Origin of the sequence: Cellulomonas sp. IC4_254, assembly GCF_011603975.1 — a bacterium.
GTDB lineage: Bacteria > Actinomycetota > Actinomycetes > Actinomycetales > Cellulomonadaceae > Cellulomonas.
Window position 1 is genome coordinate 1 of record NZ_JAANNB010000004.1, and the last position, 51,619, is coordinate 51,619.

Sequence of the window (51,619 nt, forward strand, 5' to 3'; positions counted from 1 at the left end):
GGCCCGGGCACCCGACCCGCCGCACGGCGGCCCGCGTCCCCAGGCCTGGTGCGCCCGGAAGGGTGATGGGGTTGGATGGTTGACGGCTGCCTGAGCAGCCACGGGACTGCCTAGGTCGGACGTCCCGGCTCGCGACGTCACACGCCGCAAGGCTGGAGGGACCCGGCGGAGGTGCTCGACCGGGTCCACGGCACATCCGTGGTTCTGCGAAACGGGGAGAGAGCATGACTACGACGACGTCGAGGTCCGAGACCTGGCGGGCCGGTTCCGGCCAGCCGGTGTCGGACGAGACGCTCCGACGGATCGACGCCTGGTGGCGGACGGCCAACTACCTGTCGGTCGGGCAGATCTACCTGCTGGCCAACCCGCTGCTGCGCGAGCCGCTGACCAAGGACCACGTGAAGCCGCGGCTGCTCGGTCACTGGGGCACGACGCCGGGTCTGAACTTCCTGTACGCGCACCTGAACCGCGTGATCGCGGAGCGCCAGCAGTCGACGCTCTACCTGACCGGCCCCGGCCACGGCGGTCCGGGCCTGGTCGCCAGCGCCTACCTGGACGGCACGTACTCCGAGGTCTACTCGGACATCACGCCGGACGAGGAGGGCGTGCGCCGCCTGTTCCGCCAGTTCTCGTTCCCGGGCGGCATCCCGAGCCACGTGGCCCCGGAGACCCCCGGGTCGATCCACGAGGGCGGGGAGCTGGGCTACGCCCTGTCGCACGCGTACGGCGCGGCGTTCGACAACCCGGACCTGCTGGTCGCGGCGGTCGTCGGCGACGGCGAGGCCGAGACCGGCCCGCTGGCGACGTCCTGGCACTCGAACAAGTTCATCGACCCGGCCAAGGACGGCGTCGTGCTGCCGATCCTGCACCTCAACGGGTACAAGATCGCGAACCCGACCGTCCTGGCGCGCATCCCGGAGGAGGAGCTGCTCGACCTGATGCGCGGGTACGGCCACAAGCCGCACCTGTTCGTCGGCGGCTTCGACGGCGAGGACCACGCGGCCGTGCACGCCCGGTTCGCCGAGCTGCTGGACGTCGTGCTGGACGAGATCGCCGAGATCAAGGCGCGCGCCGCCGCGGGCGACGAGTCCCGCCCGGCCTGGCCGATGATCGTCTTCAAGACCCCGAAGGGCTGGACCTGCCCGCCGGTCATCGACGACAAGCAGGTCGAGAACTCCTGGCGCTCGCACCAGGTCCCGCTGGCCAGCGCCCGCGACACCGACGAGCACCTGCAGGTGCTCGAGGGCTGGCTGCAGTCGTACCGCCCGGAGGAGCTGTTCGAGGCGGACGGCTCGGTCAAGGCCGACATCACGGCCCTGTCCCCCGGCGGCACGCTGCGGATGAGCGACAACCCGCACGCCAACGGCGGGCTGCTGCTCAAGGACCTGCGGCTCCCCGACTTCCGCGACTTCGCGGTCGAGGTGCCGGTGCCCGGCGGCTCGATCTCCGAGGCGACGCGCGAGCTCGGCAAGTACCTCACCGAGGTCATCCGCCGGAACCCGGACAACTTCCGGATCTTCGGCCCGGACGAGACGGCGTCCAACCGCCTGCAGGCCGTGTTCGACGTGACCAACAAGCAGTGGAACGCCGAGTACCTGCCGACGGACGTCGACGACCACCTCGCCCGGATGGGCCGCGTCGTCGAGATGCTGTCCGAGCACCAGTGCCAGGGCTGGCTCGAGGGCTACCTGCTGACGGGCCGGCACGGCCTGATCACCAGCTACGAGGCCTTCATCCACATCGTCGACTCGATGTTCAACCAGCACGCCAAGTGGCTGAAGGTCACGAACCACATCCCGTGGCGCCGGCCGATCGCGTCGCTGAACTACCTGCTGTCCAGCCACGTGTGGCGCCAGGACCACAACGGCTTCAGCCACCAGGACCCGGGCTTCATCGACCACGTGGTCAACAAGAAGGCCGAGATCGTCCGGGTGTACCTGCCGCCGGACGCGAACACCCTGCTGTCGACGTACGACCACTGCCTGCGCAGCCGGCAGTACGTCAACGTCGTGGTGTCCGGCAAGCAGCCCGCGCCGAACTTCCTGTCGATGGACGAGGCCGTGGCGCACTGCACCCGCGGCCTGGGCATCTGGGAGTGGGCGGGCACCGAGGTCGAGGGCGAGGACCCGGACGTGGTCCTCGGCTGCGCCGGCGACGTGCCGACCCTGGAGGTGCTGGCGGCGGCGCACATCCTGCGCGAGGAGCTGCCCGACCTCAAGGTCCGCGTGGTCAACGTCGTCGACCTCATGCGCCTGCAGGACGAGCGGGAGCACCCGCACGGCCTGTCGGACCGCGACTTCAACACGCTGTTCACGACCGACAAGCCGATCGTGTTCGCGTACCACGGCTACCCGTGGCTGATCCACCGCCTGACGTACCGCCGCAAGGGGCACAAGAACCTGCACGTGCGGGGGTACAAGGAGGAGGGCACGACCACCACGCCGTTCGACATGGTCATGCTCAACGACCTCGACCGGTACCACCTGGTGATCGACGTCATCGACCAGGTGCCGTCGCTCGGCTCGAAGTACGCGGGCCTGCGCCAGCGCATGGTCGACGCCCGGCTCCGGGCGCACGACTACACCCGGGCGCACGGGGAGGACCTCCCCGAGGTGCGCGACTGGGTGTGGCCGGACGCCGGCGAGACCGGCACCGAGGAGGGCGGCCCCCAGCAGTCCACCGCCACCCTCGCGACGGGCGGCGACAACGAGTAGTCCCGACGCGGCCGATGGCCCGCACCGCACCGGTGCGGGCCATCGGCCTTCTGGGACCTAGGTCACACGGGTCGACCACCAGGCGGCGTGGAGGGTGCCCGGGTGGCCCGCGTCACCCGGGCTCCGGTGCGATCCGGCGCCGGATGTCCGGCAGAATTCATCCCACCACCTGACGGCCGGCGACCCCGGCCCAGCCGACGAGGAAGAAGCCCACCCGTGGCCCGCAGCATCTACGTCACGTCCCCGGAGGGGGACACCGGCAAGTCGACCGTCGCCCTCGGTCTGGTCGACCTGCTGACCCGCACCGTGCAGAGGGTCGGCGTGTTCCGGCCGATCGCGCGCTCGACCGAGACCCGCGACTACGTGCTGGAGCTGCTGCTCGCCCACGACGGCGTCGACCTGTCCTACGAGGACTGCATCGGCACCACCTACGAGGCCGTGCACCACGACCCCGAGGCCGCGCTCGCCACCATCGTGCAGCGCTACCACGCGGTCGCCCGCGACTGCGACGTGGTCGTCGTCGTCGGCACGGACTACACCGACATCGCCGGCCCGGCCGAGCTCGGCTTCAACGCCCGGATCGCGGCCAACCTCGGCGCGCCGGTGCTGCTGTGCGTCAAGGGCCAGGGCCGCTCCCCCGAGGAGGTCCGCCAGGTCGCCGAGGTCGCCGCCGCCGAGCTCGAGGCCGGGCACGCGCAGGTCGTCGCGATCGTCGCCAACCGGTGCGACCCGGAGAACCTCGACGCGATCCGGTCCGAGCTGTCCACCCGCGCCACCGCGTGGGCGCTGCCCGAGGAGCCGTTCCTCGTCGCGCCGACCGTCCGCCAGCTCATGGAGTCGGTCGACGGCACCCTCGTCGGCGGCGACGCCGAGCTGCTGCCCCGCGAGGCCACCGACGTCCTGGTCGGCGCCATGTCCATCGAGCACCTGCTGGAGCGGCTGTCCGACGGCGTCGTCGTGATCGTCCCCGGCGACCGGTCGGACATCCTGCTCGGCCTGCTGATGGCGCACGCCGCCGACGGCTTCCCGTCGCTGTCCGGCATCATCCTCAACGGCGGCTTCGAGCCCCCGGCCACCGTGTCCCGCCTGGTCGACGGCCTGCACAGCCGGCTGCCGATCATCCGCACCGAGCTCGGCACGTTCGCCTCCGCGTCCGCCGCCGCCGGCACCCGCGGCCGGCTGTCCGCCGACTCGCAGCGCAAGGTCGACACCGCCCTCGCGCTGTTCGAGAAGCACACCGACGCCGAGGAGGCGCTGGCCGCCCTCGAGGTGCCGGCCCCCGAGGTCGTCACGCCGCTCATGTTCGAGTACGAGCTGCTCGACCGGGCCCGGTCCGACCGCAAGCACGTCGTGCTGCCCGAGGGCAACGACGACCGCATCCTGCGCGCCGCCTCCACCCTGCTGCAGCGCGAGGTCGCCGACCTGACGATCCTCGGCGACGAGGCGGCCATCCGGACCCGCGCCACCGAGCTCGGCCTGGACCTGTCGGCCGCGACGGTCATCGACCCGAAGGCCGGCCGGCTGCTCGAGCGGTTCGCCGCCGAGTATACCGAGCTGCGCAAGCACAAGGGCATGACCGTCGAGCGGGCCCGCGAGATCGTGTCCTCGGTGTCCTACTTCGGCACGATGATGGTGCAGCTCGGCCTGGCGGACGGCATGGTCTCCGGCGCCGCGCACACCACCGCGCACACCATCAAGCCGTCGTTCGAGATCATCAAGACCACCCCGGGCACCTCCGTGGTGTCCTCGGTGTTCCTCATGTGCCTCGAGGACCGCGTCCTGGTCTACGGCGACTGCGCCGTGAACCCGGACCCGACCGCCGAGCAGCTCGCGGACATCGCGATCTCCTCGGCGGAGACCGCCGCGCAGTTCGGCATCGAGCCGCGCATCGCGATGCTGTCCTACTCCACCGGGTCGTCCGGCTCGGGCGCCGACGTGGACAAGGTCCGCACCGCCACCGAGCTGGTGCGCGAGCGCCGTCCCGACCTGAGCGTCGAGGGCCCGATCCAGTACGACGCCGCCGTCGACGCCTCGGTCGCCCAGACCAAGATGCCCGACTCGGCCGTCGCCGGCCGCGCCACCGTCTTCGTCTTCCCGGACCTGAACACCGGCAACAACACCTACAAGGCCGTGCAGCGCTCCGCCGGCGCCGTGGCGGTCGGCCCGGTGCTCCAGGGCCTGCGCAAGCCCGTCAACGACCTGTCCCGGGGCGCCCTGGTGCAGGACATCGTCAACACCGTCGCCATCACGGCGATCCAGGCCCAGGCCATGGGCGCGACCCCGGAAGGCTCGAAGTGAACCACGTCCTCGTCATCAACTCCGGCTCCTCGTCCATCAAGTACCAGCTGGTCGACGCCACCTCCGGCGACGCGCTCGCCTCCGGCATCGTGGAGCGCATCGGCCTCGAGGTCGGCAAGGTCAAGCACGAGGGCCCGAACGGCACCACCGTGCTCGAGCAGCCCGTCCCGGACCACGAGACCGGCATGCGCCTCGTCCTCGGCCTGTTCGAGGAGCAGGGCCCGCAGCTCCGCGAGGAGGACCTCACCGCCGTCGGCCACCGCGTCGTCCAGGGCGGCGACGTCTTCGACGGCCCGGCCGTGATCGACGACGCGGTCCTCGCGCAGATCGACGAGCTGTCCCCGCTCGCCCCGCTGCACAACCCGGCGAACGTCGCGGGCATCGAGGCCGCGCGGCACGCCTTCCCGAACATCCCGCACGTCGCGATCTTCGACACCGCGTTCCACCGCACCATGCCGCCGGCCGCGTACACCTACGCGATCGACCAGGAGGTCGCGAAGGAGTTCAAGATCCGCCGGTACGGCGCCCACGGCACCTCGCACCTGTACGTGTCCCGCGCGACCGCCGAGTTCCTCGGCAAGCCGCTCGAGGAGCTCAACACCATCGTGCTGCACCTCGGCAACGGCGCCTCCGCGTCGGCCGTCCGCGGCGGCGCGTGCATCGACACCTCGATGGGTCTCACGCCGCTGGAGGGCCTGGTCATGGGTACCCGGTCCGGCGACATCGACCCGGCCGTGCTGTTCCACCTCGCGCGGGTCGGCGGCTACACGATCGACCAGCTCGACGAGCTGCTCAACCGCAGGTCGGGCATGCTCGGCCTGTCCGGCTACACCGACATGCGCGACGTGCACGACGCCGCGGCGCAGGGCGACGAGCGCGTGAAGACCGCCCTCGACGTCTACTACCACCGCATCAAGGGCTACGTCGGCAAGTACTACGCCGAGCTCGGTCGCGTCGACGTCATCACCTTCACCGCCGGCATCGGCGAGAACGACGACATCGTCCGGCTCAACGCCCTGGCGGGCCTCGAGCGCCTCGGCATCCAGGTCGACCCGGAGCGCAACGCCGGCCGCATCAAGGAGCCGACGGTCATCTCCCCCGACGGCGCCGAGGTCACCGTGCTGGTGATCCCGACGAACGAGGAGCTGGAGATCGCCCGGCAGTCCGTCGCCGCGATCGGCTGACGCCGACACCTCCCACGGGCCCCGCACCGGACCACCGGTGCGGGGCCCGTGGCGTTGGGTAGGTGGTGCGGGGCGGTGATGATCGCGGGGTGCTGCCGCTCGCCGCCCTCGTCACCGCCGCCGCCGTGCTCGGGCTCGCGGTCGGCTCCTTCCTCAACGTCGTCGTCTGGCGCGTGCCCCGCGACCAGTCCGTCGTGCCGGGGAGCGCGTGCCCCCGCTGCGGGCACCGGATCCGCGCCCGGGACAACGTCCCGCTGCTGTCCTGGGTGCTGCTCCGCGGCCGCTGCCGGGACTGCGGCGCCGCGATCAGCACCCGCTACCCGCTGGTCGAGGCCGTGACGGCCGCCCTGTTCGCGGGCGCCGCGGCGCTGCTCGGGCCGTCCTGGGCGCTGCCCGCCCTGCTGTACCTGGTCGCCGTCGCCGTGGCGCTGACGCTCATCGACCTCGACGTTCACCGGCTGCCCGACGCGATCGTGCTCCCCGCCTACCCCGTGGGCGCCGCGCTCCTGGTCCTCGCGTCGGCGAACCCCGGCGGCGAGCCCGCGTGGGGCGCCCTGGCGCGCGCGGCGGCGGGCGGGGCCGGGCTGCTCCTGCTCTACCTGGTCATCGCCCTCGCGTACCGCGGCGGGATGGGGCTGGGGGACGTCAAGCTCGCCGGGGTGCTCGGGATGTTCCTGGCCTGGTTCGGCTGGGACGCGCTCGCCGTCGGCGCCTTCGCGGCCTTCCTGCTCGGCGGCGTGCTCGCCCTCGCGCTGCTGGCCACCGGGCGCGCGCGCCGCGGCACGGGCATCCCGTTCGGGCCGTGGATGCTGGCCGGCGCGCTGCTCGGGATCGCCGCCGGCGGGCCGGTCGCGGACTGGTACCTGGGGCTGCTGACGTAGGTCGCCCGGATCCGCCCCGCAGCCACCCGTCCGGCTGCACGGAGTTCACCCGCGCGATACCTCCAGGTCCCCCGCCCCCCGACCGATACGACGCACGTGACGAGTGCCTGGACGACGCAGCAGGAGGCCCGAGCGTCCTACTGGCGCTCGGAGCTGGCGCGCGTCGACCGGCTGTGCGACGCGGCCCCCGCGCTGTGCGTGGCCGCCGTCCCCGCCCTCATCGCGGAGGCGCGCGCCGAGCGCGTCGTGCCCGTGGAGATCGAGCTCGAGTACAACAGCGGCTGGGCGCACCACCTCCTCGGCGAGGACGTCCCCGCGCTGGCCGCCATGGAGCGCGCGCTCCACCTCGCGACGACCCACGGGCTGCGCGCCTGGGAGGGCCGGCTGCTGCAAGGCCTCGCGGCCGTCTACAACGGGTTCGGCGACAACCTGTCGGCGCTCGAGCTGCTCGACCGGTCCCTGACGATCCGGCGCGAGCTGCACGACACCGGCGGCCTCGCCGCGGCGCTCAACAACCTCGCCGACACCTACATCTCGATGGGCCGGTTCCCGGACAAGGCCCGCGAGCTCCTCGACGAGGCCGCGCGCCTGTGGCCCGAGCTCGACCGGCCGGACGGCACCTGCGCGACGCTCACCGGCCTCGCCAAGCTCGACACGGACGAGAGCGAGGCGCTGGCGGGCACCGACCCCGTCCGCTCCCGGGCGCTCGCCGAGCGGGCGGTCCGCCAGGCCACCGAGGGCCTCGAGGCCGCGCGCGGGGTCCCGGACGCGGACGGCGGCTCGACGGGCAACCCCCGGATGGCCGCGGAGGCGCAGGTCCGGCTGGCCCGCGCGCAGATGGCGCTGGGCGACCTCGACGCCGCCGAGGCGGCCCTCGCGGACGCCGAGACGGCGCTCCCCCGCGTCGCCGCGCGCTACCTGACCATCCGGTACCACGCCGCGCACGGCCGGCTCCGCCGGCTCCGCGGCGACTACGCCGGCGCCCGCGCGACGCTCACGACCGGCCTGCTGCTCACCGAGCAGTCGCTGCGCCCGATGGAGCGCGCCGACGTCCTGCTCGAGCTCGTCCAGGTGCACGAGGACGCCGGCGACCTGCGCGCCGCGCTGCAGACCCACCGGGAGTACCACGAGGCCGTCATGGCCCAGCGCGACCAGGCCGCGGAGCGCCGCGGCATCGTCGTGAACGCCCAGCTCGACATCGAGCGCGTCCGGCAGGGCCGGGACCAGGCCCGCAAGCGCGCCGCCGAGCTCGCCGCGCTCAACGAGTCCCTTCGGCACGACGCGGCGCACGACGCGCTCACCGGGCTGCTCAACCGCCGCGGGCTCGACGCCATCGTCACCGCCCGGCTCGGCCACGAGGCCGACCTCGCCTACGTCGTCGCCGACCTCGACCTGTTCAAGTCGGTCAACGACCAGCACTCGCACCCCGTCGGCGACGAGGTGCTGCGCCGGGTCGCGCAGATCATGATCGGCGCCGTGCGCGTCGGGGACGTCGTCGCGCGCGTCGGCGGCGAGGAGTTCACCCTCGTCCTGCTGGACTCGCCCCAGGAGCAGGCGCAGGCTGTCTGCGAGCGGATCCGCACCACCATCGAGGGCTTCCCCTGGCACGAGCTGTCCCCGGACCTGCACGTCACGATGAGCTTCGGCGGCGCCATGGCCGAGCCCGACGAGCCCGCCGCCGGCCTCGTGGCGCGCGCCGACGCGGCGCTGTACCGGGCCAAGCGGCTCGGGCGGAACCGGGTCGTGTTCGACCGGGAGCTGCCCGAGCAGCCGACGGAGCCGGGCGCGACCGGGTCGGCCACGGGCGCGGCCGCCGCGCTGCACCACACGGCCTGACGGGCGCGCCGGGTCGCACGCACGGCGCGCCCGCCCCCGGCCGGGGACGGGCGCGCGCTCAGCCGCCTCGGATCACCTGCCCTGCAGCAGGGCCTCCAGGTCGCACCGCGACTCGGTGCACGGCTCCTTCTTGGCGGTCTGGAACTCGACCAGCCGCTTCGTCTTCACGGTGCCGACCGGGTGCCCGATCGCGCCCCGGGGGTTGTACCCCTGGCCCCAGGTCTCGTAGCCGAGGCCCGAGGACGTGGTGGAGTCGGCGACCTGCTTGGTCCAGCGGATGTGCCCCTGCCCGACCGAGAACGACACCACGCCGGTGTCGAGCAGCCCGGGGACCGTCTCGTAGGAGGCGCCGCCGCAGAAGGTCGCCTTCCCGGGCCACTTCGGGAAGCACTCGTACGAGTCGTCACCGTAGCCGTAGAGAGCGCCGTCCGAGGTGATCATCGCGGCGCCGGTGAAGGTGTACTGCAGCGCCACGACGCCCGACACGTTCGGGAGCACGCCGGGTGCCCGCGCCGCGCGCAGCGTCGCCGCCTTGCTGTCGTCCGGCAGCCGCCCGCCGACCCGGCCGGCGTTCGTGCCCCAGGTGAGGACCCGGCCGTCGGACAGCAGCGCGCCGCCGAGGTTGATGCCCGAGTCCAGCTGGACGATGTACGCGCCGGGGCTGTTCGTGCGGTTCCAGTCGTTGAGCACCGTCGAGCGCTGCGCGACGTGCTGCGTCCCGGTCGCGTCACCCGTGCCGCCCTCCGGCGTGCGGGGCCGCTCGTAGGTGCTGGCGCCGCCCCAGTAGTAGACGTCCCCGTTCTCCAGGAGGACCCAGAACGTCTTGTACCCGCCCTTGAGGTACACCGGGCGGTTGCCCGGGATGCTCGGGTCGGGCAGGCCCTCGACCTTCTGGGCGCCCACCGGGTTCTTCGAGCAGCCGTCGCCGACACCGGGGTTGCCGCCGTACTCCGCGCGGCCCCACCGGTAGACCGACCCGTCGCCGGTCAGCGCCGCTCCGGCCATCTCCGTGCTGCTGATCTGCTGCACCCCGCTGAGCAGCTCGCCGGAGCCGTTCCAGGCGCTGCCGACGCGCAGCCGCTCGGGCTGCACCGACATGCCGATGCAGCCCAGCCGGCCGTCCCGGTCCTGGACGCTGTCGGTCCCGTCGCGCGCCGCGGAGTACGCGCCCCAGCCCCACACGTGCCCGTCGTAGTCGAGGGCGTTGAAGTTGTAGATGCCCGCCGTCACGGCCCGGATGTTCCCCTCGGGCAGGCCCTCGACCTGGCGCGGCCACTCCCGGTCCCGCGGGCCGATGGTGTCGGCGGAGTAGACGCCGTCGATGCCGCGACCGGTGCGGCCCCAGACGTACACGTTGCTGTCGACGCCGCGCTGGATGGCGCTGTCGACGGTGCGGTTGTTCGCGCCGTTGTCCATCCGCACCTGCACCGGCGGGTCCAGGACGTCGTCCAGCGGACGCAGGACGTCCCCCTGCAAGGCCGAGGCCCCCTGCCCCTGACGACTCACGTCGGCCGCCGTCACCGGCCCGCTCGCGGTCGCCAGGAGCGCCCCCGTGCACAGCAGCGCGCCCACCAGGCGCACTCCCCCTCGTCGTCGTGCCATGTCACATCACCTTTCGTCGGTGTCGTCGGTGTCGTCGGTGTCGTCGGTGTCGTCGGTGTCGTCGGTGTCGTCGGTGTCGGGCGCGAGCACGTAGGTGTGCCCGCCGATGGAGAACCGCTCGCGGCCCTCCTCGTCTGCGGAGGTCCAGGTCAGGTAGCTGAGCAGGAACAGCCGCTGCTGCTCGCCCTGGAGCGCGCTGGCGTACTCCTGCGCCTGCTCGAAGGTGCCCTCGACGGTGAGCGAGATCGGCACCGCGTGCAGCCCCGCGGGCGGCGCGGGCAGGACCGGCGCCTCGGTGCCGTCGGGAGCCGGGGGGAGCTCGGGCGGATCGCCCAGCAGCTGCGCCGTGCCGACGGACACGCTGGTCACCGTCGCCCCGGTCGCCTCGGCCATGGCGGCCAGGCCCCGGGTGAGCTCGGGGAGCTCGACCTCCGTCGGGAACTGGGTGCGGAGGGCGGCGAGCTCGGCGCGGCGCTCGTCCAGCCGGTCGAACTCGGCCGCGAGCGCCGCCACCTGCACCCGGAGCAGGTCGTTGCGCTCCTCGGTGGCGTCCCGGTCGGCCCGCGCCTCGTCGACCGTGTCCAGCAGCGGCGAGTACAGCAGCAGCCAGGCCCCGGCGGCGAGCGCCAGGGCGAGCAGCACCGTGCCGCCGATCCAGACCGGGTTCTGCGCCTTCACGCGGCACCTCCCTCGTCGGGCAGATGCACGCCGGACAGGCCGTGCACGTTGACCTGGACGGTGGAGGTGACGGTGTAGGAGCTCACGCCGTCCAGGTCGGCGAGCCGCGCCGAGCTGAACCGTGCGTCCATCAGCCCGGGGATCGCCTCGAGCGCCTCCAGCCAGGCCGCGGTGTCCGGCAGCGTGTCCGAGGCCACCTCGAACGCGATGGCCGCGACCCCGTCGGTGCCCAGCGGGTCGGGGGCGACGGCCACGGTCCGCTCCGTGGGGTTGGACCCGCCCGCGGAGAACGAGGTGATCACGGCGCCCGGTGGTGCGACGGCCTCGATCTGGCGGATCAGGTCCACCCAGCGGACCTCGTAGCCCATCCCCAGCGTGCGCGCCTGGACGGCCCGGGTGAGGGCGTCCCGCACCTCGGCCGCCTCCGCGAACCGCTCCCGCTCGGCCTGCAGCCGGGAGGTCTCGTCCTGGGCGAGCCGGAGCTCGCCCTGCGCCTCGCGCTCCAGGCCGAGCAGCCAGGTGTGGCCGGCGGCGAGCAGGACCACGAGGGCGACGAGCCCTCCCACGAGCCGGCGCCGCAGCCGCCGCGCGTCCTGCGCCGCGTACACGGACGCGGGCAGCAGGTTCACGCCCTGGTGGTCGGGCGAGGCCGCGGCGACGGCCGGCGGGCTGCTCGCGCGGCTCACGCGGCCACCCCCTCGGCGAGCCCGACCGCGAGCGGCACGACGGCGCCGAGGTCGCCCGCGAGCCGGTCCCGGGAGACGCCCCGGGCGACCGTCAGCCCGCTGTCCAGGGTGCCGAACGCGGCGGGCAGGCCGAGCGTGGTGGCCAGGAACTGCCCGAGACCCGGGATCCGGGACCCTCGCCCGACCAGGAGCATCCGGTCCACCGGGCGCCCCGCGGACGTGGCGTAGTAGGCGAAGCTCGACCGGAGGGACTCGGCGAGACCCTGGGCGCGCCGGACCAGCACGCTCGCCGCCGGGGCGACGTCGGGCGGGACCGTGGCGGGGTCCACCACGCCGACGGTGCGCTTGATCTCCTCCGCCCGCTGCTCCGGGACGCCGAGCGCCTCCCGGACCGCCGAGGTCAGGTCGGCGGAGCCCGTGGGCAGGGTGCGGTACATCCGCAGCAGGCCGCGGTCCGCGACGACGACGTCGGTGATCGCCGCGCCGAGGTCGACGATCCCGACGACCTCCTCGCGCAGCGCGCCGTGGATCAGCGCACGCAGCAGCCCGAACGCGTTCAGGTCGACGCGCACCGTGCGCAGCCCGGCGGCGGCGACCGCGGCGGTGTTCGCCTCCACGGTCTCCTCCGGGACCGCGACGAGCATGCCCCGGACCTGCCCGTCCTCCCCCGCGTCCCCCACCGGGTGGAAGTCCAGCAGGCAGTCCTCCACGCGCACCGGCAGCAGGTCCTGCACCGGCCCGAACCGCAGGGACGCGCGGATCTGGTCGAGCGGGGCGGGCGGGACCGCGAGGTCCCGGACGAACACCCGCTGGTTGCCGACGCCGAGGACGACGTCCTTGCAGCCGAAGCGCTCGGACCGCCACAGCGTGCGCAGCGCCGAGGTCACCGCCGCCGGCCGGACCACCTCGCCGTCGCGCATCGCGGCGGCGTCGACCGGCTGCTCGCCGACGCGCAGCAGCCGCACTCGCGGCCCGGCGCCTCCGCCGGTGTGGATCTCCACCTCGGCGGCACGCACGCAGCGGCTGCCGAGGTCGAGCCCGACCACGCGGGTCTTGCTCATGCCATGTCCTCTCGTCGGTTCGGGGGGTCGAGCGGGTGACCGGTCACGGGGCGCGGACCGCCGCCTCGGTCGCGTGCTCCTCGGTCCAGATGACGGTCCAGGTCACGTCCCCGAACGCGGGGAAGTACGGCGGGCGCAGCCCGTGGTCCAGGCGGCTGTCGTACCGGTAGTCCTTGAGGTAGCCCCGGAGCGGCTCGGTCGCGGTGGGCAGGGTGCCGATGGCACCCCGGAACCGCTGGGCCATGGCGCCGAACACCCGGAGGTCGCCGAGTGCACCGGTGAGCTGGTTCGCCTGCAGCCGGATGCTGCCGTCGAGGGCCATCAGGGAGGCCTGGACGTTGAGGCCGGTCGCGGGCTCCACGACGCCGGTCGCGGGCAGCGCGTACCGGGTCGGCCACCCCGTCACCGGGGTCGCGACGGCGCCCGGCGACGGGCGCCACACCCACTCGCCCGCCACGTTCGTGCCCCGCATCAGGCGGAGGGCCGGCCGGATGTACTCGATCGACTGGCCCGCGACCACCCCGAGGGCGTGCCCGCCGTGCTCGCCGTCGGCGAGCAGCAGGTCCCCGGTGAGCACCACACCTCGGGCCGCCGCGAAGGTGGCGCTGCCCCGGACGACCCCCTCCAGGTACAGGTTCCCCAGCCCGGTGTGCTTCTGCGCCGACTGGAAGCTGACGTCGGAGCTGTAGGTGCTGGTGCCGTTGACCGGGGCCTGCCCGGTGTAGTCGCCCAGCGGGAGCTCGCGCCCGGCCGGGCCGCCGAGCTCACCGGCGTACAGCTCCCGACCGGCGGCCGTCGCGGCGTCCATCACGTAGACGAGCCCCTCGGCGGGGACGGCGACGGTCGCGCCCTCCGCGCTGCCCAGCCCGCCCGGGGTCGGGCCGGGCGTCCCGCAGCCCGCCCGGGCCAGGTCCGCGGTGGTGTCCTTGCTCCACACCGTCATCGTGCCGTCGGCGTGCGCGACGATCCGGGTCGCGCCGGCGTAGCGGCAGCCCGCCCGCTCCGCCTCCGCCGCCATGTCCGTGATCGGCGGCATGGCGAGCGGCGCCGGTACGGCGACCGGCGGCACCTCGAGGACCGCGTCCCGGTGCGTCGGGTGCAGGCACTCCACCCACGTGCTCGAGTCGGTCGGGTCGGCCAGCGTGCACCGCGGGTCCGCCGTCGAGACCTGACCCTTGAACACCGCCGGGCCACCCACGTCGTCCCAGGCGCGGATGGTGTCGTTGGAGTGCACGCGCCCCTCGACGACGTCGCCGTCCTGGAACATCGGGCTGCGGCACTCCAGGGTCTGCGGGAAGGCGATCGCCGAGCCCGGCGCGAGGTAGCCGTAGACCCGTGGGTGGGCGGCGAGGCCGACGTCGTCCCACGCGTAGGTCAGCTCGTCGGCCCCGTGCCCGAGCGCCCCGCAGGCCGCCGAGGTGGTCTGCTCGCCCGGGTAGGCGTCGTTCTCCGGGTACTGGGTCGGGTCCGTCAGCTCGTAGTCGGTGAAGTAGAGGTAGTCGGTCGCCGACGGGTGCGCGATCCGGGTCTGCACCGTGCGGTGCACGCCGTTCGCGCGGCCCACGGACTCGAGCAGCAGGTCGCGCTGCACGCTGTCGTACCGCAGGAGGCGGTAGTGGTAGGCCGGCTCCTCGCCGGTCGTCGCCGCGCCGGTCGCCACCGACACCCAGCCGCGCGGGGTGGTCCCGGACAGGTTCGTGCAGACGCGGCTGCCGTCGTCGAGCACCGGCAGCACCACGTCCGGGCCGGCCACCGCCGGGTTGGTGCAGTAGTTCTCCGGGTCGCCGCTCAGCGGGTCGGCGTGGTCCACGTAGTCGCCGTCCAGCCGGAGCCGCGTCAGGAAGTCCTGGATCCCGGACTGCGCGGCCGCCTCGGCCGCGGTGTCGTCCTGCTCGTAGCGGGAGGACCGGACGCTGTGCTGCAGGTAGGACAGCGAGGCGAGCAGGAGCGCCGAGACGAGCACCAGCGCGCCCAGGACGGCGACGATCGCAGCGCCGCGGTCCGTCGTCCCGCCGCACCGCCGGCGCAGGGTGCGCAGGGTCGGGAAGGTCGTCACAGCCGGCTCCAGGTGTCGAGGGAGATCCGCCGCAGCACCGTGGTCGGGCCGGCGGGCGCCGACGCGTCCCCCGACGCGACCACGACCGTCACCTCGACCGCGTCGATCGCCGCCGCCTCGGCCGGGGTCAGCGCGCGGTCGTCGCCGTCCGCCGGCAGGGCCGCGCCGCCGCGGGCGACGTAGCGGAACACGGGGGCCTGCACGTCCCGGGCGATCACCAGGTCCTCGTGCAGCGCTGGGCACGCCGTCGGCGGGCAGTCGTAGCTCCAGGCGGTCGTCGTCGACGTCGGGTCGGGGCGCTGGGTGATCCGCCGCAGCACGCCGTCGTCGCCCAGGCGCACGGTCACGCGCGTGGGACCGGTGGCCTCCCCGGTGTCGCTGCTCGGGTTGTCGATGTTCGAGTAGAAGACCAGCTCGGTCCCGCTCGCCTCGAGCACCGCAGCCTCGCCCGCCATCGCCTGGGAGAGCGTGCCGGGGGTCACCGCCTGGCCCAGGCTGCGTGACAACCACCGCATGGCGGACAGGGCCTGGTCGACCTGCCCCTGCCGGGCGAGGTTGTGCGCGTTCCCCTGGGTCAGCCCGATGGTGAGCGCGGCGACGAGGGCGAACACCACCGAGCCGATCATCATCACGACGACCAGCTCCGACAGGGTCATCCCGGTGTCGTCGCCCGTCCGGGCCCGGGTGGCGCGAGGGCGGCGCGCCGCCGGGGCCGGTCGGGCGGTCACGGGCCCGCCTCCGGCGTCGGGCCGGTGCTGCCGGCGGCCTCCAGGTGCAGGGTGGTCGTGCCGCCGGCGGAGAGCATGACGGTGGCGTACTCGGAGGTCGGGTCCACCTCCTCCGGCGGGGAGGGGTGCACCCCCCACCAGCCGGGCCACAGCGTCGCAGTGAACCGCGTCCCCTCCGGGCCGGCGACCTCGTCCGAGTCGGGCTCCAACGCCGTCAGCAGGCCGTCCGGGCGCTGCAGCGTGATCCGGCTGTCCGCGTCGCCGCCCGCCAGGTGCACCACCAGCGTGCCCGCGCGGGCGTAGACGAACGACGTCCGGGAGAGCTCGGACGACCGCACGCCGAACACGGCCTGGACCGGCTCGGGGTCGTTCGCCTGATCGAGGTGGACCGCCGCACCCGGCGACCTGAGGCTGACGTCGTACCGGGTGCCGACCTCGTCGGCCGGCACCGCCAGCACCGCGCAGCCCGACGAGTCGGTGGTCGCGGTGGCGACCACCGCGCCCGCGGCGGTGACCGCCCGGGCGACGACACCCGGAACGGGCGCGTGACGGTCGTCGCCGACCGCGACCGCGATCAGCCCGAGGTCGGCCCGGGGCGCGAGCGACTTGTGCGGGGCGAACAGCTGGCGCAGGACGTGCGGCCGGGCCGTGCCCATGCCCTCCCAGGTGACCGTGACCTCGACCTCGGTGGCGAGCTTGGTGGCGTAGGTGCTGCCGCCCTCGCAGGCGGAGGTGCTGCCCAGGACGCGCGCGCGGGCCGCCCGCTCGACCGTGTACCGCATGCCGTCGACCCGGTACCCATCCGGGTCACCGGGGTCGCGGCCCTCGGTGACCGGGTGCGCGTTCGTCACGACGCCCTCGGCCACCAGCGCCTGCGCGGCCACCGACGAGGCCGCGAGCCGCTCCCGGACGAGGTCGACCTCGCGCGCCGCGAGGTGCGCGGCCACCACGCGCGACCGGTTGGTCACCGTCGTGGACTGGCCCTGGAGGAGCGCGGCGGTGCAGACGGCGGCCATGACACCCAGGAGCACCGCGGCGACGACGACCTCGATCATCGTCATGCCGGCGTCGCGGCGCTCGGACCGGTCGACGGTGCGGTCTCCCGCCGCGAGGGTCGCTCGGACGTGACGGCGCACAGGTCGCGCTCCTCTCGGCTGGGGGTGCTGTGTCGGTGGCATGGGCGGGGCGACGATCAGGGCGCGGTGTCGTCGCACCGGCCGCCGGTGAGCCCGCCGCGCGGCGTGTACATCCAGTCGCCCACCCGGCCGTCCGGGTGGCTGACGCCCAGGCAGTAGTTGATGGCCCACGTGTCGTCCCGGCCCAGGGAGCCGTCGTGCGTCGAGATCGACTGGTACAGGTCCCAGGCGCCGTGCTCGTCCCCCTGCAGCGTGACCCCGTCGGAGACGGGGCCCAGGTCCAGCGGGAGGTCCGGGAGAGAGATCCCCGCCGTGCTCGCGCCGCCGTGGAGGTCCCCGAGCACGTAGCGCTGGCCGGTCGTGCCCGGGACCTCCTCCACCGTGAGCTGGAGCCAGTTGACGTGGTGGAACCGCGACCCCGACTGGAAGAAGGTGTCGAGCTCCATCGCCAGCCGCCGCAGGTCCGCCTTGGCGGCGGCGTCGTGCGCCGCGGCGCGGTGGTTGAGGAACAGCGGGACCGCGATCCCGGCCAGGATCGCGATGACCACGATGACGACGAGCAGCTCGACGAGGGTGAAGCCGTCGTCGCGGGACGACGCCGTGAGGGCCGAGGGGGTGGGCACGCTGCGGTTCTCCTAGGTCGGGTGGCCCCCGTGGCCCCCATCCCCCGGCCCGCACCCGTATCCGTCCCTCGATACGGTGGGCCAGCCGGGTGGGGCCGCACGCATCGCGGCCCCACCCGGGTCGGTCCCCCTGCGTCAGCTGCAGTCGCCCTCGCCGAGGCCGCCGTTGGCGGTGTACTGCCACTGGCCGATCTGGCCACCCTCGTGCTCGACGGCCACGCACCAGTTCTCACGGCCGATGTCGGTGAGCGTGCTGTCCGGGTCCGCCGCGAGCGTGGTGGTGGTGACCGCGACCCCGTCGGACACACCACCGAGGTTCTGCGTCTGTCGGTCGCCCGCCGGGCCCCACGCCAGCTCGTAGGCCTCGTTGGCTCCGGTGCCGGTGGTGGTGATGTTCACCGTCCCGAGGTCCGTGGCGTCCACGAACAGCGTCGCGACCTCCTTGCCGATCTTGGAGACGTCGGCCTTGGCCGCCGTGTCGGCCGCCTTGGCCCGCTGGTTGAGGAACAGCGGGATCGCGATCGCGGCCAGGATGCCGATGATGATGATGATGACGACGAGGAGCTCGACGAGGGAGAAGCCCTCGTCCTTGCGTTCCTTCGCCTCGGTGATGCGGCGCAGCATGGTGGTGCTCCTTGGTTCGGTGTTCTTCTTCAGGTGCCGGCTGTCAGTCCCCCGGGTGAGGGCCGCCTGCCGGTCGGCGGCCCACGTGTGGTGAGGCCCCTAGGCGCGCGTCACTGCACGGCGTCCGCGATCGAGAAGATGGGCATGTAGAGGGCGATGAGCATCCCGCCGACGATGACGCCGATCACGACGATGAGCAGCGGCTCCAGCACGCTGGTCAGCGAGGCGGTCGCGGTCTCGACCTCCTGGTCGTAGAACCCGGACACCTTGGCGAGCATCGTGTCCAGCGCGCCGGAGTCCTCGCCGACGGCCACCATCTGCCGGAGCATCGGCGGGAAGATGTCCTCGCCCTCGAGCGCCTCGCCCAGTGCGGTGCCGCCCTGGACGCCCTCGCGGACGCGGCCCACGGCGTCCTCGACGACGACGTTGCCGCTGGTGGCGCCCACCGTGGCGAGGGCGGGCACGACCGGGACACCCACCCGGGACATGGTCGCGAGGTTGCCGCTGAACCGGGACAGCGCGATCTTGCTCATGAGCGAGCCGAAGATCGGCACCTTGAGCTTGACCGGGTCGACCCGCCGCCGGACGGCCTCGTCGTTGCGGTGCTTGCGCCACCACCAGGTGCCGCCGACGATCGCGAGCACCAGCGGCCCGATCGCGACCTTCATGATGTCGGCGAGCCCGATGAGCATCTGGGTGGGCAGCGGGAGCTCCTGTCCGAGCCCCTCGAACTGCTCCTGGAAGATCGGGACGACGAAGAGCAGCATCGCCGCGACCGCGCCGACCGCGAGGCACACCACGACGACCGGGTAGGTCATCGCCCCGACGACGGCCCGTTTGAGCGCGATCTCCTTCTCCAGGGTCGTCGCGACGGCGAGCAGCACCTCGTCGAGGAACCCGCCGTCCTCCCCCGCCCGGACCATCGCCAGGGTGACCGGGCTGAACACCCGCGGGTGCTTGGCCAGCGCGAACGACAGCGCCTCGCCCTCGGAGACGTCCTGCTCCACGGCCTTGAGGACGTCGCCCAGCCCGCTGCCCTCGGTCTGCGACGACAGCACGGAGAGCGCGCGCGGCAGCGCCAGGCCGGCGTTCACCATCGTGGCGAGCTGCCGGACGGCGACCGCGACCTCCTTCGGCTTGGCACCCTTCCTGCCGAAGCTGATCTCCCGGTTCAGCCCGGAGGACTCGACCGGCTCGATCGTGGTCGCGTTGAGCCCGAGCTCCCGCAGCCGGGCGGCCACGGTGTCCTGGTCCGGCGCCTCGATCCGGCCGGAGACGGGCTTGCCGTTCTTCCCGAGGACCGTGTACTCGAAGGTCTGCATGCTCACGATGCGCTCACCCCGGCCCGTGCCCGGAGCGGAGCGCCGACTCGCCCTGGATCATGCGGGCGGTGCGGCCGCACATCTGCGCGTACTGGTCGACCTGGCGGGCCTTGGCCAGCCCCTCCTCGAACGAGATCTCACCGCGGCGCACGAGGTCCGCGAGGCTCTGGTCGAGGGTGTGCATGCCCTGGTCGGCGCCCGAGTGCAGGACCGAGTAGAGCTGGTGCAGCCGCCCGTCCCGGACGAGGGCGCGAACGGGCGGCGTCGCCACCAGCACCTCCGTCGCGACCGCCCGGCCGGGTCCGTCCTGCCGCTTGCACAGCGTCTGCGACACCACGCCCTGCAGGGCCGCGCCGAGCTGGGTGCGGATCTGGGTCTGCTGCTCGGCGGGGAACTCGTCGACGATCCGGTGGATGCTCGACGCCGCGTCCTGGGTGTGCAGGGTGCCGAACACGAGGTGCCCGGTCTCGGCCGCCCGCAGGGCGATGCCCATCGTCTCGGCGTCGCGCATCTCACCGATCACGATGATGTCCGGGTCCTGGCGGAGCGCGCGCACGAGCGCGGCGTAGAAGGAGTGGGTGCTGGTGCCGACCTCGCGCTGCGTGACGATGCAGCGCCGCGAGGTGTGCAGGAACTCGATCGGGTCCTCGATGAGGATGATGTGGTCGGCCCGGCTGCTGTTGGCGAGGTCGATGATCGACGCCAGCGTGGTCGACTTGCCGGATCCCGTCGGTCCGGTGACCAGGACCAGCCCGCGCGGCAGGCCGGCGAACTGCGCCACGCTCCCGGGCACGCCGAGCTCGTGCAGCGGCTTGATGACGGACGGGATGAGCCGGAACGCCGCGCCGAGGCCGTCGCGCTGGTGGTAGTAGTTCACGCGGAAGCCGGAGCCGGTGTCGAGGGTGTACGACAGGTCCAGCTCCATGTCCTGCGCGAACCGCTCGCGCTGGTGGTCCTTGAGGATCCGCGGGAGCGTGACGGCGAGCATCTCGTCCGTCAGGACGGGCCAGCCCGGGACGGGCGTCATGTGGCCGTCGATGCGGTACGCGGGCGGCAGGCCGGCGTGCAGGTGCACGTCGGACGCCCGCGCGGTCACCGCCTGCCGGAGCAGCTCGTCCAGGTCGAAGGGCTGCGCGCTCATGCCACCACCCGGAGGATCTCCTCGAGGGACGTGCGTCCCGCCGCCACCTTCTGCCAGCCGTCGTCGCGCAGCGTGACCATCCCCTGCTTGAGCGCGGTGCGGCCGATGTCGGTCGCCGGGGCGCCGGCCACGGCCTGCTGCTCGATCTCGTCGGTCACGGACATGACCTCGTGCAGCGCGAGGCGGCCGCGGTACCCGGTCCCCGAGCACGCCACGCAGCCGACGGGTCGCCGCAGCTCGGGCACGGGCTCGCCCTCCAGCCACGGGAACCGCGCGCCGAGGAGCTCCTGCGGGGTGGGCGCGTAGGGCTCCGCGCACCGCTCGCAGAGCTTGCGCGCGAGCCGCTGGGCGACCACGCAGTCCAGCGCGGAGCCCACGAGGTACGGCTCGATGCCCATCTCGATGAGCCGGGTGACCGCCGACGGGGCGTCGTTGGTGTGCAGGGTCGACAGCACGAGGTGGCCGGTCAGCGAGGCCTCGATCGCGATCTGCGCGGTCTCGTGGTCGCGGATCTCACCGAGCAGCACGACGTCGGGGTCCGAGCGCAGGATGGACCGGAGCGCGCTGGCGAACGTCAGGCCCGCCTTGGCGTTGACCTGGACCTGGTTGATGCCGGGCAGCCGGTACTCGACCGGGTCCTCGACGGTGATGACGTTGATCTCCGGCTTGGAGACCGCGTTCAGGGTCGCGTAGAGCGTGGTCGACTTGCCGGAGCCGGTCGGACCGGTGACCAGGAGCATGCCGTACGGCTTGGTGTACGCCGCACGGTAGGTCTCGAGGTTGTGGTCGAGGAACGACAGGTCCGTCAGGTCGAGCGAGGCCGTCGAGTTGTCCAGGATCCGCATGACGATCTTCTCGCCCCACACGGTCGGCAGCGTGGCGACGCGGAGGTCGACCTTCGTGCCCTCGTGCGTGACGGACATCCGGCCGTCCTGCGGCTTGCGCTTCTCCGCGATGTCGATGTCCGACATGATCTTGACGCGCGAGATGACGCCGGCCTGGATCTGCTTGGGCGAGCGCTGGGTCTCGTGCAGCACGCCGTCGATCCGGTAGCGCACGCGCAGGTCGTGCTCGGTCGGCTCGATGTGGATGTCCGACGCCCGGTCGGTGATCGCCTGGGTCACCAGCAGGTCGACGTACCGCACGACCGGGCTGTCCGCGGTCACGGAGTCGCCGACCTGCGAGAGGTCGACCTCCCCGTCGTCGTGGGCCGCCGCGCCGAGGGAGCGGCCGATGCCCGCGATCTCCGAGTCGGAGCGCAGGTGGCGGTTCATGGCGGAGGTCAGAGAGCTGGGCGTGGCGAGGACGGGCACGACCGGCACGCCCAGCAGCGCCTTGGCGTCGTCGAGCGCGACCACGTTGCCCGGGTCCGCGGTCGCGAGCAGCACGGCGTCGCCCCGGCGCCCGACGGGGAGGATCGCGTGCCGCCGGCACAGCTGCTCGGGCAGCAGCTGGACGACCCCGGGGTCGATCGGGTGCTCGTCCAGGTCGAGGAAGTCCAGCCCGGCCTGCTCCGCGAGCGCGGCGAGCAGCACGGGCTCGCTGACCGCCCGCTCGTCGAGGAGGGCCTGGACCAGCGACCGGCCGCTCTCCTCCCGCCGCGCGAGGGCGCGCTCGAGCGCGGGGCCGTCCACCAGGCCGCGGGCGACGAGGGCGTCGGCGAGCAGGCTCATGACGCGGCCTCGCTCGGCTCGACGGACCCGGCCGGCTCGGCGCCGTCGGTGTCGGTGCGCAGGGTGGCCACCAGGTCGGTCAGGCGCCACAGCGGACCGACGAGCGCGGCCGCGTCGACGGGGGCCGCCTGCGCGACGCACTGCTCGGCGAGCCGGCGCAGCGCGGCGATCCGTCCGTGCCCGCGCGCCAGGAGGTCGTCGATCGGCCCGACGTGCGGACCCAGCTGCTGGGTCACGCCGTACCGGGGCACCTGGAGCCGCCAGGTGCTGAGGAAGGTGCGGAACTGCTCCAGCCGGCCCCGGGTGGCCTCGACCTCGTCCCGGACGGCGGCGAGCTGTCGCGCGCTCCGCTCGCCTGAGGCCGTGAGGGCGTCGAGGTCCTCCTGCAGCGCCCGGCACAGCGGCACCACGTGCGCGAGGTCGTCGGCGGTCGTGCCGCCGGAGATGACCTCGTCGGCGAACGCGACGACCACGTCGCTGTGCTGGCGGGCGAGCGCGATCCGGAACCGCTGCTCCATCACGGTCAGGCGGACGGTCGCGAGCGCCTCGGCCAGGCCCGCCAGGCTGCCGGCCAGCTCGGCGGCCAGCCGGTCCATGGCCGCCGACGTCCGCGCGAGGACGGGCGCGGTCCCGGCGACGTGGCTCGACGCGCGCCCGGCGGCCGAGGTGGCCGCGCCGAGGTCGTCGGCCGTGATCCTGGCGCCCTCGGACGCGATCTGGAGGTCGTCCACGAGCTCCTTGAGCGCGTCCAGCCGCCCGAGCGCGTCGGCGAGACCGGCGCTCACGTCGAACGCGGCGGCGAGCACCTCGCCGACGGCGCCGGGCGCCTCCCGGCCCGCGGACGGGGCGGACGCGGCGACCCGGGAGACGACCTCCGCGGGCAGCGCGGTGAACATGAACTCCTCGTAGCTCGCGTACCCGGCCGTCCCCAGCCGTGCCGCGAGGTCCTCGGCCCCGGCGGCCGCCGCCCGGGCCGCCGACCCGCCCTCGGCGCGGCACGCGCGCTCGCGCGGCAGCGTCCCGGCGTACAGGCCGAAGGCGGCGTCCCGGAGCGGGGCGGCCATCGGCGCGCTGCGCACCGACAGGAACCCGTCCCCGAGCGGCGTCACCGTCGCGAAGACGTCGTAGGACGCGCCGTCCTTGGCCAGGTTGCGCACGTACGCGGCGAACGGACGACCCGCCAGCAGCGTGTCCCACATCAGCCGGAACGCGCCGCCCGGCATCTCGGGGTGCCGGATGACGTTGTGCGGCGCCCCGATCAGGTCCGTCCGGGCGAACCGGGACAGCCGCTCGAACACCGAGTTCGCCGCCGTGATGACGCCCTTGCGGTCCGTCACGGAGAAGAACAGCTCGTCCGGGGCCACGGTGCGCACGGCACCCGTCGCCGCGACGCGGTCAACCGGCACGCCGGATCCGATCCATCGCGTGCCGGACGAGCCGGACCAGCGTCTCCTTCGTGGCCTCCCGCGACCGGGCGTCGGTGTAGAGCACCGGCACCTCGGCGGGCACCGCGAGCGCCTCGCGGATCTCGTCCAGCTCGTGCCGGGCGACGCCGTCGAAGCAGTTCACGGCGACCACGAACGGCACGCCGCGCGACTCGAAGTAGCTGATGGCGGAGAAGCACTGGTCGAGGCGGTCGGTGTCGACCAGGACGACGGCCCCCACGGCCCCGCGGGCGAGGTCGTCCCACATGAACAGGAACCGGTCCTGGCCCGGGGTGCCGAACAGGTACAGCCACAGGGAGCCGGGCAGCGCGATGCGCCCGAAGTCCATCGCCACCGTCGTGGACACCTTGTGGGCGCTGCGGCTGCCGGCGTCGTCGACGCCGAGCGAGTGCTCGGTCATCGCGGCCTCGGTGGACAGGGGCTCGATCTCGGAGATCGAGCCGATGAAGGTGGTCTTGCCGACGGAGAACCCGCCGGCCACCACGACCTTGACGACGACCGGCGCGACGTCGACGGCGGCGTGGGTGCCGCCGTGCGCGCGCACGGCCGGGTCAGAGCTCGCCGATTCCATCGATCACACTCCCGAGGAGAGCCAACGTGCGGTCGCGGTCGTCGACGTGCGCGCCCCGCGAGCCGCCGGAGGGGCCGAACAGGCGGACCGCGCCGAGCGCGGCCAGGTCGGCCGAGACGACCTGGGCGGTCCCCAGCGGGACCCGCAGGGTCGCGGCGACCTCCGCCACGGTCAGGTAGCCGTCACCGAGCAGGTCGAGGATGCGGCGCCCCTCCCGGGACCCGGTCTCGGCGGCGTCCGGCACCGCCGCCAGCAGGGTGTCGAAGGCGAGGCCCTCGGCCGCCACCCGGCCGCGCGTGATGACGTAGGGGCGGAGCTCGGAGACGCCGCCGTCACCCGGTCGCACGGGTCGCTCCGTCCGTCGGCAGGCTCCGGCGCATCTCGGCGACGAGCTGGGGGGTCAGCGCCGACTCCGCGCCCTCGGCGAGCAGCGCCATCTCGTAGCCCACCGACCCCACGTCGGCCGTCACGTCGGCGGCGAAGGCGAGGATGGACCCGTCGGAGACGGTCATGAGGACCAGGAAGCCGGCGTCGTAGTCGATCACCGCCTGGTTGACCGACTGCCCGCCGATCATCCGGGCCGCGCCGCGTGCCAGGCCGGAGATGCCGGAGACCACCGCGGCGAGCTGGTCGCCCGTGGTGCGGTCCAGGCCGGACGAGACCGCCATGAGCAGGCCGTCGCTCGAGACGAGGATGCCCAGCCGCACGCCGGCGACGCCGCGGACGGTGCTGTCGAGCAGCCAGCCGAACGACGTCGGCGGCCGGGTTGGAGCGGACACGGGATCTCCCTCGGGTCGGGGGCTGGTGACGGGCGCAGTCGTGGGGCTCATCCGCGGCCCGTCCGGCCGCGGCCCGTGGCGGAGCGGAAGGCCGAGAACCTGCTGCGCACGGCGGTGGCGTCGCGGTCGGTCGGTCCGCGGTTCGCGGTGAGCGGTTCGGCCACCACGGTCGGCGTGCGCCGCTCGAGGGTGGCCGAGCCCGCGGGTTGCGCGGCCGTCGGCCGGTAGGAGGAGAGCCGCCCGAGCTCGGCCAGCACCTCGTCCCGCAGGCCGGGCTCGGCGTACGTCTCCGAGGCCGCCGGGGCGGGCACGAACCAGTCGTCGCCGGCCGCCGCGGGTGAGGGCACGGCGGGAGAGGCGAACCGCCCCGGCGCGGACGTGGGGTCCTCCGCGGGCGCCGGCGCGAAGCTCTCGACCGGCGCGAAGCCCTCGGCGGGCGCGAAACCCTCCGCAGGCGCGAAACCCTCCGCAGGCGCCACACCCTCCGCGGGCGCGAAACCCTCCGCGGGCGCGAAGCCCTCGACCGGTGCGGGGACGGGTAGGAGGCGCTCCGTCGGCGGGCCGGCGGGCTCGGGCAGGAATTCCCCACCGTCGTCGGTGGTCGACCCGACACCCGAGACCGGGCCGGCGGCATGCGCCGGACCGAAGCCCGGCGCCGGCGCGGCGTCCGTCCCGGTGCCGCCGTCGAGCGGCGGCCAGGCGGGCGCGGCGTCGCCGAACCGTCCCGGCAGCACGGCGGGCGCGGCGGGCGGCTCGGCCGGGGTCGCGACGGGCCAGGCCGGCGCGTCGCCGTGGCCCGCAGCGGGGTCGGGGCCGTCGAGGACGGCGCCCGGCGCGGCGCCTCGGGACCGCCGCGGCAGCGAGCCGGCGTCCGCGGCGGCCGACGGGGTGCTCTCGGCCTCGGGCACCGACGGCGCCAGGGGCAGCGGGATCGAGTCCGTCACGACGGGCGCGTCGGGTCGCGCCGACCCGGTGGACGCGGTGTCCGCCGCGGAGCTCGCGGCCAGCAGCCGGGCCGGGACCCGGACGACCGCGGTGGTGCCCGGCGCGCCCGGGACCAGGTCGACCTCGACGCCCAGCCGCTGCGCCAGGCGCCCGACGACCACGAGCCCGATCCGTCCACCCGGCGGGATCGCCGAGGAGGTGAGCCGGCGACGCGCCTCGTCGAGCGTCTCGGGGTCCATCCCGAGCCCCGTGTCGGTGATCGAGACGACGGCGTCCTGCTCGTCGAGGTCGACCCGCACGTCGACCGCCGAGCCGGGCTCCGAGAACCGGGTGGCGTTCTCCAGGAGCTCCGCCAGGAGGTGTGCGACCGGGACCACCGCCGACGCCTGCAGCATCGGGTCCGCCCCGGCCGCCACCGTCACCCGGTCGTAGGCCTCGATCTGCGCGCAGGCCGTGCGCGCCGTGTCGGAGAGCGACAGCGGCTCGCGCGCGCGGCGGCCGGTCACGCCGCGGGACAGGACGATCACGGACTCGGCGTTCCGCCGCAGCCGCACGGTGAGGTTGTCCAGCTGGAACAGCACCCCGAGCACCTCGGGGTCCTCCTCCCGGCGCTCCAGCTCGTCCAGCAGCTCCAGCTGGCGGCCGAGCAGGCCGACCTCGCGCATCGCGCCGATCTCGGCCAGCACCGGGGCCGCGCCGGCCCCGTCCCCGGGGGCGTCCGCGACCGGCGTGGGCGCGGTCGTCGGGGTCGGCTCGTCGACGGGGGCCGGCTCGTCCGCGACGCCCGCCTGCCCGCGGGTGCCGGCACCGGACCGCCCGGTCCCCGCCGCGGGGACCTCGGCGTCGCGCCGGTCCTCGACCCCGCGCAGCCGGCGTGCCAGCCGGGCCACCTGCGCGGCCAGGAGGAGCGCCAGGACGAGACCCAGGACGGCCACCGCCACCGCCACCACGGGCAGGTGCGGCGACGCCGCGAGGTCGTCGAGCATCTCGATCATGCGGGCCGTGACCCTCCTGGCAGCGCGTCGGTCGGCCGGTGCGACGCGGGCAGGCCGCTCAGCGGCCCGGCGTCTACTCCGGGTGGGCGCCCCGCGATACGGAGTGCCGACACCGGAATTCCTACCGATCCGGCACGCCACTCAGTCCGGCGCGCGGGCGTCACCGGGTGGTCAAACCCGGACAGAGCCGCGCCGGTGAGTGGTGGTCAGCCGCGCCACCCTGAGTGGAAGGGCACTGCCGCGTCCGGCCCGGTGCGGACCGCCGGGCCCTGCCGTGGGCAGCGCTCACCGCCGCCCCGCGCGTCAGCGCACCCGCGCCGCCCGGGTCAGCGCACCCGCGCCGCCCGCGCCGCGCGCAGCACCGCCGTCACCGTGCCGGTCCACCGCTCGGGGTCGCCGGCCAGCAGCCGCCCCGGCCCGACGGGCGGCAGGACGGTGCGGCCGCCGACGCGGACGCCGTGCACGCCGCGCTGGACCGCGACGGTCCGGGTCGCGGTGAGCGCGAGCAGGCCCTCGCGCCCGTGCCGGTGCCCCCAGCCCGACGCCCCGCGGCCGCCCTGCGGTGCCGCGACCGAGCCCCAGGACGCCTGGTAGCCGTCGTTGACGTTCACGCTGCCGGCCCGCAGCCGGGCCGCGAGCGCCGCGCCGCGCCGCGTGGACCGGGTCCACACCGAGGCGTTCAGCGCGTACGCCGAGTCGTTCATCGCGGCGACCGCCTCGTCGTCCGAGGCGACCGGGGACAGGGCGACGACCGGCCCGAACGTCTCCTCCCGGAACGCGCGGGCGTGCGGCCCGACGCCCTCGAGGACCGTCGGCTCGTAGACGTACGGGCCGAGGTCCGCGCGGTGCACCCCGCCCGCCAGCACGCGGGCGCCGCCGGACAGCGCGTCCTCGACGTGCTCGACGACGCGGGCCAGCTGCTCGGCAGAGGTGAGCGAGCCGACGTCGGACCGGTGGTCCAGGCCGGTGCCGACCCGGAGCGCCCGGGTCCGGCGCGCGAACGCCTCGGCGAAGGCGTCGTACACGTCCCGGTGCACGTAGAGCCGCTCGACGGACATGCAGAGCTGCCCGGTGCCGCCGAAGCAGGCGCGCACCGCGCCCTCCGCGGCCGCCTCGACGTCGACGTCCTCGGCGACGTACATCGCGTTCTTGCCGCCGAGCTCGAGCGTGCTCGGCACGAGCCGCTCCGCCGCCCGCGCGGCGACGACCCGCCCGGTCGCGGTCGACCCGGTGAAGACGACGTGGTCCACGTGGTCGACGACTGCGGAGCCGACGGTCGGGCCGTCGCCCAGCACGACCTGCACCAGCCCGCGGGGCATCCCGGCGTCCTCGAGCAGCTCGACCGCCCACAGCGCGGTCAGCGGCGTCTGCGGGTCCGGGCGGAGCAGCACGGCGTCGCCGGCCGCGAGCGCCGGGAGCACGTCGCCGAGCGTCAGGCTCAGCGGGTAGTTCCACGGCGCGACGACCCCGACGACGCCGAGGGGGTCGTGCCGGACCCGGACCGCGGTCAGGCCCGGCACCAGCCCCGGGCGCCGCTCCGGCGCGAGGTACCGGGGCGCGACGCGGCCGAGGTGCCGCGCCAGGAGGGCGATGTCGACGACCTCCTCGTAGGCGGCGCCCCGCGCCTTGCCGTTCTCGAGCTGGACGAGGTCGAGGACGTCGCTCTGCCGCTGCAGCAGCAGGTCGTGCACGCGCAGCAGCAGCCGCGCGCGGTCCCGGGCGGGCACCGCGGCCCACCGGCGCTGCGCCGCCCGCGCCGCGCGCGCCGCCCGGGCGACGTCCTCCGGGGTCGACTGCGGGAGGGTCGCCAGCGGCGCCCCGGTCCACGGGGCGTGGTGGGTGCGCGTCCCGGCGGCGGGCGAGCTCACGACCCGGTCCGCCAGGTCGCGCAGGTCGTCCGGCTCGAGGACGTACGTGGCGAGGGGGTCGGTCTCCGGGTCCAGGACGCCGTGCTCGGGCACCATGCGGCCAGGCTACGCGCCCGGCCCGGCCGGGGCCCGGCCCCGCGCCGCCCTCTCAGCCCTGGCCCGCCTGCTCCGCCGCCCACGCCGCGACCCGGCGCGCCGACTCCTCGGGCGACAGGTCCTCGACCCGGGTCATGACGGTCCACCGCACGCCGAACGGGTCGACGACCGAGCCGTACCGGTCGCCGGACACGAACGTCGACACCGGCTCGCGCAGGGTGGCGCCGGCGGCGACCGCCCGCTCGACGGTCGCGTCGACGTCCGGGACGTGCACGGCGAGCGAGTAGGTCGCGGCCCCGGGGTCGGGGGCGGTGATGCCGTAGGCGGGCATCGGGTCGCTCAGCGTGAACCGGCCGTCGCCGAGGTCGAGCGCCGCCTCGCCGACCAGGTCGCCCATCCGGACCACGTCGACGACCCGGGCGCGGAGCACCCGCTCGTAGAATCCGATGGCCTCGGCGGCCGGGTGGACGACGAGGTGCGGGGTCAGCGACGTGACGCCGTGCGGGACGCCGTCGGTGGTGTGCGCGCCGGTGGCGGGCGCGGTGCCGGGGGTCGGTGCGGGTGCGGTGCTGTCGGTCATGGTCCGAGCGTCGCCCGGTCGCGGCGACGGGTCTTGTACGAACGGGACACGGGAGGCGGCGCGTGGTCGAGTCGGCGGGGCACCTCAACCCGGGCGACCCCGAGGTGGCGTTCTCCCGGTTCGTCCTCGGCGCGGACCTGGACGACCTCGTGCGGCACGTCTGGGTCGCGCGGTGGGACGTCCCGCCCGGCGTGGTCCGGCAGCAGCGGGTGCTCACCTACCCCGCCGCGAACGCCGTCCTCCAGCCGGCGGGCGCGACCCTGCACGGCCCCTCCCGGGTGCTCACCACCCAGGACCTGACCGGCCGGTCCTGGGTCGTGGGCGTGCTGCTCCGGCCCGCCGCCGGCCGGCTGCTCACCGCGACGGAGCCGACCCGCCTGGTCGGGCGTGGGGAGCCGCTGCCGGGCGCGCCGCTCCGCGCGGTCGCCGCCGCGATGGCCCAGGCCCCGGACGCGGCGGACGCCGCGGTGGCCGCGCTGCTCCGCACGTGGCTCGCCCCGGTCGCCGCCCGGGTGGACGACGCGGGGCGGCTGGCGAACGCGGCGTGCCGGGTCGCCGAGGAGCGCGCCGACGTGCTGCGGGTCGCCGACCTGGCCGACCTGCTCGGGACGACGACGCGCACCCTGAGCCGGGTGGTGCGGCAGCACACCGGGCTGACGCCGAAGTGGCTCATCGAGTGCCGCCGGCTGCAGGCGGCGGCCACGGCGCTGTTCGCCGACCCCGCGACCGACCTCGCCGGTCTCGCCGCGGACCTCGGGTACACGGACCAGGCGCACTTCACGCGCCGGTACCGGGCCGTCGTGGGCGAGACGCCGGCCCGGACGCGGCGGCACGCGGCGGCACCGGTCTAGGACCGCCGCCGGGACGCACCCGCGCCGGGCGCGGCACCCGCCTCACACCCCGAGCGTCACCCGCGCCTCCGGGTCCAGCAGCCCCGCCACGGCTGCGCGCCCCGCGGCCGGGTCCGCCGCGGCCAGCGCGGCGTCCGCCATCGCCCGGCACGCCTCGAGGGTGTGCCGCCGCAGCGCGAACCGCACCGCGGGCAGCGCGGCCGGCGACATCGACAGGCTGGTGACCCCGAGCCCGGTCAGCACCAGGGCCATCAGCGGGTCGGACGCGGACTCGCCGCACACGCCCACCGGCCGGTCCTTCGCCGCCCCGGCCCGTGCGGTCGCGGCGACGAGCTCGAGGACGGCGGGCTGCCACGCGTCGAGCAGGTCCACGAGCTCGCCGCGCAGCCGGTCGGCGGCCATCGTGTACTGCGCGAGGTCGTTGGTGCCGAGCGAGACGAAGTCGACCTCGTCGAGCACCGCGGCGGCGCGGAGCGCGGCGGCGGGCACCTCGACCATGACCCCGGCGGTGCGCAGGCCGGCCGCGTGCACGGCCTCGGCGAACGCCCGGGACTCGGCCGGGGTGGCGATCATCGGGGCCATCACCCAGGGCTGGGTGCCGGTCTCCTCGCCCGCCCGGGCCAGCGCGGTGAGCTGGTCGGTCAGCAGCGCGGGCGCGGACCGGACCAGGCGGTAGCCGCGGACGCCGAGCGCGGGGTTCTCCTCGGCGTGCAGGTTCGCGAACGCGAGCGGCTTGTCGGCGCCCGCGTCGAGGGTCCGGACGACGACCTTGCGGTCCGGGCCGAGCGCGCGCAGCACCCGCGCGTACGCGGTGGCCTGCTCGTCGACGGTCGGCGCCTGCTGCCGGCCGAGGAACAGCACCTCGGTGCGGAACAGCCCGACGCCCTCGACGGCGGCGCCCACGAGCTTCTCGGCGTCCTCGGCGGTGCCGATGTTGGCGAGCAGCTGCACCCGGTGCCCGTCCGCGGTGCCGCCCGGGTCGGTGTCGGACTCCAGGGCGCGCTCGGCGGCGGCACGCGACTCCAGGGCGGTGCGGTCGTCGGCGGACGGCTCGACCAGGACGGTGCCCGCGGCGGCGTCGACGCCCACCACGACCCCGTCCGCGAGCGCCGAGGCGCCGGTGGTGCGCACGACGCACGGGATGCCGTTCTGCCCGGCGATGATCGCGGTGTGCCCGGTGGGACCGCCCTCCTCGGTGACGAGCGCCAGCACGCGCTCCAGGTCGAGGGCGGCGGTGTCGGCGGGCGCGAGGTCGGTCGCGACGACCACCGACGGCTCGCGGAGCTCGGGGACGCCCGGCGCGGGCAGCCCGGCGAGCCGGGAGACGACCCGGTCGCGCACGCTGCGCAGGTCGGTGACCCGCTCGGCCAGGTAGCCGCCGGCCTGCTCGAACATCGCGGCGAACGTGCCGACCACGGCGTCGATCGCCGCGACCGGCGGCTCGCCGCCCCGGACGCGGCCGAGCACCTGGTCCCGCAGCGCCGGGTCGTCGGCCATCATCGCCGTCGCGCCCAGCACCTCGGCCACCGTGCCGGTCGCGCGGCCGGCCTGGTCGCGCAGCCCGTCCCCCACGGCGGCGAACGCGGCGGTCACGGCGTCGGGCAGCTCGTCGGCCGGCACCGGGGCGCCGTCGCGGAGCACCGGGGCGTCGCCCGGGACGGCCGGCGCGGGCCGCACCCGCACCACCGGCCCCACGGCGACGCGCCGGCCGACGCCCACCCCCTGCAGCACGGTCCCGGCGGCGGGCGGTGCGGTCGTCTCGGTTCGCGTGTCGGTCATGGCCTGAGCGTCTCCCCGTCGAGATCGGTCTGGGAAGGGGCGGAGGTCCCGCCCCTGCGTCCCCGGGCCGCGACGGGCCCGGGGACCAGGATGCCGTCAGGCGACGGCGGGCTGGGCGGCGGCCGGCGTGGTCGCCGCGGCGGCGGCGTCCGCCTCCCGCTCGGCCTCGACCAGCGGGCTCGGTCGCAGGCCCTTGAGCACGACCACGACGCCCGCGGTGATCACCGTGCCGACCGCGACCGCCAGCAGGAACCCCAGCGGGTTCGAGATCAGCGGGAGCACCCAGATGCCGCCGTGCGGCGCCCGCAGGCCCGAGCCGACCGCCATCGTGATCGCCCCGGTGACGCTGGAGCCGACCATCGACGACACGATGACCCGCCAGGGGTCCGCCGCGGCGAACGGGATGGCGCCCTCCGAGATGAACGACAGGCCGAGCAGCCACGCGGCCTTGCCGTTCTCCCGCTCGGCGTGCGTGAACAGGCCCTTGCGGACGACGGTGGCCAGCGCCATCGCCAGCGGCGCGACCATGCCCGCGGCCATCACGGCCGCCATGATCCGGTACTGCACGGCGTCGCCGGTCAGCCCCTCGGTCGCCAGCCCGGTCACCGCGAAGGTGTAGGCGACCTTGTTGATCGGCCCGCCGAGGTCGAAGCCCATCATCGCGCCGAGCAGCGCGCCCATGAGCACGAGGTTGGAGCCGGACAGGCCGTTGAGCCAGTTCGTCAGCCCGTCCATGACGTTCGCGATCGGCCGGCCGATGACCACGAACATGAGGAAGCCGGTGATGAGCGAGGACAGCAGCGGCGTCACCACGACCGGCATCACGCCGCGCACGCCCTTGGGCACCCGCCACCGGCTGATCCACAGGGCGAGGAAGCCGCCGACGAACCCGGTGACCAGGCCGCCGAGGAAGCCCGCGCCGATCACCACGGAGATCGCGCCGCCGACGAAGCCGGGCACCAGGCCGGGCCGGTCGGCGATGGCGTACGCGATGAAGCCGGACAGCACCGCCACGAGGAACCCGAAGGCGGCCGCGCCGGTCTGGTACAGCAGCACCGCCCAGTCCTGCCCGGAGGTGATGCTGAACGACGTGATGAGGTCCTGCACGGGGACGGCGGTCACCGCGACCGGCCCCTCGTTCCCGGGCCAGGCCGCCTGGGCGATCATGAACCCGAGGGCGATGAGGATGCCGCCCGCGGCGACGAACGGGATCATGTACGACACGCCCGTCATCAGCCACTGCCGGATCCGGGTGCCGACGCCCGCGTTCGGGTCGACCTTGACGGCGGGTCGCGGGGCCCCGGCGGCCGTGGGGGTGGCGCCGGCCGCGGCGGCGTCGGCCGCGGGCACGCCCGCCTCGACCGCCGCGACGGCCTGGGCGAGCACGCCGTTCGGGTCGTGCACCGCCTTCTTGACGCCGACGTCCACGAAGGGCTTGCCGGCGAACCGGTCCTTGGCCTGGACCTCGAGGTCGGCGGCGTAGATCACGCCGTCCGCCGCCGCGATGATCGCGGGGTCGAGCGGCGTGGAGCCGGCCGCACCCTGCGTCTCGACGTGCACCTCGTGGCCGGCGGCCTTGCCTGCCTGCTCGAGCGCCTCGGCGGCCATGTACGTGTGGGCGATCCCCGTGGGGCACGAGGACACGGCGACGAACTTCATGACGGCACCACCTCTCGCTGGACGATCTCGGCCACGGTGGCCGCGTCGGGGGCGTCGAGCAGCGACTGCCGGAACGACTCGTGCACGAGCCGGCGGGCGAGCGCGGCCAGGATCTGCAGGTGGTCGGCGTCGCCGCCGGCGGGCGCGGCGATGAGGAACACCAGGCGGGCGGGCCCGTCCGGCGCGCCCCAGTCGACGGGCTCGCGCAGCTTGCCGACGGCGAGGCTCGGCACGGTCACGTGCTCGGAGCGGGCGTGCGGCAGGCCGACGCCGCCGGGCATCCCGGTGGCCATCTGCGCCTCGCGGGCCCGCACGTCGGCGTGGAACCCCTCGGCGTCGGTGACCCGGCCCGCCGCGGCGAGCAGGTCGATCAGCTGCCGGGTCGCGTCGTCGCGGTCGGCGGCGGCCAGGTCGACGCCGACGAGGTCGGCGGCGGTCAGGGGCAGGCTCATGTCAGAGCTCCTTCAGGGCGAGGGCGGGGTCGGGGTCGGCCACCAGGGCGACCTCGTCGGGTCGGACGTCGGACGGGCGCGGGACCGCGCTGCCCGGGAGCAGGACGGCGGCGCGGCCCCAGGCGACCGCGCGGCGCAGCCGGTCCGGGGGCGCACCGTCGGCCGCGAGGTAGCCGGCGAGGGTCGAGTCCCCCGCGCCGACCGTGGACACGGGCACCAGGCCGGGGCCGCCCGCCCACCAGGACCCGCCGTCGGCGACCAGCAGCGCGCCGTGCGCGCCCAGGCTGACCAGGACGGCGGCGGTGCCGAGCGCCTGCACGGCGCGGGCGGCGTCCAGGACGTCCCCCACCGTGCTCAGCTCGTGGCCGGCGAGCTCGGCGAGCTCCTCGTCGTTCGGCTTGACCAGCGCGAGGCCGCCGTGCCGGACGGCGGCGGCGAACGGCGCGCCCGAGGTGTCGAGCACGACCGGCACGCCGTGCCGGGCGCCGAGGTCGGCGACGGCGGTGAAGAAGTCCTCGCCCAGCCCGGCGGGCAGGCTGCCGGCGGCGACGACGGCGGTCGCGCCGGCCAGCTCGGACTCCACGGCGGCGAGCAGGGCGGCGACCTCGTCGGGGGTCAGCGCGGCGCCCGGGGCGTTGATCTTGGTGGTCGCGCCGCTCGACTCGGTCAGCGTGATGTTCGACCGGGTGTCCCCCGCGACCGGCACGGGCCGCGCGTCCACGCCCTGCGCCGCGAGCAGCGCGACGACCTGCGCGCCGTCGGGCCCGCCGGACGGCATGACGGCCCGGGACGCGACGCCGTGCGCCGCGAGCGCCCGGGACACGTTGATGCCCTTGCCGCCGGGGTGCAGGTGGGTGGCCGCGGCGCGGTTGACCTCGCCGACCGCCAGGCGCTCCAGGTGCAGGGCCCGGTCCAGGCTCGGGTTCGGGGTCAGCGTGACGACGCGGGGCGCCGGGGCGGCGGTCATGCGCGCACCACCCGCGGGCCGGCGGCCTCCACCTCGTCCGCGAGCTCGGCCAGCACCCCGGAGTCGGTGACCAGGGTGTCGACCTGCTCCAGCGGTGCGACGTGCGCGAAGTCCGCGCGGCCCAGCTTGGTGTGGTCGGCGAGCACCACCGTGCGGCGGGCCGCGGTCACGAGCGCGCGCTTCACGGCGGCCTCCGCGAGATCGGGGGTGGTCAGGCCGTGCTCGACGCTCAGGCCGTTGGTGCCGAGGAACGCCGTGTCGACGTGGATGTCCGCGAGCTCGCGCAGCGCCCAGGTGCCGACGGCCGCGAGCGTCCGGCCCCGGACCGTGCCGCCGACCAGGTGCAGCGTGATGCCGGGGCGGGTGGCGAGCACCGTGGCGACCGGCAGCGCGTGCGTGACGACGGTCAGCTCGCGGTCGGTCGGCAGCAGCTCGGCCAGCCGGACCGTCGTGGTGCCGGCGTCCAGGATGATCGCGCCGCCGGCCGGCAGCTCCTCGAGCGCGGCCTTGGCGATCCGGTCCTTCTCCCCCGACAGCAGGCCCTCGCGCTGCGCGAGCCCCGGCTCGAAGCCGAGCTGCTCGACCGGGATCGCGCCGCCGTGCACCCGGCGGACCAGGCCGTGCCGCTCCAGCACGGTCAGGTCGCGGCGCACCGTCTCGGGCGTCACGTCCAGGGTGGCCGCGAGCGAGGCGACGTCCACGCGCCCGTCCCGCCGCGCGGCCGCCAGGATCTGCTGCTGGCGCTCCGTTGCGTACACGTCGCCTCCGTCGGTTCCGGGTGGTCCTCGCAGGGTGGCCCGGGCGCCGAGGGAGGCCCGGCGCTGGGCTGCTGCGCGGTCCAGCATGCCGCAGACGGACACCAAAACGCAAGCAATCAAACCGACTCGGACTCAAACACGAACCAAACGGGCATCCGCCCACGTCCGGTTCGCCCCCGCGACGACCGAGGGCCGCGGCTCCCCCTCGGGGAGCCGCGGCCCTCGGCGCGCGCGGGTGCCGGCGTCAGCGCGGCTGGTACGGGGAGACCACGATCTCCACCCGCTGGAACTCCTTGAGGTCCGAGTACCCGGTGGTCGCCATCGCCCGGCGCAGGGCGCCGATGAGGTTGAGCGAGCCGTCGGCGGTGTGGCCCGGGCCGAACAGCACCTGCTCCAGCGTGCCGGCCTGGCCCACCTGCACCCGCTCGCCACGCGGCAGGTGCGGGTGGTGCGCCTCGGGGCCCCAGTGCCAGCCGCCGCCGGGCGCGTCGGTCGCGCGGGCGAGCGCGGCGCCGAGCATGACCGCGTCCGCGCCGCAGGCGATCGCCTTGACCAGGTCGCCGGAGCGGCCGACGCCGCCGTCGGCGATGACGTGCACGTACCGGCCGCCGGACTCGTCCAGGTAGTCCCGCCGGGCGGCCGCGACGTCCGCGACGGCGGTCGCCATCGGGGCGTGGATGCCCAGCGACACACGGGTGGTGTGCGCCGCGCCGCCGCCGAAGCCCACCAGCACACCGGCCGCGCCGGTCCGCATGAGGTGCAGGGCCGCGGTGTAGGTGGAGGCGCCGCCGACGATCACCGGCACGTCGAGCTCGTAGATGAACCGCTTGAGGTTGAGCGGCTCGGCGCGGCCGGACACGTGCTCGGCCGACACGGTGGTGCCGCGGATGACGAACAGGTCGACACCGGCGTCGACGACGTCCTTCCAGAACTCCTGGGTCCGCTGCGGCGACAGGGCACCGGCGACCGTCACGCCCGCGTCCCGCACCTCGCCGACGCGACGGCGGATCAGGTCGGGCTGGATCGGGGCGGAGTAGATCTCCTGCATCCGGGCGGTCGCCTCGGCGGCCGGCAGCTCGGCGATCTGCGCCAGCAGCGGCTCCGGGTCCTCGTACCGGGTCCACAGGCCCTCGAGGTCAAGGACGCCCAGCCCGCCCGCGCGGCCGAGCGCCACCGCGGTCGCCGGGCTCACCACGGAGTCCATCGGCGCCGCGAGCACCGGCAGGTCGAAGTGGTACGCGTCGATCTGCCAGCCGACGGACACCTCCTCGGGGTCCCGGGTGCGCCGGGACGGGACGACGGCGACGTCGTCGAAGGAGAATGCGCGCCGTCCCCGCTTGCCGCGGCCGATCTCGATCTCGTTGCTCACCGGGACAGGCTACCGGCGCGGACGCCCCCTCGCGGGCCCCGCCCCGCACGGCGGCGGGGCCCGGTGGGTGCCGCGGGTCAGCCCGCGACGGCGTCCACGACCGCGGCGCTGAACGCCGGCAGGTCGTCGGGGTTCCGGGATGTGATGAGGGTGGACCCGGCGGCCTGCGAGACGACGACCTCCTGGTCGACCCAGGTGGCGCCGGCGTTGCGCAGGTCGGTCGCCAGGCTCGGGTACGACGTGAGCGTCACGCCGTCCACGACGCCGGCCTCGATCAGCGTCCACGGCCCGTGGCAGATCGCGGCGACGGGCTTGCCCGCGCCGAGGACGGCCTTGACCAGCGCCTGCGCGCCCTCCTGGGTGCGCAGGGTGTCGGCGTTCACGGTGCCACCCGGGATGACGAGCGCGTCGACGTCGTCCGCGGACACCTGGTCCAGCGTGCGGTCGACGGGGTACTCGCCGCCCGGGTCGAGGTCGTTGTTCACGGTGCGGACGGTGCCGGCCTCGGCGGACACCAGGACGGGGGTGCCGCCCTCGTCGGCGACGGTCTTCCAGGGCGTGGTGAGCTCGGGCTCCTCGATGCCCTTCGCGCTGGTGAGGAACGCGACGGTACGGCCGGTCAGGCGGGCCATGACGACTCCTTCCGGTGGCGGTCCCCCGCGGTCGGCGGGGTCTGCCTCCACCCTCACCCGGACGGGCGCCGGTCGCATCCGGGCTGGGCCACACGCCGCGCGGGATCCCCGGGAGCGTCGGTGGCCGGTGCGATGCTGACGGCGCTGGGAGGAGGAGGGACGCATGACCTGGACCGACGGGCCGCTGCTGGGGTTCGACACCGAGACCACCGGCGTGGACACGGACCACGACCGCATCGTGACGGCCGCGCTCGTCCGGCGGGACCGTGACGGCACCCACGTGCGCACCTGGCTGGTCGACCCCGGCGTCGAGATCCCCGAGGGCGCGAGCGCGATCCACGGCATCAGCACCGAGCACGCCCGCGAGCACGGGGTCGAGCCGCGCGGCGCGCTGGAGGAGATCGCGACCGCCATCGCCGACGCCGTGCGCGAGGGCGTGCCGGTCGTGGCGTACAACGCGTCCTTCGACCTCTGCCTGCTCGAGTCCGAGCTGCGCCGGCACGACCTGCCGACCGTCGAGGACCGGCTCGGCGGCGAGCTGCGCCCGGTCATCGACCCGCTCGTGCTCGACCGCGCGGAGGACCGGTACCGGTCCGGCAAGCGCAAGCTCGTGGACCTGTGCGGCGTCTACCAGGTGGTCGACACCGGCAGCCTGCACACCGCCGACGTCGACGTGGTGGCGACGCTCGACGTGCTGGAGCGGATCGTCGGCCGGTTCCCGCACCTGGGCGACCTCGACCTCGTCTCGCTGCACGACTACCAGGTGACCGCGCACCGCGCGTGGGCGGAGGCGTTCAACGCCTGGCGCTCGGAGCGCGGGCGCACCGGGCCCGGGGCGGAGTCGACGTGGCCGAGCCGCGCGGCGTCGCGGGCCGCGGCCGCCGCCGGGGCGCCGGCGACGGGCACGCCCCTGGAGCCGCTGCCGGCGGCCGTTCCCGTGGCGCCGTCGCCCGCCCCGGCCGCGCCGGTGGGCGCGCCGGCGGCGGCCGCGCCCGCGCCGGTGGGTGGTCTGGCCGCGCGGGTCACGGGCCGGTTCGCCACGCAGCCGGCCCTGCCGGTCCCGGTCACGCCTGAGCCGGTCGCGATCCGGCACGACCCCGCCCGGGACCGCCGGTTCGCCGGCCGCCCGATCCAGGACACGCTCATCGCCTGACCTGCACCCTCGGCGCGATCCGCAACACCGCACATGAGGTCGGGATCACGCACGGGCGGGGGCACGCACACGATCTCCTCATCCCACCTGGTGCCCATATCTCATCCATGAGTTAACGTCGTCGCGTGACCCTGACCAACCCGACGACCGGAGCCGTCCCGACGGTGACCTCGTCCATCCCTGTCGTCACCCCCACCCTCCCCGAGCAGCTGGCCCACGTGGGCTCGCTCGTCCGGTCCGCGCGCCGCCACCGCGGCCTGACGCAGACCCAGCTCGCCGAGCTCCTCGGCACCAGCCAGTCCGCCGTGCACCGCATCGAGCAGGGCGCGCAGAACGTCAGCCTCGACATGCTGACCCGGATCGGCGCCGCGCTCGACTCCCCGATCGTCACGCTCGGCGGCCCGCAGCACACCCACCTGCGGGTGCGCGGCGGCCAGCGGCTGTCGGGCCGGCTCGACGTCAACACGTCGAAGAACGGCGCCGTCGCCCTGCTGTGCGCCTCGCTGCTCAACCGCGGCACCACCCGGCTGAAGAACGTCGCGCGGATCGTCGAGGTCGACCGGATCGTCGACGTGCTGCGGTCCGTCGGCGTGCGCGCCACCTGGTCGGCCGACGGCCGGGACCTCGAGATCGTCGTGCCGAAGGACCTCGACCTCGAGGCCATCGACGTCGACGCCGCCCGCCGGACCCGGTCGATCATCATGTTCTTCGGCCCGCTCCTGGGCCAGCAGGACGAGTTCCGGCTGCCGTACGCCGGCGGCTGCGACCTCGGCTCCCGCACCGTCGAGCCGCACATGATCGCGCTGCGCCCGTTCGGCCTGTCCGTGACCGCGAGCGGCGGCCGCTACCTGGCCCGCGTGACCGACCCCGGCACCGAGAACCTGTCGATCGTGCTCACCGAGCGCGGCGACACCGTCACGGAGAACGCGCTCATGGCAGCCGCCCGGCGGCCCGGCGTGACCACCATCCGCAACGCCAGCCCGAACTACATGGTCCAGGACCTGTGCTTCTACCTGGAGCTGCTGGGCGTGCGCGTCGAGGGCATCGGCACGACGACGCTCCGCGTGCACGGCAAGGCCGAGATCGACGCCGACGTGGAGTACGCGGTGTCGGAGGACCCGGTCGAGGCGATGAGCCTGCTGACCGCCGGCATCGTCACCGGCTCCGAGATCACGGTCGGCCGGGTGCCGATCGAGTTCATGGAGATCGAGCTCGCGACCCTGTCCGAGATGGGCCAGCGCTACACGCTGTCCGAGGAGTACACCGCGCACAACGGCCGCACCCGGCTGGTGGACATCACGGTGCACCCGAGCGACCTGCGGGCACCGCTGGACAAGATCCACCCGATGCCGTTCCCCGGCCTCAACATCGACAACCTGCCGTTCTTCGCGGTGATCGCCGCGTGCGCGACCGGGTCGACGCTCATCCACGACTGGGTCTACGAGGGCCGGGCCATCCACCTGACCGACCTCACCCGGCTCGGCGCGGACGTGCGGCTGCTCGACGCGCACCGGTTGCAGGTCTCCGGGCCGACCCGGTGGTCCGGGGCCGAGGTGTCCTGCCCGCCGGCGCTGCGCCCCGCCGTCGTCATCCTGCTGGCCATGCTGGCCGCGAAGGGCGAGAGCGTGCTGCGCAACGTCGACATCATCGCCCGCGGCTACGAGGGGCTGCAGGAGCGGCTCGTCGAGCTCGGCGCGCAGATCGAGACGTTCCGGGACTGACCCCGCCGGACGCGGAAGGGGCCGGGTGCGATCCGCACCCGGCCCCTTCCCGCGTCTCAGCGCACGACGAGTCAGCGCACCGTGTAGTTCGGCGACTCCGAGATCATCTGCACGTCGTGCGGGTGGCTCTCCTTGAGCCCCGCCGGCGTGATCCGGACGAACTTGCCGCGCTGCTGCAGCTGCGGGATCGTGCGCGCGCCGACGTAGAACATCGACTGGTGCAGGCCGCCGACCAGCTGGTGCGCCACCGCCGCGAGCGGGCCGCGGTACGGGACCTGGCCCTCGATGCCCTCGGTGATGATCTCGTCGTCGGTCAGGTCGCCCTGGAAGTACCGGTCCTTCGAGTACGACCGGCGGTCGCCGCGGCTCTGCATCGCGCCCAGGGACGCCATGCCGCGGTAGCGCTTGAACTGCTTGCCGTTGACGAACACCAGGTCGCCCGGCGACTCGTCGCAGCCCGCGATGAGGCCGCCGACCATGACGCTGTCCGCGCCGGCGACGAGGGCCTTGGCGATGTCGCCCGAGTACTGCAGGCCGCCGTCCGCGATGACCGGGACGCCCGCGGGCTTCGCGGCCAGCGAGGCCTCGTAGACCGCCGTGACCTGCGGGACGCCGACACCGGCGACCACGCGGGTGGTGCAGATCGAGCCCGGGCCGACGCCGACCTTGACCGCGTCCACGCCCGCGTCCACCAGCGCCTGCGCACCCTCGCGGGTGGCGATGTTGCCGCCGATGACCTGCACGTGCTTCGTGGCCGGGTCGGACTTGATCCGGCGGACCATGTCGAGCATCAGCCGGGCGTGGCCGTTCGCGGTGTCGACGACCAGCGCGTCCACGCCGGCCTCGACCAGCGCGGTGACGCGGTCCCAGGCGTCGCCGAAGAACCCGACGGCCGCGGCCACGACCAGGCGGCCGCTCGCGTCCTTCGTGGCCAGCGGGTACTGCTCGGACTTCACGAAGTCCTTGACGGTGATGAGGCCCTGCAGGCGGCCGTCCGCGTCGACCAGCGGCAGCTTCTCGACCTTGTGCTTGCCGAGCAGCGCCGCGGCGTCGTCGTTCGAGATGCCGACCGGGCCGGTGACCAGCGGCATCGACGTCATGGTGTCGCGCACCCGGCGGGTGGTGAACTCGGCCGGCGGCACGAACCGCAGGTCGCGGTTGGTGATGATGCCCAGCAGGCGGCGGTCGTCGTCCACGACCGGCAGGCCGGAGACGCGGTACTTGGCGCACAGCGCGTCGAGCTCGGCCAGCGTCGCGTCGGGGCCCACGGTCACGGGGTCGGACACCATGCCGGACTCGGAGCGCTTCACGAGGTCGACCTGGTGGGCCTGCGCCTCGATCGACAGGTTGCGGTGCAGCACGCCGATGCCGCCCTGGCGGGCCAGGGCGATCGCCATGCGCGACTCGGTGACGGTGTCCATCGCGGCGGACACGAGCGGGATCGACAGGGAGATCTCACGCGTGAGCCGGGTCGTGGTGTCGACCTCGCTCGGGATGACGTCCGTCTCGCCCGGGAGCAGCAGGACGTCGTCGTAGGTGAGACCGATGAAGCCGAACGGGTCGGCGGGAGCGGCGGATCCAGGGGTGCCCAGGTCGGTCATCCCCCGATGATACGGCCGTCCGTCGAGCGACCCGGCCGCCGCCCGGGGTGACCTGCGCGACGCCGGGGCCGCGCGGCCCGCGTCAGCGGATGAGGCCCTTGCGCAGCCCGATGGCCACGGCCTGCGCGCGGTCGGCGGCGCCGAGCTTGCGGAACAGCCGGCGGGCGTGGGTCTTGATGGTGTCCTCGGACAGGAACAGCTCCTGACCGATCTGCGCGTTCGACCGGCCGTTGCTCATGCCGACCAGGACCTCGACCTCGCGCTTGGTCAGCGAGACCTCGTCGCGGCCGGTGGCCTGCGCGGGCAGCTCCACGCGGGCGACGACCGGGGTCGGGGCGCTGGCGACGGCGCCGTGGCCGTGCGCGACGGCCAGGCCGTCGTGCGGCACCGCGCCCGGGGCGCCGGGGATGCCCGGGCTCGCGAGGATGTGCGCCGCCACCGCGGCGAGCTCCGCGCGGCCGACGTCGGGTGCCAGGTAGCCGCGGGCGCCGAGCGCGATCGCCCGGTCCAGCGCGATCTCGTCGCCGGGCACCGCCAGCATCACGACCGTCGACTGGGACGGGACCGCCCGCAGCCGCCGGATCGCCTCCACGGGGCCCGGGGTGGGCAGGTGCGCGTCGAGCAGCACGATGGTCGGCGGGACCCGCCGGGCCAGCGTGACCAGCTCGTCCACGGACGCCGCCGCGCGCACCGGGGCCAGCGCGGGCACACCGAGTGCCGTCAGGACGATGCGCTCCCGCACCGCCGTCGATCCGTGGCACACCACGACGCCCGCCATCGACCTCCGCCTTCCGCCTGTGCCAGGACCCTGGCGGATCCGGCTTCCTTCCTGTATCGGCCGGATCGGGGCCGACGTTAGCGTCCAGGAAGAACCCAGGTGTCAGGCGGAGACGGCCAGCACCTCGTGGACCAGGCCCGGGACCGTCCGCACGCGGTGCACCTGACGGCCGAGCGGGACGCCGTCGGCGGCCTCGTCCGGCACCATCACGAACACCGGCAGGTCGGCGTGCGCCTCCGTCACCGCGCCGACGAGTCCCAGGTCGGGGGCGGTCTGCTCGCTCAGCAGCACCACCGCCGACGGCGACGTCATGGCCGCGATCTCGAGCAGCCGGTGCCGGCCCGTGGGCCCCGCGACCACGCGCGCGTCGACCCCCGCGTCGGCCAGCGCGCCGGCGAGCACGTGCAGCGACAGCGGCCGAGGTTCACCCGGCGCGGCGAGCAGCAGGACGATCCGGCGGCGCGACGGGTGCCGCGGGACGCGCCCCGAGCGGTCCCGGAGCACCGCGAGCGCCGCGGCGGACACCAGCGCGTCCGGCTCGTCGCCCGGGCGGGCCAGGACGGTGCGCGACGCGATGCCCGCCCGGGCGGGCGCGACGAGGTCCGACCACCAGCGGACCAGGTCCCCGCCGGCAGGCAGCGCGAGCAGGCGGGTCACCTCGGCGGCGTCGGCGCGCAGGGCGGCGTCGGCGCTCACGTCGGGGGTGGCGGCGTCCGGGACGGCGCTGAGGTGGCGCACGGGCGCGGCGGGGTCGCCCGCGCGGGCGTGGTCGTCGTCCTGGTCGCCGGGGTCGGCGCGGCCGGGGTGGGCGCCGTCGGGCTCCGGCGGCGCCGCTGGCTCCGGGAGCGCCCCGGGCGCGCCGTCGCGGGCCAGCCGCGCGGCGTCGGCGGGCGGCACGCCGTCCAGCGTGAGCGAGCGCATGGACATGAGACGGGCCAGGTCGGCCGTGCTGTACCGGCGGTGCGCGCCCGCGGTGTGCTCGGACGGGCCGAGCCCGTAGCGGCGGTCCCAGGTGCGCAGCGTCGCCGGTGCGACGCCCAGGCGTGCGGCCACGGCGGCGACCGTGAGGATCGGCCCGTCAAGCTCGCCGGTGTCGGTCGCGCCGTCGCCGGAGCCGCGGCCGGTGCTACCGGTCGGCCCCTCGTCGTCGCTGTGCTGCATCTCGCCCGTCTCGTCCCTGCCGCCGGTCCCGCGGCCCGTCGTCGATTGTGCCGGGGATCTGGCGCGGTTTCCAGCGGCGGACGGGTGGACCGCGCCAGCATCGGGGCGGTCGTCGGGTGAACCGCGTCGCGAATCGCGCCAGGGCTGGTGAGCGGACTGAATCGGTTCGGGCTGAACCGATTCGCGACACGGTCTTGAACAACTGCTGGCGCGGTTGTACTGTCCTCATCAGTGCAGTTCAGCCGACGCACCAGGGACCTCGGTCCCAGGGAACGGTCGCCGGCCGGGCAGCCCCCCGCACGTCACCAGAACGGCGTCACCGCGCCGCGCAGGATGGAGGACCACCATGGCCGAGATCTCCCGCCTTCCGGGACCCGTGATGGAGCTCTGGGAGTGGCAGTACGAGGGCGCGTGCCGCGACGCCGACCAGGACCTGTTCTTCCACCCCGAGGGTGAGCGGGGCGCCGCGCGCCGCCGCCGCGCCGAGGCCGCCAAGGCCATCTGCGCCACCTGCCCGGTGATCAACGAGTGCCGCGAGCAGTCCCTCGCGGTCCGCGAGCCGTACGGCGTCTGGGGCGGCCTGTCCGAGGACGAGCGCACGGCCGTGCTGGCCGAGCGCGCCGGCCGCACCACCCACCAGGCGATCTGAGCCTCGGCGGCGCGAGCCGCCCGGTGGCCTGAGGGCCGCCACCTGAACGTGGCGACCGAGCGCGGTGCGACACCGCGCGGTCGCCGTCCACGAGCGACGGGGCCCCTCCGCATGCGGAGGGGCCCCGTCGTGCTGTCCGGGGTCCGGCCGCCCGCGCCGCGGCACAGGCCACGCCGGGCACGCCCGGCAGGCCCCGCGAGTGCACATCCGACGCGTCGACTGCACATCCCCTGGGTAGGCGCTCGACGCGTCGGATAGGCACTCGGCGCACAGACGGTCACCCGGCCGGGCGGCGGGTCGGTGCAGGGGCGCCGGCGCGGCGGGGCGGCGGTCCTGCCGACGTGCGTCTCGCGCGCCCCGGACGCGACGAGGGCCCCCTCCGTCCACGGAGAGGGCCCTCGTCAGGCGTCCGCCGGCCGCACGGGCCGGCGGGGGGCGTCACTTGGTGACGACCGCCAGGATGTCGCGCGCGGAGAGGATGAGGTACTCCTCGCCGTCGTACTTGACCTCGGTGCCGCCGTACTTGCTGTAGATGACCTTGTCACCGACCGTCACGTCGAGCGGGACGCGGTTGCCGTTGTCGTCGATGCGACCCGGACCCACGGCCAGGACCTCGCCCTCCTGGGGCTTCTCCTTGGCGCTGTCCGGGATGACGAGACCGGAGGCGGTCGTCTGCTCCGCCTCGAGCGTCTTGACGACGATGCGGTCCTCGAGCGGCTTGATGGAGACCGACACAGCGGACCTCCCCTTCGCGTGTGAGTGCTGCCTGATGTCCGTTGTCGCCCCGTCGGTCCTGCCGTCGTCGCGGGTGCCGGCCGAACTGCGGTGCGCTGGCACTCCCACGAGGAGAGTGCCGATCAGCACTCTAGGAACCCGTTAGCACTCGGTCAAGGCGAGTGCCAACGTCGGCGGGCTCCGCGTCACATCCGTCCGGCCCCGTCGCGGCGCCGGACGCCGGGCCGCGACGCCGTGCGAGGATCGCGGGATGGACGCGTCCGGCCTCGCCAAGCTGCTCAGCCCCGAGGGCTGGGCCCTGCTGTCCGCCCTGCCCCCGTACGACGAGCGGCACGCGATGGCCCTGTCGGAGCGGCTGCGCCGGGACGGCTTCGACGCGGACCTCGTGGCCGCCGCGCTCACCCAGTCCCGGCTGCGCGCGAAGGCGCACGACAAGCTCGGCGAGTTCGCCGACGGCATGCTGTTCACCCCCGCGGGGCTGGAGCAGGCGACCCGGCTGGTCGTGGCCGCCCAGCACGCGCGCCGGTACGCGGCCGCGGGCGTCACGCGGGTCGCCGACCTGACCTCCGGCCTCGGCGCGGACGCGATGGCGTTCGCCGGGGTCGGGCTGCGGGTGCTCGCGGTCGACGCCGACGAGACCACCGCCGCGCTGGCCACGATCAACCTGCGCGCGTTCCCCGAGGCCGAGGTCCGGCACGGCGACGGCCTCGCGGTCGACCTGGCCGCCGAGGGGGTCGACGGCGTGTACGCCGACCCCGCGCGCCGCACCACCGGCGGCAGCCGCGTGTTCGACCCGGCCGCCTACGCCCCGCCGCTCGACGACGTCCTCGCGCTCCGCGACCGCGTGCCCGCCCTCGGCCTCAAGCTCGGCCCGGGGGTGCCGCACAGCGCGCTGCCGGACGACGCCGAGGCGCAGTGGGTGTCGGTGGACGGCGACGTCGTGGAGCTCGGGCTGTGGTTCGGCCCGCTCGCGCCCGAGGGTCCCGGCCGGTCGGCGCTGCTGCTCGGCGCGGGCGGCGGGTCCGCCCTGCTGCGCGCGGCCGCCGAGCCGGTCCGCGCCGAGGTGGGGCCGGTCGGCGGCTACCTGTACGAGCCCGACGGTGCGGTGATCCGCGCCGGCCTGGTCGCGGACGTGGCCGCCGAGGTGCACGGACGGCTCGTGGACAGCACGATCGCCTACGTGACCTCCGACGCGCTGCACGCGACCCCGTTCGCCACGGCCTACCGCGTGCTCGACACCCTGCCGTTCGGGCTCAAGCGGCTGCGGGCCTACCTGCGCGAGCGCGACGTCGGGTCGCTGACGATCAAGAAGCGCGGCACCGCCGTCGTCCCGGAGCAGCTGCGCCGCCAGCTGGACCTGCGCGGCACGACCGCCGCGACGATCGTGCTCACCCGCGTCGCCGGCCAGCAGCAGGTGCTGCTCGTCGAGCCCGTCGGCGCCGCCGCATGACCACGCCGGCCCGGCTGCCGTTCGCGCGGTCCGAGCGGTCGACCGTCGGGATCGAGTGGGAGCTCGCGCTCGTCGACGCCGACTCCGGGGACCTGCGCCAGGTCGCCAGCACCGTGCTCGACGCCGTGCGACCCGCCGGCGCCGCCGAGCACCCCGCGATCAAGCAGGAGCTGCTGCTCAACACCGTCGAGGTCGTGTCCGGGGTGTGCCGCACCGTCGGCGAGGCCGGCGCCGACCTGCAGCGCGCGATCGACGAGGTCCGCACCGTCACCGACCCGCTGCGCGTCGAGCTGATGAGCGCGGGCACGCACCCGTTCGCCCGCTGGGCGCAGCAGAAGGTCACCGACAAGCAGCGGTACGCCACCCTGATCGACCGCACGCAGTGGTGGGGCCGGCAGATGCTGATCTACGGCGTGCACGTGCACGTCGGCATCGAGGACCGGGACAAGGTGCTGCCGATCTCCCGGGCGCTGCTCACGACCTTCGCGCACCTGCAGTCGCTGTCCGCGTCCAGCCCGTTCTGGGGCGGCAAGGACACCGGGTACGCGTCGAACCGGGCGCTGATGTTCCAGCAGCTGCCGACCGCCGGGCTGCCGTTCCAGTTCGAGCGCTGGGACCAGCTGGAGGCGTACGTCGGCGACATGCTGCACACCGGGGTCATCGACGCGTTCGACGAGGTCCGCTGGGACGTCCGGCCGTCGCCGCGGTTCGGCACGATCGAGGCCCGGATCTGCGACGGCTCCCCCAGCCTGCTGGAGGTGACCGCGCTCGCCGCGCTGACGCACTGCCTGGTCGAGCACTTCTCCACGCTGCTGGACCGCGGCGAGGAGCTGCCCACGATCCCGCCGTGGTTCGCGCAGGAGAACAAGTGGCGCTCGGCGCGCTACGGCATGGACGCCATCATCATCACGAACGCGGCGGGCGACGAGGAGCTGGTCACCGACGCCGTCGGGCGGCTGCTGGTCGACCTGGCGCCCGTCGCCGAGCGGCTCGGCTGCGCGGCCGAGCTCGACGCCGTGCGGGTCATCCTGCGCAAGGGCGCGTCGTACCAGCGGCAGCGGGCGGTGGCCCGGCGCAACGCGGGGGAGCTGGACGCGGTCGTGGCGTCGCTGGTCGCCGAGATGCGGGCGGGCCGGCCGCTCTGACGCGGCACCGGGCGCCGCCCGCGGGGCCGACGCCCTCGCCGGCCGGCGGACCCGAGCGCGTCAGACCGTGACGGTCTCCAGCGGCATCGTCGAGTCGACGCCGATCGCGAAGTCCGACGCGGGCAGCCCGCGGCGCACGACCGCAGCGCCCAGGGCGGCGATCATCGCGCCGTTGTCCGTGCAGTACTTGATCGGCGGGATCCGCAGGTCGATCCCGGCCGCCGCGCACCGCTCGGCCGCGAGGTCGCGCAGCTGCGAGTTCGCGGAGAACCCGCCGCCGACGACCAGGGTGTCGACGCCGTGCTTCTGGCAGGCCGCGATCGTCTTGGCGGTGAGCACGTCGGCGACCGAGGCCGCGAACGACGCCGACACGTCCGCCAGCGGGATCTCCTCGCCGGCGTCCTCGCGCGCCTCGACCCAGCGGGCCACGGCGGTCTTGAGGCCGGAGAAGGAGAAGTCGTACGCGTGCTTCGCCTGGTCCTTGGCGGCGGTGAGCCCGCGCGGGAACCGGATCGCCGTCGGGTCGCCCTGGCGCGCCAGCCGGTCGATGTGCGGGCCGCCGGGGTACGGCAGGCCGAGCAGGCGGCCGACCTTGTCGAACGCCTCTCCCGCCGCGTCGTCGAGCGTGGAGCCGAGCTCGTGCACGCCCGTGACGACGTCGTCGATCAGCAGCAGGCTGGAGTGGCCGCCGGACACGACGAGCGCCATGACCCGGTCCGGGAACAGCCCGTGCACCAGCTCGTCGACGGCCGCGTGGCCGATGACGTGGTTCACGCCGTACAGCGGCTTGCCGAGGCCGTAGGCCAGCGCCTTGGCCGCGGCGGTGCCGACGGTGAGCGAGCCGACCAGGCCGGGGCCTGCCGTGACGGCGACCGCGTCGACGTCCGCGAGCGTGACCCCTGCGGTGTCGAGCGCGCGCTCGATGGTCGGGATCATCGCCTCGAGGTGGGCGCGGGAGGCGATCTCCGGGATGATCCCGCCGAACCGGGCGTGCTCGTCCATGGAGGACGCGACGGCGTCGACCAGGAGCTCGCTGCGGTCGGCGTGGGCGCGGACCAGGGCGACCCCGGTCTCGTCGCAGGACGTCTCGATCCCCAGGACGAGGGGCGCTTCAGGCATGCCCCCGAGTCTAGGCCGCGCGCCGCGGTCCTCGGGCGCGCGGAGTGTGACACGGTTCACCCAGGCAACCGGGATGACCGGCGGGTGGTTGCGCATTCAACCGATCATGAGCATCGACACCGCACCGTCGTCCGCCGCCGACCTCCGCGTCCCCCAGGAGGTCGTGGACCTGGTGTTCCGGGACGCCCGCACGGTGAACACGTTCACCGACGGCGAGGTCACGGACGAGCAGGTCCGCGCCGTCTGGGACGTCGTCCGCTGGGGCCCGACCGCGATGAACTCCCTGCCGCTGCGCCTGCTGCTCGTCCGCTCGGGCGAGGGCCGCGAGCGCCTCGTCGACCACATGAACGAGGGCAACAAGGCCAAGACCCGGCGCGCGCCGCTGAGCATCGTCGTCGCCGCCGACGTGGACTTCCACGAGCACCTGCCCCGCCTGGCCCCGCACATGGCCGGCGCGCGCGAGAACTTCGCGGGCGTCGAGGACGTCCGCGCCCGGATGTCCCGCGACAACGCCTTCCTGCAGGCGGGCTACCTGATCGTCGGCCTGCGCGCCGCCGGGCTGCACGTCGGGCCGATGACCGGCTTCGACGCCCCCGGGCTGGACGCCGACCTGCTGGCCGGCTCGGGCTGGCGCTCGATCATGGTGCTGAACGTCGGCAGCGCGCCGGAGGACGTCGAGGGCTTCGCCATGCCGGCCTCGCACCCGCGCCAGGGCCGCCTCGACTTCGAGGACGTCGCGCGCTCCCTCTGACACCCGCGCCCCGCGCGCACGAGGGCCCCGCACCGGAGCACACCGGTGCGGGGCCCTCGTCGCGTCCGGCCGGTCAGGCGCGGCGGCGCATGGTCCAGGCGTCGACGTTCTCCGGCTGGTAGTAGCCCTTGCGCCGGCCGAACCGCTCGAAGCCCGCGCCCTCGTACAGCCGCAGCGCCGGCTCGTTGTCGACCCGCACCTCCAGCAGCACGTCGCCGGCGCCGAGCTCGCGCGCGTGCGCGAGCAGCGCGTCCAGCAGCATCCGGCCGACCCCGCGCCCCTGCACGTCGGGGCGGGTGCCGACGGTCATCACCTGGCCGTCGTACCCGTCGAACCACAGGCCCGCGTAACCGACCAGCTCGCCCGAGGCCCGGTCCTGCGCGCCGACGTACCACCGGCCCGGGCCCGTGATCTCCTCGGCCAGGGACGTCCGGGACCAGGCGCCGGCGCCGAACAGCGCCTCCTCCAGGTCCTCGAGCACGTCGAGGTCCGCGGCGACCAGCGGCCGGAGCACGACGTCGGCGGCCCGTCTCCCGGCGACCTCCGGGGCGGCGGCCTCCGGGGCGGCGGCCCCCGGGGCCGTCCCGTGCGGCGCGTCGTCCGCGGGCGAGGTCATGCGCGCGCCCGCTTCGCGGCGACCGGCGGCACGGCGTCCGGGCGGCGCAGGTAGAGCGGCTCGGTGGGCAGCACGAGGCCCTCCCCGCCGACCGCGAGCCGCGCCAGCGCGACCCGCGCGAGGTCGGCGGCGTCGACGGCGTCCGGGGTGCCGGGGGTGGGCGGCAGCAGGTCCGGGTACAGCGCGGTGCCCGGGCCGACCAGCAGCAGCCCGGCCAGGTCCTGCTCGGCGACGGCGGCCGGGGTCGCGACGGACGGGCCCTCGACGGCCTCGACCGACGGCGCGGTGCCGGCGCCCACGACCGCGCGGTACCGGGCCCAGTAGACCTCCTTGCGGCGCGCGTCGGTCAGCACGAGCACGTCCCGCCCGTCGGGGTCCGGGCCCGCGCCGGACGCGGCGGCCGTGACGGTGGCGAGGGCCAGCGCGTCGAGCGACGACACCCCGTGCACCGGGACGCCGAGCGCCAGGCCGAGCGTCCGGGCGGTGACCAGGCCGACCCGCAGGCCGGTGAACGGCGCCGGCCCGGTGCCGGCCACGACGGCGGTCAGGTCGGTGCGCGCGACGCCCGCCTCGGCCAGCACCGCGTCGAGCAGCGGGGTCAGGGTCTCCGCGTGCCGGCGGGACTCGCCGGTCGACCGGGTGGCGAGGGTGCGGCCGGCGTCGTCGACGACGGCGGCGGACGCGGCGGCGGAGGTGTCGAGCGCGAGGACGGGCACCGGTGGGTTCCTTCGGGTCGGGGGCCGGGGGTCGG

45 protein-coding genes are annotated in these 51,619 nt (G+C 75.0%); 12 read left to right on the forward strand and 33 right to left on the reverse strand.

All coding sequences use genetic code 11. The annotated features are described in order from the left end of the window. The first annotated feature begins 224 nt into the window (after window positions 1-224). From G6556_RS00810 to G6556_RS00830, 5 genes are all read left to right on the forward strand, one after another. Window positions 225-2,714 (forward strand): phosphoketolase family protein, encoded by a 2,490-nt coding sequence (locus G6556_RS00810; protein WP_166937704.1) that lies wholly within the window; start codon window positions 225-227, stop codon window positions 2,712-2,714. A gap of 216 nt (window positions 2,715-2,930) precedes the next feature. After that, entirely contained in the window at window positions 2,931-5,012 is a 2,082-nt protein-coding gene (gene pta, locus G6556_RS00815; RefSeq protein ID WP_166937706.1) for a phosphate acetyltransferase, read from the forward strand. Beyond that, window positions 5,009-6,196, forward strand: coding sequence for an acetate kinase (locus tag G6556_RS00820; protein ID WP_166937708.1), 1,188 nt, complete (start codon window positions 5,009-5,011; stop codon window positions 6,194-6,196). The genes pta and G6556_RS00820 overlap by 4 nt, the downstream gene beginning before the upstream one ends. Window positions 6,197-6,285: 89 nt before the next feature. Further along, on the forward strand, window positions 6,286-7,077 hold the full coding sequence (locus G6556_RS00825; protein ID WP_346774641.1) for a prepilin peptidase: 792 nt from the start codon (window positions 6,286-6,288) through the stop codon (window positions 7,075-7,077). 96 nt (window positions 7,078-7,173) lie between these two features. Then, window positions 7,174-8,913 (forward strand): tetratricopeptide repeat-containing diguanylate cyclase, encoded by a 1,740-nt coding sequence (locus G6556_RS00830; RefSeq protein WP_166937710.1) that lies wholly within the window; start codon window positions 7,174-7,176, stop codon window positions 8,911-8,913. A gap of 72 nt (window positions 8,914-8,985) precedes the next feature. Here the strand turns inward: G6556_RS00830 and G6556_RS00835 are convergent, their stop codons facing one another. The 19 genes from G6556_RS00835 to G6556_RS00925 all read right to left on the reverse strand — a co-directional run bounded on the left by G6556_RS00835 (window position 8,986) and on the right by G6556_RS00925 (window position 29,522). Then, a complete protein-coding gene (locus tag G6556_RS00835; protein ID WP_166937712.1) occupies window positions 8,986-10,515 on the reverse strand; it encodes a hypothetical protein in 1,530 nt (509 codons plus the stop codon). A gap of 6 nt (window positions 10,516-10,521) precedes the next feature. Beyond that, complete coding sequence (locus G6556_RS00840; RefSeq protein ID WP_166937714.1) at window positions 10,522-11,193, reverse strand: hypothetical protein; 672 nt, start codon at window positions 11,191-11,193, stop codon at window positions 10,522-10,524. Further along, window positions 11,190-11,879 (reverse strand): fimbrial assembly protein, encoded by a 690-nt coding sequence (locus G6556_RS00845; RefSeq protein WP_166937716.1) that lies wholly within the window; start codon window positions 11,877-11,879, stop codon window positions 11,190-11,192. Before G6556_RS00845 ends, G6556_RS00840 begins: the two co-directional genes overlap by 4 nt. Then, window positions 11,876-12,940: a pilus assembly protein PilM gene (gene pilM, locus G6556_RS00850; RefSeq protein ID WP_166937718.1), complete on the reverse strand. Its 1,065-nt coding sequence runs from the start codon at window positions 12,938-12,940 to the stop codon at window positions 11,876-11,878. The genes G6556_RS00845 and pilM overlap by 4 nt, the downstream gene beginning before the upstream one ends. A gap of 43 nt (window positions 12,941-12,983) precedes the next feature. Next, window positions 12,984-14,996 carry a hypothetical protein gene (locus G6556_RS00855; RefSeq protein ID WP_166937720.1) on the reverse strand — a complete coding sequence of 671 codons (2,013 nt, stop codon included), beginning with the start codon at window positions 14,994-14,996 and terminating at the stop codon, window positions 12,984-12,986. Next, a complete protein-coding gene (locus tag G6556_RS00860; protein WP_166937722.1) occupies window positions 14,993-15,652 on the reverse strand; it encodes a hypothetical protein in 660 nt (219 codons plus the stop codon). The genes G6556_RS00855 and G6556_RS00860 overlap by 4 nt, the downstream gene beginning before the upstream one ends. Window positions 15,653-15,720: 68 nt before the next feature. Continuing rightward, window positions 15,721-16,860: a prepilin-type N-terminal cleavage/methylation domain-containing protein gene (locus tag G6556_RS00865; protein ID WP_166937724.1), complete on the reverse strand. Its 1,140-nt coding sequence runs from the start codon at window positions 16,858-16,860 to the stop codon at window positions 15,721-15,723. 56 nt (window positions 16,861-16,916) lie between these two features. Continuing rightward, window positions 16,917-17,483: a prepilin-type N-terminal cleavage/methylation domain-containing protein gene (locus tag G6556_RS00870; protein ID WP_166937726.1), complete on the reverse strand. Its 567-nt coding sequence runs from the start codon at window positions 17,481-17,483 to the stop codon at window positions 16,917-16,919. Window positions 17,484-17,618: 135 nt separating this feature from the next. Continuing rightward, window positions 17,619-18,107, reverse strand: a complete 489-nt coding sequence (locus tag G6556_RS00875; protein WP_166937728.1) for a prepilin-type cleavage/methylation domain-containing protein — start codon at window positions 18,105-18,107, stop codon at window positions 17,619-17,621. A 110-nt stretch (window positions 18,108-18,217) separates the two neighbouring features. Further along, the gene (locus tag G6556_RS00880; RefSeq protein ID WP_166937789.1) at window positions 18,218-19,429 is read right to left on the reverse strand and encodes a type II secretion system F family protein; all 1,212 of its coding nucleotides are present in this window, start codon (window positions 19,427-19,429) and stop codon (window positions 18,218-18,220) included. A 13-nt stretch (window positions 19,430-19,442) separates the two neighbouring features. Next, the gene (locus G6556_RS00885) at window positions 19,443-20,570 is read right to left on the reverse strand and encodes a type IV pilus twitching motility protein PilT (protein ID WP_166937730.1); all 1,128 of its coding nucleotides are present in this window, start codon (window positions 20,568-20,570) and stop codon (window positions 19,443-19,445) included. Next, window positions 20,567-22,243, reverse strand: coding sequence for an ATPase, T2SS/T4P/T4SS family (locus tag G6556_RS00890; RefSeq protein ID WP_166937732.1), 1,677 nt, complete (start codon window positions 22,241-22,243; stop codon window positions 20,567-20,569). Before G6556_RS00890 ends, G6556_RS00885 begins: the two co-directional genes overlap by 4 nt. After that, on the reverse strand, window positions 22,240-23,649 hold the full coding sequence (locus G6556_RS00895; protein ID WP_166937734.1) for a PAS domain-containing protein: 1,410 nt from the start codon (window positions 23,647-23,649) through the stop codon (window positions 22,240-22,242). Before G6556_RS00895 ends, G6556_RS00890 begins: the two co-directional genes overlap by 4 nt. Further along, on the reverse strand, window positions 23,639-24,259 hold the full coding sequence (locus G6556_RS00900; protein ID WP_166937736.1) for an ATP/GTP-binding protein: 621 nt from the start codon (window positions 24,257-24,259) through the stop codon (window positions 23,639-23,641). Before G6556_RS00900 ends, G6556_RS00895 begins: the two co-directional genes overlap by 11 nt. Then, window positions 24,240-24,605: a DUF742 domain-containing protein gene (locus G6556_RS00905; protein WP_166937738.1), complete on the reverse strand. Its 366-nt coding sequence runs from the start codon at window positions 24,603-24,605 to the stop codon at window positions 24,240-24,242. The genes G6556_RS00900 and G6556_RS00905 overlap by 20 nt, the downstream gene beginning before the upstream one ends. Then, a complete protein-coding gene (locus G6556_RS00910; RefSeq protein WP_346774642.1) occupies window positions 24,592-25,038 on the reverse strand; it encodes a roadblock/LC7 domain-containing protein in 447 nt (148 codons plus the stop codon). The genes G6556_RS00905 and G6556_RS00910 overlap by 14 nt, the downstream gene beginning before the upstream one ends. Window positions 25,039-25,085: 47 nt before the next feature. Next, a complete protein-coding gene (locus tag G6556_RS00915; RefSeq protein ID WP_166937742.1) occupies window positions 25,086-26,978 on the reverse strand; it encodes an ATP-binding protein in 1,893 nt (630 codons plus the stop codon). Between the two features lie 326 nt (window positions 26,979-27,304). Then, a complete protein-coding gene (locus G6556_RS00920; protein WP_166937744.1) occupies window positions 27,305-28,942 on the reverse strand; it encodes a succinic semialdehyde dehydrogenase in 1,638 nt (545 codons plus the stop codon). 52 nt (window positions 28,943-28,994) lie between these two features. Continuing rightward, window positions 28,995-29,522 carry a VOC family protein gene (locus G6556_RS00925; protein WP_166937746.1) on the reverse strand — a complete coding sequence of 176 codons (528 nt, stop codon included), beginning with the start codon at window positions 29,520-29,522 and terminating at the stop codon, window positions 28,995-28,997. Between the two features lie 62 nt (window positions 29,523-29,584). On the opposite strand from G6556_RS00925, the gene G6556_RS20085 reads away from it, so the two are divergent. Next, window positions 29,585-30,373: a helix-turn-helix domain-containing protein gene (locus tag G6556_RS20085; RefSeq protein WP_166937748.1), complete on the forward strand. Its 789-nt coding sequence runs from the start codon at window positions 29,585-29,587 to the stop codon at window positions 30,371-30,373. Window positions 30,374-30,415: 42 nt separating this feature from the next. On the opposite strand, the gene ptsP is transcribed toward G6556_RS20085, so the two are convergent. From ptsP to G6556_RS00965, 7 genes are all read right to left on the reverse strand, one after another. Then, window positions 30,416-32,152 carry a phosphoenolpyruvate--protein phosphotransferase gene (gene ptsP, locus G6556_RS00935; protein WP_166937750.1) on the reverse strand — a complete coding sequence of 579 codons (1,737 nt, stop codon included), beginning with the start codon at window positions 32,150-32,152 and terminating at the stop codon, window positions 30,416-30,418. Window positions 32,153-32,248: 96 nt separating this feature from the next. Next, window positions 32,249-33,811: a fructose-specific PTS transporter subunit EIIC gene (locus G6556_RS00940; protein ID WP_166937752.1), complete on the reverse strand. Its 1,563-nt coding sequence runs from the start codon at window positions 33,809-33,811 to the stop codon at window positions 32,249-32,251. Then, a complete protein-coding gene (locus tag G6556_RS00945; RefSeq protein ID WP_166937754.1) occupies window positions 33,808-34,263 on the reverse strand; it encodes a PTS sugar transporter subunit IIA in 456 nt (151 codons plus the stop codon). Before G6556_RS00945 ends, G6556_RS00940 begins: the two co-directional genes overlap by 4 nt. 1 nt (window position 34,264) lies before the next feature. Continuing rightward, entirely contained in the window at window positions 34,265-35,230 is a 966-nt protein-coding gene (gene pfkB / locus G6556_RS00950) for a 1-phosphofructokinase (protein ID WP_166937756.1), read from the reverse strand. Further along, complete coding sequence (locus tag G6556_RS00955) at window positions 35,227-35,988, reverse strand: DeoR/GlpR family DNA-binding transcription regulator (protein WP_166937757.1); 762 nt, start codon at window positions 35,986-35,988, stop codon at window positions 35,227-35,229. The genes pfkB and G6556_RS00955 overlap by 4 nt, the downstream gene beginning before the upstream one ends. A 244-nt stretch (window positions 35,989-36,232) precedes the next feature. Then, entirely contained in the window at window positions 36,233-37,357 is a 1,125-nt protein-coding gene (locus G6556_RS00960) for a GuaB3 family IMP dehydrogenase-related protein (protein ID WP_166937759.1), read from the reverse strand. A gap of 77 nt (window positions 37,358-37,434) precedes the next feature. Next, a complete protein-coding gene (locus G6556_RS00965; protein ID WP_166937761.1) occupies window positions 37,435-37,989 on the reverse strand; it encodes a type 1 glutamine amidotransferase domain-containing protein in 555 nt (184 codons plus the stop codon). A gap of 163 nt (window positions 37,990-38,152) precedes the next feature. Between G6556_RS00965 and G6556_RS00970 the strand changes: the two genes are divergently transcribed. Continuing rightward, window positions 38,153-39,142, forward strand: coding sequence for an exonuclease domain-containing protein (locus G6556_RS00970; protein WP_166937763.1), 990 nt, complete (start codon window positions 38,153-38,155; stop codon window positions 39,140-39,142). Between the two features lie 164 nt (window positions 39,143-39,306). After that, window positions 39,307-40,863 carry a UDP-N-acetylglucosamine 1-carboxyvinyltransferase gene (locus G6556_RS00975; protein WP_346774643.1) on the forward strand — a complete coding sequence of 519 codons (1,557 nt, stop codon included), beginning with the start codon at window positions 39,307-39,309 and terminating at the stop codon, window positions 40,861-40,863. Window positions 40,864-40,934: 71 nt separating this feature from the next. Here the strand turns inward: G6556_RS00975 and guaB are convergent, their stop codons facing one another. From guaB to G6556_RS00990, 3 genes are all read right to left on the reverse strand, one after another. After that, window positions 40,935-42,464, reverse strand: a complete 1,530-nt coding sequence (gene guaB / locus G6556_RS00980; RefSeq protein WP_166937767.1) for an IMP dehydrogenase — start codon at window positions 42,462-42,464, stop codon at window positions 40,935-40,937. A gap of 82 nt (window positions 42,465-42,546) precedes the next feature. Continuing rightward, window positions 42,547-43,242, reverse strand: a complete 696-nt coding sequence (locus tag G6556_RS00985; protein ID WP_166937769.1) for a response regulator transcription factor — start codon at window positions 43,240-43,242, stop codon at window positions 42,547-42,549. A 102-nt stretch (window positions 43,243-43,344) separates the two neighbouring features. Continuing rightward, complete coding sequence (locus G6556_RS00990) at window positions 43,345-44,403, reverse strand: MerR family transcriptional regulator (protein WP_166937771.1); 1,059 nt, start codon at window positions 44,401-44,403, stop codon at window positions 43,345-43,347. A gap of 346 nt (window positions 44,404-44,749) precedes the next feature. Here G6556_RS00990 and G6556_RS00995 point away from each other — a divergent pair, with 346 nt between their 5' ends. Then, window positions 44,750-45,052, forward strand: a complete 303-nt coding sequence (locus G6556_RS00995) for a WhiB family transcriptional regulator (RefSeq protein WP_147794312.1) — start codon at window positions 44,750-44,752, stop codon at window positions 45,050-45,052. Window positions 45,053-45,490: 438 nt separating this feature from the next. Here G6556_RS00995 and groES read toward each other — a convergent pair whose 3' ends face one another. Next, complete coding sequence (gene groES, locus G6556_RS01000; RefSeq protein ID WP_166937773.1) at window positions 45,491-45,787, reverse strand: co-chaperone GroES; 297 nt, start codon at window positions 45,785-45,787, stop codon at window positions 45,491-45,493. Window positions 45,788-46,037: 250 nt separating this feature from the next. Here groES and G6556_RS01005 point away from each other — a divergent pair, with 250 nt between their 5' ends. After that, the gene (locus G6556_RS01005) at window positions 46,038-47,237 is read left to right on the forward strand and encodes a class I SAM-dependent methyltransferase (protein WP_166937775.1); all 1,200 of its coding nucleotides are present in this window, start codon (window positions 46,038-46,040) and stop codon (window positions 47,235-47,237) included. Then, window positions 47,234-48,382, forward strand: coding sequence for a glutamate--cysteine ligase (locus G6556_RS01010; protein WP_166937777.1), 1,149 nt, complete (start codon window positions 47,234-47,236; stop codon window positions 48,380-48,382). The genes G6556_RS01005 and G6556_RS01010 overlap by 4 nt, the downstream gene beginning before the upstream one ends. A 60-nt stretch (window positions 48,383-48,442) precedes the next feature. Here the strand turns inward: G6556_RS01010 and tsaD are convergent, their stop codons facing one another. Next, a complete protein-coding gene (tsaD, locus tag G6556_RS01015; protein WP_166937779.1) occupies window positions 48,443-49,501 on the reverse strand; it encodes a tRNA (adenosine(37)-N6)-threonylcarbamoyltransferase complex transferase subunit TsaD in 1,059 nt (352 codons plus the stop codon). Between the two features lie 106 nt (window positions 49,502-49,607). On the opposite strand from tsaD, the gene G6556_RS01020 reads away from it, so the two are divergent. Then, window positions 49,608-50,252, forward strand: coding sequence for a malonic semialdehyde reductase (locus tag G6556_RS01020; protein WP_166937781.1), 645 nt, complete (start codon window positions 49,608-49,610; stop codon window positions 50,250-50,252). Between the two features lie 73 nt (window positions 50,253-50,325). Here the strand turns inward: G6556_RS01020 and rimI are convergent, their stop codons facing one another. Together rimI and tsaB are read right to left on the reverse strand one after the other, a co-directional pair. Beyond that, a complete protein-coding gene (rimI, locus tag G6556_RS01025; protein ID WP_166937783.1) occupies window positions 50,326-50,868 on the reverse strand; it encodes a ribosomal protein S18-alanine N-acetyltransferase in 543 nt (180 codons plus the stop codon). Then, window positions 50,865-51,584: a tRNA (adenosine(37)-N6)-threonylcarbamoyltransferase complex dimerization subunit type 1 TsaB gene (gene tsaB, locus G6556_RS01030; protein WP_166937785.1), complete on the reverse strand. Its 720-nt coding sequence runs from the start codon at window positions 51,582-51,584 to the stop codon at window positions 50,865-50,867. The genes rimI and tsaB overlap by 4 nt, the downstream gene beginning before the upstream one ends. Window positions 51,585-51,619 lie beyond the last annotated feature (35 nt).

Excerpts from the sequence above, each read along its gene's own strand:
- G6556_RS00810 (WP_166937704.1), top strand. The coding sequence starts at position 225 with ATGACTACGACGACGTCGAGGTCCGAGACCTGGCGGGCCGGTTCCGGC.
- G6556_RS00835 (WP_166937712.1), bottom strand. The coding sequence starts at position 10,515 with ATGGCACGACGACGAGGGGGAGTGCGCCTGGTGGGCGCGCTGCTGTGC.
- pilM (WP_166937718.1), bottom strand. The coding sequence starts at position 12,940 with ATGAGCAAGACCCGCGTGGTCGGGCTCGACCTCGGCAGCCGCTGCGTG.
- G6556_RS00860 (WP_166937722.1), bottom strand. The coding sequence starts at position 15,652 with ATGACCCTGTCGGAGCTGGTCGTCGTGATGATGATCGGCTCGGTGGTG.
- G6556_RS00875 (WP_166937728.1), bottom strand. The coding sequence starts at position 18,107 with ATGCTGCGCCGCATCACCGAGGCGAAGGAACGCAAGGACGAGGGCTTC.
- G6556_RS00880 (WP_166937789.1), bottom strand. The coding sequence starts at position 19,429 with ATGCAGACCTTCGAGTACACGGTCCTCGGGAAGAACGGCAAGCCCGTC.
- G6556_RS00885 (WP_166937730.1), bottom strand. The coding sequence starts at position 20,570 with ATGAGCGCGCAGCCCTTCGACCTGGACGAGCTGCTCCGGCAGGCGGTG.
- G6556_RS00890 (WP_166937732.1), bottom strand. The coding sequence starts at position 22,243 with ATGAGCCTGCTCGCCGACGCCCTCGTCGCCCGCGGCCTGGTGGACGGC.
- G6556_RS00900 (WP_166937736.1), bottom strand. The coding sequence starts at position 24,259 with ATGGAATCGGCGAGCTCTGACCCGGCCGTGCGCGCGCACGGCGGCACC.
- G6556_RS00915 (WP_166937742.1), bottom strand. The coding sequence starts at position 26,978 with ATGATCGAGATGCTCGACGACCTCGCGGCGTCGCCGCACCTGCCCGTG.
- G6556_RS00920 (WP_166937744.1), bottom strand. The coding sequence starts at position 28,942 with ATGGTGCCCGAGCACGGCGTCCTGGACCCGGAGACCGACCCCCTCGCC.
- G6556_RS00925 (WP_166937746.1), bottom strand. The coding sequence starts at position 29,522 with ATGACCGACAGCACCGCACCCGCACCGACCCCCGGCACCGCGCCCGCC.
- ptsP (WP_166937750.1), bottom strand. The coding sequence starts at position 32,152 with ATGACCGACACGCGAACCGAGACGACCGCACCGCCCGCCGCCGGGACC.
- G6556_RS00940 (WP_166937752.1), bottom strand. The coding sequence starts at position 33,811 with ATGAAGTTCGTCGCCGTGTCCTCGTGCCCCACGGGGATCGCCCACACG.
- G6556_RS00945 (WP_166937754.1), bottom strand. The coding sequence starts at position 34,263 with ATGAGCCTGCCCCTGACCGCCGCCGACCTCGTCGGCGTCGACCTGGCC.
- pfkB (WP_166937756.1), bottom strand. The coding sequence starts at position 35,230 with ATGACCGCCGCCCCGGCGCCCCGCGTCGTCACGCTGACCCCGAACCCG.
- G6556_RS00965 (WP_166937761.1), bottom strand. The coding sequence starts at position 37,989 with ATGGCCCGCCTGACCGGCCGTACCGTCGCGTTCCTCACCAGCGCGAAG.
- G6556_RS00970 (WP_166937763.1), top strand. The coding sequence starts at position 38,153 with ATGACCTGGACCGACGGGCCGCTGCTGGGGTTCGACACCGAGACCACC.
- guaB (WP_166937767.1), bottom strand. The coding sequence starts at position 42,464 with ATGACCGACCTGGGCACCCCTGGATCCGCCGCTCCCGCCGACCCGTTC.
- G6556_RS00985 (WP_166937769.1), bottom strand. The coding sequence starts at position 43,242 with ATGGCGGGCGTCGTGGTGTGCCACGGATCGACGGCGGTGCGGGAGCGC.
- G6556_RS00990 (WP_166937771.1), bottom strand. The coding sequence starts at position 44,403 with ATGCAGCACAGCGACGACGAGGGGCCGACCGGTAGCACCGGCCGCGGC.
- G6556_RS00995 (WP_147794312.1), top strand. The coding sequence starts at position 44,750 with ATGGCCGAGATCTCCCGCCTTCCGGGACCCGTGATGGAGCTCTGGGAG.
- G6556_RS01005 (WP_166937775.1), top strand. The coding sequence starts at position 46,038 with ATGGACGCGTCCGGCCTCGCCAAGCTGCTCAGCCCCGAGGGCTGGGCC.
- G6556_RS01010 (WP_166937777.1), top strand. The coding sequence starts at position 47,234 with ATGACCACGCCGGCCCGGCTGCCGTTCGCGCGGTCCGAGCGGTCGACC.
- tsaD (WP_166937779.1), bottom strand. The coding sequence starts at position 49,501 with ATGCCTGAAGCGCCCCTCGTCCTGGGGATCGAGACGTCCTGCGACGAG.
- G6556_RS01020 (WP_166937781.1), top strand. The coding sequence starts at position 49,608 with ATGAGCATCGACACCGCACCGTCGTCCGCCGCCGACCTCCGCGTCCCC.
- rimI (WP_166937783.1), bottom strand. The coding sequence starts at position 50,868 with ATGACCTCGCCCGCGGACGACGCGCCGCACGGGACGGCCCCGGGGGCC.